General features: G+C 64.6%; 30 protein-coding genes and 1 pseudogene. 8 read left to right on the top strand and 23 right to left on the bottom strand.

What is annotated here, in order from left to right:
• Window positions 1–266: 266 nt before the first annotated feature.
• The 11 genes and pseudogenes from IE243_RS10665 to IE243_RS10615 all read right to left on the bottom strand — a co-directional run bounded on the left by IE243_RS10665 (window position 267) and on the right by IE243_RS10615 (window position 16,335).
• Entirely contained in the window at window positions 267–2,609 is a 2,343-nt protein-coding gene (locus IE243_RS10665) for an enoyl-CoA hydratase-related protein (protein ID WP_191319366.1), read from the bottom strand.
• 580 nt (window positions 2,610–3,189) lie between these two features.
• Window positions 3,190–3,984 carry an enoyl-CoA hydratase/isomerase family protein gene (locus IE243_RS10660; protein ID WP_191319364.1) on the bottom strand — a complete coding sequence of 265 codons (795 nt, stop codon included), beginning with the start codon at window positions 3,982–3,984 and terminating at the stop codon, window positions 3,190–3,192.
• Between the two features lie 273 nt (window positions 3,985–4,257).
• Window positions 4,258–5,865, bottom strand: coding sequence for an AMP-binding protein (locus tag IE243_RS10655; protein ID WP_191319362.1), 1,608 nt, complete (start codon window positions 5,863–5,865; stop codon window positions 4,258–4,260).
• Between the two features lie 26 nt (window positions 5,866–5,891).
• A complete protein-coding gene (locus IE243_RS10650) occupies window positions 5,892–7,103 on the bottom strand; it encodes an ABC transporter substrate-binding protein (protein ID WP_191319361.1) in 1,212 nt (403 codons plus the stop codon).
• A gap of 66 nt (window positions 7,104–7,169) precedes the next feature.
• The gene (locus tag IE243_RS10645; protein ID WP_210319837.1) at window positions 7,170–7,985 is read right to left on the bottom strand and encodes a TIGR03084 family metal-binding protein; all 816 of its coding nucleotides are present in this window, start codon (window positions 7,983–7,985) and stop codon (window positions 7,170–7,172) included.
• 19 nt (window positions 7,986–8,004) lie between these two features.
• Window positions 8,005–9,150: a nitronate monooxygenase gene (locus IE243_RS10640; protein WP_244643059.1), complete on the bottom strand. Its 1,146-nt coding sequence runs from the start codon at window positions 9,148–9,150 to the stop codon at window positions 8,005–8,007.
• Window positions 9,147–11,151 (bottom strand): annotated as a pseudogene (locus IE243_RS23775) (acetyl/propionyl/methylcrotonyl-CoA carboxylase subunit alpha). Before IE243_RS23775 ends, IE243_RS10640 begins: the two are co-directional and overlap by 4 nt.
• Window positions 11,144–11,995 carry an enoyl-CoA hydratase/isomerase family protein gene (locus IE243_RS10630; RefSeq protein WP_210319836.1) on the bottom strand — a complete coding sequence of 284 codons (852 nt, stop codon included), beginning with the start codon at window positions 11,993–11,995 and terminating at the stop codon, window positions 11,144–11,146. The pseudogene IE243_RS23775 and the gene IE243_RS10630 overlap by 8 nt, the downstream one beginning before the upstream one ends.
• 10 nt (window positions 11,996–12,005) lie before the next feature.
• Window positions 12,006–13,628 (bottom strand): acyl-CoA carboxylase subunit beta, encoded by a 1,623-nt coding sequence (locus IE243_RS10625; protein ID WP_191319360.1) that lies wholly within the window; start codon window positions 13,626–13,628, stop codon window positions 12,006–12,008.
• Between the two features lies 1 nt (window position 13,629).
• Window positions 13,630–15,426: an acyclic terpene utilization AtuA family protein gene (locus IE243_RS10620; RefSeq protein WP_191319358.1), complete on the bottom strand. Its 1,797-nt coding sequence runs from the start codon at window positions 15,424–15,426 to the stop codon at window positions 13,630–13,632.
• A 114-nt stretch (window positions 15,427–15,540) separates the two neighbouring features.
• Window positions 15,541–16,335, bottom strand: a complete 795-nt coding sequence (locus IE243_RS10615) for an enoyl-CoA hydratase/isomerase (protein ID WP_191319357.1) — start codon at window positions 16,333–16,335, stop codon at window positions 15,541–15,543.
• 351 nt (window positions 16,336–16,686) lie between these two features.
• On the opposite strand from IE243_RS10615, the gene IE243_RS10610 reads away from it, so the two are divergent.
• The 3 genes from IE243_RS10610 to IE243_RS10600 all read left to right on the top strand — a co-directional run bounded on the left by IE243_RS10610 (window position 16,687) and on the right by IE243_RS10600 (window position 20,687).
• Complete coding sequence (locus IE243_RS10610; RefSeq protein ID WP_191319355.1) at window positions 16,687–17,829, top strand: acyl-CoA dehydrogenase family protein; 1,143 nt, start codon at window positions 16,687–16,689, stop codon at window positions 17,827–17,829.
• Window positions 17,830–18,184: 355 nt separating this feature from the next.
• A complete protein-coding gene (locus IE243_RS10605) occupies window positions 18,185–19,786 on the top strand; it encodes an acyl-CoA synthetase (RefSeq protein ID WP_191319353.1) in 1,602 nt (533 codons plus the stop codon).
• A gap of 91 nt (window positions 19,787–19,877) precedes the next feature.
• Complete coding sequence (locus tag IE243_RS10600; protein ID WP_191319351.1) at window positions 19,878–20,687, top strand: SDR family oxidoreductase; 810 nt, start codon at window positions 19,878–19,880, stop codon at window positions 20,685–20,687.
• Window positions 20,688–20,862: 175 nt separating this feature from the next.
• Here IE243_RS10600 and IE243_RS10595 read toward each other — a convergent pair whose 3' ends face one another.
• Window positions 20,863–21,525 carry a TetR/AcrR family transcriptional regulator gene (locus tag IE243_RS10595; RefSeq protein ID WP_191319350.1) on the bottom strand — a complete coding sequence of 221 codons (663 nt, stop codon included), beginning with the start codon at window positions 21,523–21,525 and terminating at the stop codon, window positions 20,863–20,865.
• Window positions 21,526–21,869: 344 nt separating this feature from the next.
• Between IE243_RS10595 and IE243_RS10590 the strand changes: the two genes are divergently transcribed.
• Window positions 21,870–23,054, top strand: a complete 1,185-nt coding sequence (locus IE243_RS10590; protein ID WP_191319348.1) for an ABC transporter substrate-binding protein — start codon at window positions 21,870–21,872, stop codon at window positions 23,052–23,054.
• Window positions 23,055–23,164: 110 nt separating this feature from the next.
• Complete coding sequence (locus IE243_RS10585) at window positions 23,165–24,382, top strand: ABC transporter substrate-binding protein (protein WP_191319347.1); 1,218 nt, start codon at window positions 23,165–23,167, stop codon at window positions 24,380–24,382.
• A gap of 301 nt (window positions 24,383–24,683) precedes the next feature.
• On the opposite strand, the gene IE243_RS10580 is transcribed toward IE243_RS10585, so the two are convergent.
• From IE243_RS10580 to IE243_RS10535, 10 genes are all read right to left on the bottom strand, one after another.
• Window positions 24,684–25,394 carry a L,D-transpeptidase gene (locus IE243_RS10580; RefSeq protein WP_191319346.1) on the bottom strand — a complete coding sequence of 237 codons (711 nt, stop codon included), beginning with the start codon at window positions 25,392–25,394 and terminating at the stop codon, window positions 24,684–24,686.
• A gap of 316 nt (window positions 25,395–25,710) precedes the next feature.
• Window positions 25,711–26,922 (bottom strand): CaiB/BaiF CoA transferase family protein, encoded by a 1,212-nt coding sequence (locus IE243_RS10575; RefSeq protein WP_191319344.1) that lies wholly within the window; start codon window positions 26,920–26,922, stop codon window positions 25,711–25,713.
• Between the two features lie 419 nt (window positions 26,923–27,341).
• Window positions 27,342–28,841, bottom strand: a complete 1,500-nt coding sequence (locus tag IE243_RS10570) for a helicase HerA domain-containing protein (protein ID WP_191319342.1) — start codon at window positions 28,839–28,841, stop codon at window positions 27,342–27,344.
• Window positions 28,842–28,952: 111 nt separating this feature from the next.
• Window positions 28,953–29,867 (bottom strand): RDD family protein, encoded by a 915-nt coding sequence (locus tag IE243_RS10565; RefSeq protein ID WP_244643057.1) that lies wholly within the window; start codon window positions 29,865–29,867, stop codon window positions 28,953–28,955.
• Window positions 29,864–30,949: a stage II sporulation protein M gene (locus IE243_RS10560; protein WP_191319338.1), complete on the bottom strand. Its 1,086-nt coding sequence runs from the start codon at window positions 30,947–30,949 to the stop codon at window positions 29,864–29,866. The genes IE243_RS10565 and IE243_RS10560 overlap by 4 nt, the downstream gene beginning before the upstream one ends.
• Window positions 30,946–32,265 carry a DUF58 domain-containing protein gene (locus tag IE243_RS10555; protein WP_191319337.1) on the bottom strand — a complete coding sequence of 440 codons (1,320 nt, stop codon included), beginning with the start codon at window positions 32,263–32,265 and terminating at the stop codon, window positions 30,946–30,948. Before IE243_RS10555 ends, IE243_RS10560 begins: the two co-directional genes overlap by 4 nt.
• Window positions 32,266–33,222: an AAA family ATPase gene (locus IE243_RS10550; RefSeq protein WP_191319335.1), complete on the bottom strand. Its 957-nt coding sequence runs from the start codon at window positions 33,220–33,222 to the stop codon at window positions 32,266–32,268.
• A complete protein-coding gene (locus IE243_RS10545; RefSeq protein WP_191319333.1) occupies window positions 33,212–34,504 on the bottom strand; it encodes a hypothetical protein in 1,293 nt (430 codons plus the stop codon). Before IE243_RS10545 ends, IE243_RS10550 begins: the two co-directional genes overlap by 11 nt.
• A complete protein-coding gene (locus IE243_RS10540) occupies window positions 34,497–35,210 on the bottom strand; it encodes a hypothetical protein (protein WP_191319332.1) in 714 nt (237 codons plus the stop codon). The genes IE243_RS10545 and IE243_RS10540 overlap by 8 nt, the downstream gene beginning before the upstream one ends.
• A 3-nt stretch (window positions 35,211–35,213) precedes the next feature.
• Window positions 35,214–35,663, bottom strand: a complete 450-nt coding sequence (locus tag IE243_RS10535; protein ID WP_191319330.1) for a DUF805 domain-containing protein — start codon at window positions 35,661–35,663, stop codon at window positions 35,214–35,216.
• Between the two features lie 678 nt (window positions 35,664–36,341).
• Here IE243_RS10535 and IE243_RS10530 point away from each other — a divergent pair.
• The 3 genes from IE243_RS10530 to IE243_RS10520 all read left to right on the top strand — a co-directional run bounded on the left by IE243_RS10530 (window position 36,342) and on the right by IE243_RS10520 (window position 41,181).
• The gene (locus IE243_RS10530) at window positions 36,342–38,051 is read left to right on the top strand and encodes an alpha/beta fold hydrolase (RefSeq protein ID WP_191319329.1); all 1,710 of its coding nucleotides are present in this window, start codon (window positions 36,342–36,344) and stop codon (window positions 38,049–38,051) included.
• A 27-nt stretch (window positions 38,052–38,078) separates the two neighbouring features.
• Window positions 38,079–38,930: a poly(3-hydroxyalkanoate) depolymerase gene (phaZ, locus tag IE243_RS10525; RefSeq protein WP_210319834.1), complete on the top strand. Its 852-nt coding sequence runs from the start codon at window positions 38,079–38,081 to the stop codon at window positions 38,928–38,930.
• 379 nt (window positions 38,931–39,309) lie between these two features.
• The gene (locus IE243_RS10520) at window positions 39,310–41,181 is read left to right on the top strand and encodes a DEAD/DEAH box helicase (protein WP_191319383.1); all 1,872 of its coding nucleotides are present in this window, start codon (window positions 39,310–39,312) and stop codon (window positions 41,179–41,181) included.
• Between the two features lie 271 nt (window positions 41,182–41,452).
• Here the strand turns inward: IE243_RS10520 and IE243_RS23110 are convergent.
• The coding region (locus tag IE243_RS23110) for a beta strand repeat-containing protein (RefSeq protein WP_194624592.1) at window positions 41,453–46,235 on the bottom strand (4,783 nt) is incomplete at its 5' end.

Raw genomic sequence — 46,235 nt, 5'->3', positions numbered from 1 at the left:
GGTAGCTCGTCAGGCTCATAACCTGAAGGTCGCTGGTTCAAATCCAGCCCCCGCAACCAAATCAGAAAACCCGTCGCTCAAAGCGACGGGTTTTTGCCTTTGGGGCAGGCGCCACAACCGCCAAATAGCCCGATAGTCAAAGCAGACCCCGGGCCAAAGGTCAGGGGCACGTCCCGGAGGCGTGCCCCGCGCCAATCAGCGCCAGCCAAGGCCCGGGGCAACATGCTTCAGGGTAGCAGGCCTCTCCATGTTACCGGTGAATGCGCCTAACGGTTTTTCCAATGGGGCTTTCGCTTTTCCGCGAAGGCCTTTGGACCTTCAAGATAATCCTCGCTTGTTATTAACTCGTCCAGAATAGCAGCTGTTGCGGCAAGGCCCGGTGTTGCCGCATTCATCACTTTCATGGAAAGCCGTACAGAGGTTGGCGAAACGGCGAGGATTTCCTCCGCCAGTTCAAGGGCGCCGTCCAGCGCCTTGCCGTCTGACGTCAGGCGATTGACGAGACCCAGTTGCAAGGCCTGTTCCGCCCGGATCGGACGGCCGGTGAGGATGTGCTCCACCGCAATCTTCCTGGGAATCTGGCGGGGAAGCCGTTCGAGGCCGCCAGCCGCGGCGATCAGGCCGACGCGTACTTCGCTAAGGGCGAATGAGGCCTTCTGGTCCGCGACCACGATGTCCGACGCCAACGCCATTTCCGTGCCGCCGCCCATGGCGAAGCCATTCACCGCTGCAATAACCGGTTTGACGCGGACCCGGTTGGTCAGGCCGCCAAAACCGGTGCGAGGCATCCATGATGGTTTTCCGCTGGCCGTGTACTTGAGATCATTGCCGGAAGAAAACGCCTCGGTTCCAGACCCCGTGAAGACCGCGACCCAGAGATCGGGATCAGCCTCATAAGCATCCCAGATTTCCGCGAGCTCGTCGTTGGCCATGGGATGCAGGCTGTTGCGAACCTCAGGCCGGTTGATCGTGACGATCAGGATATGTCCGCGACGTTCAATCAGGATGTATTCGTAGTTGTCGCGAAAGCCGGGCGCGCGCAAAGGCAGCAACGCGTCCATGCGCGCTTCGGTAAAGGTAAACCGGTTGCCCCGGTCGGTAACGCGCACGAAGATATCGCGACCAAGAGGGTCCTGCTCAAGGACAGCGGCCACGGTCTCCAGGTCACCCGGTTCGGTATTCGCCAGAAAACGCTCGCCATTCGGCGTGCGGCCGACTACCACGGCATAGTCCGGAACGCCCTTGAGGTAGGTCACGGTATAGGTCTCTATGGTCGCCCACCCATCTGGCGCGTCCGCGATCCGCGGCGCCGGCCATGAATCGATTTCCTTCTGCAAGGATTGGCTGTCGAACGCTTCGAAAGGCGCAGCAGCCGTGGAGTAAACGCCCACGGAGAACTTGGAAAGGAAGCCGCCGTTGGCTCCCACCAGGCCATATGCGCCCGGGTCGCTGCGCAAACGCTCCGCCATGCTGCAAATCGCGTGCATGGAATAATTGTTGCCCGGACCGCCAAAGTACGGGAGGCCGCCAGTCACGGTGAAACCGCGCGGATCATCCGCCCGCACGCCAAGCCCGTCGATCGCCACGCTTGATACGGCGACCGGGTAGCAGCTGTAGATGTCGAGATACGACAGTTCGTCCGTGGTCAGGCCAGCCTGTCGCATGGCCGCCTGGCACGCCATGACGGCTGCTGGATACTGGCCCAGATCTTGCCGCTGCATCAGCTCCCGCTCGGTCACGTCTGCATAGCCACGCAGGAATACCCAACGATCCTCAGGAACGCCGAGTTCCCGCGCGCATTTAACCGTGGTGAGCACAAGCGCTGCACCCTGGTTAACCTGATCCCGCGCCATCAGCCGTTGGGGGAAGGGGTCGGCGATCATGCGATTGCGCTCGCCGACAGTGGTGAGTTCTTCCGGCGTCATCGGCGTGACGTCGGACGATGCGTAAGGATTGGCGGCGGCCACCGCAGTGAAGGGGGCGAACAGTTCTCCCATCGTTTTGAGATAGTGTTCGCGGGTCTCGCCCCGCCGGCTGCGGCGGGCGTTCTCGCACAGACCATATGGCGGCGGCGAGCCGATCAGGCCGTGCCGCGTGTTGTAGCGAAACACCAGGCCGCGCATTCCCATGCCACGGTTCTCGACGTCGCCGGGCACGCTTTCTGACCAGTCGGCCTGCTGTTTCTGGCTCTGCAGCCAGCGCGCGGTTGATATGTTTTCTGCGCCAGCGATTAACGCCACCTGGAATTCGCCAGAGGCAAGGCGTTTCGCGAATTCATTGACAAGGTGCTGGGGAGAGTCGCCGCCTGCCCGTTCCCAGATCGCGGTTCGGGGGTGCACGCCAACCCGCTTTGCCACGGAATGCGGGAAATTATCGGATTTCCCAAACGGTTGGGCGCGGCGTGGGGTTGAATCCTCAAATGTCCGGGTTGTGGCGATCACGTCCACCAGTGGCCGGATGCCATCAGACGCCTGCGTATTCTCCAGGGCGAGCCGCGCGGCGCGTCCGGCAATTTCATAGGCGGGCAATCCCTCAAAATCCGGCCCGCCAAGCCGCTCGGTGAACTGGCCAACGCCAATGATGATGGGTGTGTTGGGAGGGATTGTCATCGGATAGCTCACTGCAGGATTGAAACACAGACTGTTCGTTGAACCGGGTTCGCGCCACCCGTCGGGCGATAGGGCCGCCCCGACGCAGGGGCGAGGCGCCCCCCATGCATCTCGCGGCCCTTTGCATGTCGATCCACTGGCCGGGATTGTTGCCAGCAGTTTCCACCGGCCTGACGCCGTCGATGATTGCTCGCTGATGATCTGGATAATCAGGCTTGTTGACGACGGGCAGGAACATCAGGTCCATGCCCATCGGCCAGTCCGTCAGCTTGCGGGTTCTTGCGCTCTCCCGTGACAGACCGGCGAGGGTTGGCTGGATTGGCGTCGTCAGCACACACCCCTCTCTTCGTTGAAATTGCATGACATGCCGGAGCGGATTTCTTCGCGCGGCGGTGAGATGCTGCGGGCTCGCGGCCGGCGTTACCCAGAACCGGGAGCGAGGCTGGCGTCCTGAAAGGTCGTTGTCAAATAAAAAGACGGACGTTCTTTATACATGACGCGCCTGCGACAGGTCTTCTCGCCCCAGACGTGCTCTGGTCCCGGGGCGCAGAGGATGCGGTAGCCAATGACCTGCTGCGGCCTACTTTTTCTTGCGCCTGAGAAACGCCTCGGTCGCCGCACGAAATTCTGCTGAGGCAAGACAGCGGAGTTGGGCCCGCTCCTCAAGCTCCATGGCCGCCTCCAGGCTGCCCGCGGAGCGCGCTGCGTCGACGGTGCGTTTGGTCAGCCGAAGCCCTTCCGGGTTGGCCCGCAGCATGTCGCGCGCCATGCGCTCGCCTGCTGCCTCCAGTTCTTCTGGCGTCCACACTTCCGAGACCAGTCCCGTCGCCAACGCCCGCTCGGCGCCGATGGGGCGGCCTGTCATCATCAGTTCATTGGCGATGGAAGAACCGACGGCGCGGGGCAGATGCCAGCTCACGCCCAACTCCGCGCCGGACAGGCCGACGGAGATAAAGGCGGCGTTCATTTTCATGGTGGTTGCGGCGAGCCGCACATCCGCCGCCAGTGCGAACGACATGCCGCCGCCGGCCACTGCGCCATCGAGCAAGGCGATGATGGGTTGCGGACAGGCCCGCATGTTGCGGATGACGTCGCGCAGCACCCAGTCGCCGTCAATCGTCCCGCTAAAGACGTCGGACAATGTGTTGATGTCGGCGCCGGAGCAGAAGTGCCCGCCGGCGCCCCGCATGATGATCACCCGCGTCTGGCTGTCATGCAGCCTTTCGGTGAAATAGGCGTCGAGGCCATCGATCATGCCCTGGTCGATGGCGTTGAGGGAGGCCGGGCGATCCAGCGTCAGCCAGTGCACCGGGCCGTCCACCCGCAGCGACAGCGCCGTTCCCAGCTTGCGGGTCGTTGTTTGCGTATCGGCCATGTTTCCACCCATTGCGTCGTTTCTGATTGTGATGTCGTTTGCCTCTTGTCCTGCAAGCCAGTGTTCGCTTGGCAGGAAATACCCGCTACAACTTGGTTGTTTAAATAAATGCAAAACTCAGTTTGTTAATAACACTATTCCCGTTGTTTGTTGTGAAAAACATCAAGTTCATAAATTTCGTCAATATAAGCGATGGGTTGCTGGTGACTTTTCTGCTTTCGACATCGGTTTCATCGCTTTGTATGGCGGGACGCCACTGTCGGAGACTGGCCATTATCCGTCGCCCAACCTTTCGCGGCGAATGCGGATGCCCGCCGCCTCCCTGTCCCAGGCGTCAGGCGTGACGCCGGCGCTGCGCAGCAGGTGTTTTTGAACTTTCGAGGTTGGCGTTTTTGGCAGATCAGGAAGCACCCGGACGTAACGCGGGATCATGAAATGCGCCATGCGCGGCTGCAGGAAGTGGATCAGCTCCGCCGGATCGAATTCCGCTCCCGGCGCCAGCGACACCGCCACCATCACCTCATCTTCGGCGACATCGCTCTTCACCGCGACCGCCGCCGCTTCCCGGATCATCGGGTGCTTGAGCACTTCCGCCTCCACCTCGAATGACGAGATGTTCTCGCCGCGCCGGCGGATGGCGTCCTTGATGCGGTCGACGAAGTAATAATTGCCCTGCTCATCGCGGCGGAAGCCGTCGCCGGTATGAAACCAGCCGTTGCGCCAGGCCTCAACCGTGGCTTGCGGGTTTTTGTAATAGCCATGGTTCAGCGCCCAGGGCCGATCGCTGCTCACGATCAGTTCGCCGATGTCCCCGACAGCAACCTCGCAGTCATGGGCGTCAACGATGCGGCATTCGATGCCGGCGCGCGGCCGGCCTGCGGACCCGATCGCCGTTGGGTTCGGCTCCGACACCAGCGGCGAGGGCGCTTCCGTCATATTGAAGCCGGTCTTGATGGTGATGTTGAAGCGCTTGCCGAAGGCGATGGCTTCCTCATCCAGCGGCACGACCGAGACCCATTTCAGGCATTTGCCAATGCCATCGGGAGGAGCCGGAAGTTTGTTCAGGAAGCTGGCCATGACGCCCAGCAGGATGGTCGTCGTGCTTTGGGTGCGATGCACCACTTCCCAGAAGCTGTCGGTTGAGAACGCCTCCATCAGCGCGATGGAGCCGCCCCGCGTCAGCATCACCATGCGCGGGCTGGTGCCGCCGACATGGAAGAGGGGCAGGCTGACGAGAAAGCGGTCTGCGGCTGTCGCCAGCGTGTAACCCATCGTATAGTTGTACAGGTGCATGTAGGATTGCAGCACGCCTTTCGACGGGCCGGTTGTGCCGGACGTGAAGATGATGGCGTGGGTGTCCCACGGCTCGATTGGCGCGGCGAGTTCTGGCAAGCGCCCTTCGCCATGCTCCAGCAGGCTGAACGGGTGTGTGGCGAGCCCGGCGATCTGGACGCCCCTGTCGTGCAGTACGACCACATCACGCAGGCTCGCCAGCGGGATCTCTGTCAGGCGCGACGCCAGATCGCCATGGATCACGGCAAGTTTCGCGTCCGAGAGGTTGAGCGCGTGTTCAAGAATGCCGCCCCGGTAGGCGATGTTCAACGGCACATAAACCGCGCCGAGATAGTTGATGGCGAACCAGGTTGTGAGCCCCTCCAGGCCAGTTGGCAGCCAGACGACGACATGGTCGCCCTGGGCCACGCCGAGACGCGCGAGGCCGCTGGCGGCGGCGCGCACCCGCGCATGGAAGTCGCCATAGCTCAGGGTTGAGCCGTCCTGGAGCGCGACATAGGTTTTGTCCGGGGTGGCTGCGGCGCGCGCTTCAAGCAGATAGCGTAGCACGCATTGCTCCCGTGGATAGACGCCGGTGTCGGTCGACATGATGTCCTCTCCCTGAAGGCATGGTTTTACTGGGTGCTTTCCCAGCTGTTTCCGTTGAATTTCTGCAATGCCAGCGTTTTGTAGGCGTCGAAATTGTCAGGCGAGGTTTTGACGACAATCGACGTCTGGTGCATCGGAAACCGCGTGCTCTGGATGTCGCCGACAATTTTCATGATGTTGGCGCGGGTCAGATTGTCGCCGGCGCGTTCGAGAATGTATTTCAGCAAGGCGGCGTTGAGGTATGCGGTTACCGGATAGAGATCGTTGGCGTTGTCCTGCGGGTTCCATTTCTGCATGAAATCGCGATAGGCAATGACGTCCGGGTCCGTCGCCAGGGCAGGATCGTCCGGCGCCTTGACGTAACTTGCGGTGATCACCCCGTTCGCCGCGTTGCTGCCGGCGGCGCGCAGAAGCGGAACTGCGGCGTTGCCGGCGGATGTCATGATCTGCAGCGGCTTCCAGCCCGTTTCCTGCACCTTGCGCATGGCGAGGGCGGCGAACTTCGGCGACGCGATCGTTACCAGAACAGTCGCGCCGGAGTCCTTCAGATTGAGAATCTGGGTGTCCACGAGCGCGTCGGTGGTTTCGTAGCTGACAGCGCGATGTACGGCTTTTCCGTGGGCCCCCAGGGCGTGGCGCAGGGCCTCCAGGCTTTCCTTGCCGTAGTCGTCATTGGCGTAAAGAACGCCGATTTTCGCGTTCTTGTCAGCTTTTGCGATATATCGTGCGTAGGTTTCCTGCTCGATGCGCGATGATGGATAGAATGGCATGGTCCATGGGTAGTGTTCCGGATCGTTGAAGCGCGGTGATCCCGAAGCAACGCCAACCTGCGGCACTTTTTTGCCATTCAGGTATTTATGGATCGCGACATTGGGCGGCGTTCCTGTCACGCCGAAGACCATCAACACGCCCTCGCTCTCCACCAGACGACGCGCCTGTTCCAGCGCCTTGGGTGGGCTGTAGCCGTCGTCGAGGGAGATGATGGTCACCTCCCGGCCGTTGATGCCCCCGCTGGCGTTCACCCTGTCGAAAAAAGCCTTCAGTGTCCGCCCTGTCGATCCCAGCATGGACACCGGGCCACTGTAGGCGGTGGAGTGACCAATGCGGATTTCGCTGTCGCTGGCTCCGGGGTCATAAGCCTTCTGGTCGCTGGCCCAGGCGGCTGGCGCCGCGATGGCGCTGGTCAGCAGCGCCGCCGCGATGACGGCGCGCCGCCGGGAGAAACCTGACTGTCGCATGCTGTCCTCCCAGATGTCGTGCCGCCGCCAAACGCAGGCGCAACCTCGGTTGCGTTCGACTGGCTGTCAGGCGACGAACGGCGCCGTGGATTTGTGACGGACGCCTGGCGCGGGCGGCGTCTCCGGCGGGCCGGCGAAGCACTGGGCGTTGTCCATCCATAACCGGGCGTTCGGGCCGATCACCGTCAGGTCCACGTCGGCGATGTTGCGCGTCTGGGCGACAACCTGACAGAAGGCGGTGGCCGAGCCTTCGATCCGCTCTCCGACGCTCTCCTCGCCGTAGGCCCACGTTTCGCCCGATGGTCCGGTGAGGCGCACATGCGGCATTGGCTGCGGCGCCTGCTGCTTGCGGTTGGCGAAGGTCCAGCCGTAGGTGTTGACGCCCAGCACCACGATATTGCGCAGGCGTGCGCCATCGTGGCGATCCCGGGCCAGGATGTCATAGATCGCCTGGGCGTGGGCCCAGGTTTCCATCAGCCGGGCGGTGATCGATGAGCGCACGCTCATGTCCGGGCCGGCCCACACCACCCGCGCCGCCGGGTCTGACGCGCCAAAACGCGACGCCATCGGCAGGTAGAATTCGCGCCAGGCGGCGACCAGCGCCTTGCCCTTCAGATCGCCAAGCCATGCTCTTTCGAAGGCGGTGAGGGTCTTGCCGGCGCTCATGTGCGCCGTCACTTCGTCCCAGAAGCGCCGGAAGGCAGGGCCGTCCTTCAGGGACAGGTCCGCCGCCCAGTTCCACATATGCAGATGGCCGATGATGTCGGAGATCGTCCATTGCTTGAAAAGGGTTGGCGTTTCCAGTCCGGCGTCGGACAGGGGGGAAACCAGCGCGAACACGGCTTCACTCTCGTCCAGAAAATCCTGCGCCTGTTGCATCATGATGCTTCGCCTTTCAGGTTCATGCGCCAAGCGCGCGGTTGAGGCGCTCGTGGGCGCGCAGGAAGTCTTCCTTGAAATCCTGTACGACCTGGCCCGCTGACATGCTCTGGTTCATGAGGCCGACCGCCTGGCCTACCCAATAGGTGGCGAGCGCTTTCGCGCCCGTGTGATCGCTCTGGGAAAGCTTGTCGACCTTGCGCAACGCCGGCTCGCTGATGAATGACTGGAGCGGCATCGGCAGCGGCTTTGGCGCGCTTTCGGCCTCCCAGGCGTCGGTCCATGGCGAACGCAACTGCCGCGACGGCTTGCCGGTGCGCGAGCGGGAGCGAACGGTGTCGCGCGATGACGCGGCCAGCATTTTCTCCTTCACGACCGGATTGGTCTCGGCCTCGGAGGTGGTGAGCCAGACGGAGCCGCACCAGGCCCCGGCGGCGCCCATGGCCATGGCGGCGGCCATCTGCGCGCCGGTGGCGATGCCGCCAGCGGCCAGCACCGGGGTGTTGACGCCGGCAGCTTCAAGCGCCCGGCAGACCTCCGGCACCAGCACCATGGTGGCGACATCGCCGCAATGGCCGCCGGCTTCGCCGCCGGCGACGATCAGCAGATCAACGCCGGCCGCCACCTGCGCCAGGGCGTGCTCTTTGGCGCCAACCAGCGCAGCCACGGCGACGCCATGGGCGCGTCCCTGTTCAAGCATGGCGCGGGGCGGCACGCCCAGAGCATTGGCGATCAGCCTGATGGGATGACGAAAGGCGACGTCAAGCATGGCGTTGGTGCCCGCGCCGCGCAGGTTGTCGCTGAAGGTCAGCTGCCGGACGCGCAGTTCGTCAAGGCCGCTTTCGTCCACGTCATAGGCGGCGAGCAGGTTGTGGGCGAACGTCTTGTGCTGTTCGGGCAACCGGCCGAGCATGTCTTCAGGCGAGATGGTTTCGCCTTTGCCCTCGACCTTGTTGGGCACGATCAGGTCGACGCCGTAGGGTTTGCCGTCGACGTGCGCGTCGATCCAGGCCAGCTCTTCTTCAAGTTGCGACGGCGTGAGACCGGCCGCGCCGAACACGCCCATGCCGCCAGCTTTCGACACCGCCACAACCACGTCGCGGCAATGGGTGAAGGCGAGAAGCGGGAACTCGATGCCAAACATCTCGCAGATCGGGGTGTTCATCATGCTGTGGCTTCCTCGTCTGGCGTGATTTCAAGGATCAGATCTTCCGCGGCGATCTGGCCTCCGGCTTTGCCGAAAATGGCGCTGACCACGCCGTCGACCCCGGCGCTGATCTGGTGCTGCATCTTCATGGCTTCGAGCACCGCCAGCCGGTCGCCCCTGGCGACCCGGACGCCTTCCGCCACGCAGATTTCCAGCAGCCGCCCGTGCATCGGCGCGCGCACCATGCCGCCGCCAGCCTCATCGGCCGCCGAGGCGACGACGCGGGCCAGGTCACAGATCAGGTAACCGCCGGTTGCCGCGGCCATGTGCAACGCGCCGCCGCCAGCGTCGGCGAACGTCACGTCGAGCGCCTGGCCATCGACCTCAAGGCGGGCGCGCCGGTCGTTCATGTCGCGCACCCGCACTTTGACCGGCGCCTCGCCGCCGCGCACCGTATAGGCGTCATGGCCATCCGGATGCACCGCCAGCCCCAACAGGTCCTCGCCCCTGGCGTACTGAACGAAGGAGTTGAAGTGGCGGGCGTTTGACCAGTCAAGGAGCTCGGGGGCAACGCCGAGCGCCTCGCCCAGGGAGGCGCTCCGGCCCAGCCGGTGCTGGATGACTGCTGCCGCGCACAGTGCGGCCAGCTCCGGTTGGGGCGCGCTGAAGCCCGCTTCGCCCCAGGTTTCCTCGATGAACGCCGTGGTCGCTTCGCCCCGGATGAAGACGTCGCGCTGCAGGGCGTCAATCAGGAAGTCACGGTTGGTTTTCGGGCCAAACAGCGCCGTATCCTGCAGCGCCCGCACCAGGTGCTTGCGCGCGTCCTCGCGGTTCGCGCCATGGGTAATGATCTTGGCGACCATCGGGTCGTAGAACGGCGAGACCTCGCCCCCGGTTTCCAGGCCGGCGTCGACGCGGACGCCGGGGCCGGATGGTGGGCTCCACAGCAGGGCCGGGCCAGTGCTGGGCAGGAAGCCGGCGTCCGGATCTTCCGCATACAGACGCACCTCGATGGCGTGGCCGGTGAGCGTGACCTTGTCCTGGGTCAGGCCGAGCGGCTCGCCGCGGGCGACGCGGATCTGCAATTCGACCAGATCCAGCCCGGTGATCTCCTCGGTGACCGGATGTTCGACCTGAAGGCGGGTGTTCATTTCAAGAAAGTAGAATGCGCCGTCCTGGCCGAGCAGGAACTCCACCGTGCCGGCGCCCCGGTAGTCGACGGCTCGCGCCGCTTCCACCGCGGCCTTGCCCATCGCGGCGCGCAGCTCGGGAGTCATGACCGGGCAGGGGGCTTCCTCGATGACTTTCTGGTGGCGACGCTGCACGGAGCAGTCGCGCTCGCCAAAGTGCAGCACGGTTCCGTGCGCGTCGGCGAACACCTGCACTTCCACATGGCGTGGTTGCAGGATCGCCCGTTCGAGGATCAGTTCGCCGGAGCCGAAGGCGTTCTCCGCCTCGGAGCGGGCGAGCCGGATCGCGTCGGCCAGGCCATCCGCCGCGCGCACCAGCCGCATGCCGCGCCCCCCGGCCGCCGGCCGCGGCCTTGACCATCAGCGGAAAGCCGACGGCTCCAGCCTCGCGCAGCAGCGTTTCATCGCTCTGGTCCTCGCCCTGGTAGCCTGGCACGCAGGGCACGCCGGCTTCGATCATCGCCCGCTTGGCCCGGGCCTTGTCGCCCATCACGGTGATGGCGTGCACAGGCGGACCGACGAACACAAGGCCCGCCGCTTCCACGGCGTTGGCGAAGCTGGCGTTCTCGGAGAGGAAGCCATAGCCGGGGTGGATGGCCTGGGCCCCGGCGGCTCTCGCCGCGGCCAGGATCCGCTCGGGGCGGAGATAGGACTTGCCCACGGGCGACGGACCGATGTGCACGGCGACGTCGGCCATCTTGACGTGCGGCGCGCCGGCGTCGGCGTCGGAATACACGGCGACAGTCCGCAGGCCCATGGCCCGGGCGGTGCGCATGACGCGGCATGCGATTTCGCCGCGATTGGCGACAAGAAGGGTATCGAAATCAGCCATCTTGCATCGTTTCTTTCACGGCGGCGCCCTGCGCCCACACCGGCTTGCGCTTTTCGACGAAGGAGGCGACACCCTCCCGTCCCTCGGCGCTGAACATGCGATCGGTAAAGTTGTGGGCGGCGGCCTCGGTCCGTTCCGGCCCACTGAGACCCGGCAGGGCGAGGATCAGCGCCTTGGTGTCGGCGATGGCGCCTGGGGCGCACTTCAGCACGTCCGCCCGGATTCCGGCTTCGATCGCCGCAAGGCTCGCGCTGTCTGTCCCGACGAAGTCGGCGAAGCCGAGCGCCTGCGCGTCCGCTCCGGTGAACCGGCCCGCCGTCAGCATCAGCCGCCGGCCAGTGGCGTAACCGAGTTTTTGCAGCACGAACGGCGAGATCTGCGCCGGCGACAGGCCAATCATCGTCTCGGTCATGGCGAAACGGGCGTCCGCCGCGCAGATCACCACGTCGCAGCAGCAGGCGAGGCCGAAGCCGCCAGCCATGGCGGCGCCCTCGATCACCGCCACCGTAACCTGCGGCATGCTGTTGACCAGCGTCATCAGACCGCCGCCGTCCCGGCTCATCTGCACCACCCCGTCGCGGCTGGCCGCGCCGGAGGTCATGCTCCGGAACGATTTCAGATCGCCGCCAGCGCAGAACACGCCGCCACGTCCACGTAGGGTGATCCCACGCACCGCCCGGTTGTCGCGCACCGCCTCAAGCGCCCGTCGCAGATCGCCGGTCAGCTCGTCCGACAGGGCGTTGCGGTTGTCCGGGCGATTGAACCAGAGCGTCAACCAGCCGTTGTCCAGCTCCGGGTCGATGGCCGTCATGGCGGGAAGCGCCAGGGATGAAAGCGTTGTCATGGTCACCTCCTCACATCCGGGCCACGCCGAAGCTGTTCGGCTGCAGCCGGCGCAAGCGGCTTTCGCGGCAGGTTTCCAGGGCGAAGGCGAGAACGCGGCGGGTGTCGCGCGGATCAATCACGCCATGGTCGAGCACCCGGCCTGAGGTGTAGAAGGCGCTCTCCTGGCGCGAGAAGTGGGCGATGATGCTCTCTTCCTGCGCCCGCAGCTTTTCCCGGTCCGGCTGGGTCCTGGCCCGCGCCGCCGCGACTTCGGCGACCTGCGTCATGGTCCGGGCCGCCTGCTCGCCGCCCATCACCCCGGTCGAGGCGTTCGGCCAAGCGAAAAGGAAGTCCGGGTCGTAGGCGTAGCCGCACATGCCGTAGTTGCCGGCGCCGAAGCTGGCGCCGATGTACAGCGTGATCTTCGGCACGCGCACGTTGGAGACCGCCTGGATCATCTTCGAGCCGTGCTTGATCATGCCCGCCTGCTCATACTCCGTGCCGACCATGTAGCCGGTGGTGTTGTTCAGGAAGATGATCGGCAGGTCGGCCTGGTCGCAAAGCTGGAAGAACTGCGCCGCCTTGGCGGCCCCGTTCGGATCGATCGGGCCGTTGTTGCCAATCAGGGCGCAGGCGTGACCCATGATCGAGGCCTGGACGCAGACCGTGGAGACGCCGAAACGCGGCTTGAATTCCTCGAAGTCCGAGCCGTCGACAAGACGCGTCAGCAACTCGCGCACGTCATAGGGCGTCTTGTGATCGGCGGGGATGACGCCGGCCAGTTCGTCAATATCGTAAAGCGGCGGCGCATACGGACGGCGGGCGGGCGCTTCGCCGCGGGCGTTCCAGTCCAGCCGTCCGACGAGGTCACGGGCGATCGCGAGGCCATGGGCGTCGTCGTTGGCGAGATACTCAACCAGACCGGAGACGCTGGCGTGCATCTCGCTGCCGCCGAGATCGCGATCGTTGGCTTCCTCGCCGGTCGCCGCTTTCACGAGCGCCGCTCCGGCCAGCGCCGCGAGGCCATTTTCCTTCACGCCGATCACGTAATCCGACATGCCGGGCATGTAGGCGCCGCCGGCCGTGGATGGCCCGTGCAGCACCACCATGGTCGGCACGCCGTCGGCCGAGAGGTGCGCCAGATTCCTGAACATGGCCCCGCCCCTGGCCCATCCCTCGACGATATAGCCCATGAGATTGGCGCCGGCGCATTCCACCAGATGGATCAACGGCAGCTTCTGGCGACGGGCGATTTCCTGGATCGACAGGATTACCGGCAGGCTCGACGTGGTGTAGGCGCCGGCGCGGATGCCACTGTCGTCGGCCCAGATCATGCAGCGCACGCCGCGCACGAAACCGACGCCGCAGATCATGCTGGCGCCGGGCACGCTGGTGGCCGGATCCGGATCGTCCACCAGATAGTTGGCGAGCGAATGCAGTTGCAGGAACGGCATGCCCGGATCGAGCAGGCGGGCGATCCGCTCATGCGGCGGCACCTGGTTGCGCTGGGCGAAGGTGGCGTTGCGCTTGCTGGACAGCGCCACGGCGCGATCCTCGAGGGCGCGCAGTTCTTCGACCAGCGCCAGCATCGCGGCGCGGTTTTTCTGGAAACTGTCCGAACCCGTGGCGATGAGGGACTTGAAAACCGGCATGTCAGAGAGCCTCGACGAGGGATGCGGGAATGGCGACAGGAGTTTGCAACAGCACCTGCGCATAGGTTTTGCCCTGCGGATCGTTACGCAGGCTGGCGACGCCGCCGCCGCCCAACGCCTGATGCAGCAGGAAGTTGATCGAGCCGGTGCCAGGCAGATGGTAGCGCTCCACCGGCCCCTTGAGGAAATGGGCGAAACGTTCGGCCACCACCTGCTCGGTCAGCGCCCGCCAGATCCACGCGGCGTATTCAGGCCGGCGCGGCAGCACGCCGATATTGGCGTTGTCGCCCTTGTCGCCGGAGCGGGCCTGAGCGAGGCGGATCAGCGGGACATCGACCAGGCGCTCGCCGGAGGCCTGGGCCGCTGGCGCCGCCGGGCGGTTCAACGCGGCGCGATCGAAAGCTTGGCCGGTTTCCGCTCCCAACGCGATGTGCGTTCCATCCAGGTCCAGATCGATGGGGAGCTTCCGCTTCTCCACGAGGAAGGAGAACAGCCGGACCACCGGCGACGGCTTGGGCCGCCCGCCGGAAAACAGGGTCAGGCCGGGCGGGGCCGAAAGGGCGAGGCCGGTGATTTCCTTCAGCAGCAGCCCGGCGGCGCGGGCGTCCTGGTGCTTCGCCGCCACCTTGAGCACGACCTCGCGCGCGCCCTGCTGGCGCGCAAAGTCGCCGTAGTGGCTTTCGTCGCCGAGCACTTCAATCAGCGTTTCGTCGAAATCCGGCGCGTTCATCGCCCGCAGCTTGCTGCGCGCACGGCCAACTCCGGCGACGCCGAAAGCGCGCGCCTTGGCGGCGGCGTCCTCGCCGACGAAGAACCACAGGGCCCCGGCGCGCCAGCCGTCGCTCCACGTGAGCGACACCTTGTAGGCGTCCGGCGCGGGCAGGCCGCGCGCGCCCGCCACGGTGACGCGCGCCGGACCTGTCTGGGTCAGCGTGACGGCCGAGAAGTCGCAGACCACGTCAGGCAGCATGTAGGCCTGGGGATCGCCGATCTCGTACAGCATCTGCTCGCCGACGGTGGCGGTGGTGACGGCGCCGCCCGCGCCTTCCGGCTTGGTCAGGTCGAAACTGCCGTCGGCGCGGATTTCAGCGATCGGATAGCCGATTGTCTCGACGTCGGGGATGCTGTCCCAGTCGGTGAAATTGCCGCCGGTCGACTGGGGGCCGCATTCAATGATGTGTCCGGCGAGGCTGCCGCCAGCCAGCCGGTCATGATCGTCGCGCGTCCAGCCGAAGGCGTGGATGCAGGCGCCCAGGGTGACGGCGCTGTCGACGCATCGCCCGGTGATGACGATGTCGGCGCCGCGCGCCAGCGCTTTGGCAATCGGAAAGGCGCCAAGATAGGCGTTGGCGCTGGCCACCTTCGCGGCTTCAGGAAAAGCCGCGCCAGTATCCATCGCCGTGTAACCAGCAAAATCCGCCAGCCGGCCCGTCAGATCATCGCCGGTGATGACGGCGACGCTCAGATTGAGACCTGACGCCCTGACCAGTTCGCGCACCGCCGCGCCGCAAGCCTGCGGATTGACGCCGCCGGCGTTGGAAATGACCTTCACCCCGGATGCGGCGATCTGCCGGAGATGCGGCTTCAGCGCCGCGGTGACGAAATCCGTGGCGTAGCCCTGGCCTGGATCGGCGGCGCGCGCCCGCGCCATGATCGACATGGTGATTTCGGCGAGATAGTCAAAAACCAGGTAGTCGACGTGGCCCGCCGCCAGCAGTTGTGGAACCGCCATGTCCGACTCGCCCCAGAAGCCGCTGGCGCCGCCCACCCGGATGGACTGTCGTTGCTGACTGCTCATGAAACCTGTTCCTGTTCTGGTCGCCCGGTCCGCCGCAGGTTGTCGCGACGGAGCCAGGCTCTCCTGCTCTGGGGCATGCATGGGATGGGTGCGTTTGCGTCTGGAGCCAGAATCTCAACGCCCCCTGAATTTGGCCGGACGTTTTTCCAGGAACGCCTGGACGCCTTCGGGGAAATCGCTGGCGTGGCCCGCGGTCCGCTGGGACTGGCGCTCCAGATCCAGCTGTTCCTCGAAGCTGTTGTCGGTCGATCCGATGTACATCTTGCGGATCAGACCGAGGGCGACGGTGGGGCCGTTCGCCAGTTCAGTCGCCAGCTTCACGGCTTCGTTCAGCGCCTCGCCCTCATCGACGACGCGGTTGATCAGCCCCCATTCCAGCGCCTTCGTAACCGGCAGACGCTCGCCAAGCAGCGACAGCTCCAGGGAGCGCGCGCGGCCGATCAGGCGCGGCAGCAGCCACGAGGAGCCGCAGTCCGGCACAAGGCCGATGCGGCGGAACGCCTGCATGAAATAGGCGGAGCGGGCGGCGATGATCAGGTCGCCCATCAGGGCGAAGCTCATGCCGGCGCCGGCGGCGGGGCCATTGACAGCCGAGACGATGGGGAAGGACAGATTGCGCAGCCGCCGCAGGATGGGGTGATACAGGGATTCAAGTTGTTCACCCGCGTCGAACTTGCCGCCATCGCTCCTGGTCATGTCTTCTTGGAGATTGGCGCCGGCGCAGAAGGCGCGGCCTTCGCCGGTGAGCACCAGGCAGCGCACGCCGCTGGACGGGTCTTCGATGGCGTCCAGCGCGGCGTTCAGATCCCCGAGCAGCGCCGGCGACAGCGCGTTCAGCACCTCCTGATGGTCGAACGCAAGGACGGCGAGCGGACCATCGATGGTGAGCTTCATGAGTTTGCGCGTCATGTTTCCTCCTCCGCGGATTTTATGGCTCTGCGCCACAGGGGCCGGCCACGCGGACATGAAGTTGCTTCTGTCGTTCTGCGTCGTCCCGCCATGACAGGCGGCGTTGCTTCGTTGTGAACATGCATGCGAGCCGGTGCTGAGGGCGCCCGATCAGGCCTGAACCGCATGATCCTGACAGCAGAGTGGGCGCCGGCGTCGGTGATGTCAATAAAAAAGAACGTACGTTTTTTTGTTGCGGGGCGGCCTGCTTTGTTCCTATCCTGAATAAAAAGGGGCGCCGTGCGTGGCGCCTGCCGAAAAGGGGCGGCCCGGTTCGCAGATGAATGTGCGGCCTGCCCGGGAGGAGCACACGTGAGGAATCCGTTTGAGACTGAAGAGCGCCGCGCGTTTCGTGATGCAGTGCGCCGCCTGGTTGACGTGGAAATCCGGCCCTTCGCCGATGCGTGGGACGAAGCGGGCGCGTTTCCCTGGGAAATCCATGAGAAGCTTGGCGCCCTCGGCTGTTTTGGCCTGGGAATCGACGCCGAATATGGCGGCCTGGGCTTCGACGACTGTTTCATGCGCATCGCCTATGGCGAGGAACTCTCCCGCTGTGGCGCCGGCGGCGTGGTCGCCGACATTGGCGCGCGGCTGATCTCGATCGGCCCGATCCACGCCCTGGGATCGGAGGAGATCAAGCGCCGCGTCCTTCCCGACGTGGTCGCCGGTCGCAAGGGGTCGAGCCTCGCCATCACCGAGCCGTCCGGCGGCTCTGACGTCGCCAGCATGCGGACGGTCGCCCGCCGCGACGGCGACAGCTATGTGCTGAACGGCTCCAAGACGTTCATTACCGGCTCGCTGTTCAGCGACTATTTCGTTGTCGCCGCGCGCACCGGCGAGGGCGGCCTCAACGGCATCTCGCTGTTCCTGGTCGAACGCGATGCGCCGGGGTTCACCATGACGCCGCTTGAACGCAAGATGGGTTGGTGGTGCTCCGATCAGGCCACGCTGTTCTTCGATCAGTGTCGCGTGCCGGCGGGGCATCTTCTGGGTGAGGAGAACCGCGGCTTCATCTCGATCATGCGCAACTTCAATCTGGAGCGGGTGGCGCTGATCGCCCAGGCCCAGGGCATGATGAAGATGTGTCTGGATGAGGCCATTGCATGGGCCAGACAGCGCCGGACTTTTGGCAAGGCGCTGATCGAACATCAGGTCATTCGCCACAAGATTGCGGAGATGTCCGCCCGCGTCGACGCTGTCGACGCGCTGCTCAACCAGATCGCCTGGAACGTCAACGAAGGCGATATGCCGGTGGCGGAAATCACCAAGGCCAAATTCTTCTCGACCACGGCGTTGCAATATGTGGTGTCGGAAGCCGTGCAGATCCTCGGCGGGGCCGGCTTCCTGCGTGGCAATGTCATCGAACGCGCCTACCGTGAAGCCAAGGTCGTCGCCATTGGCGGCGGCTCGGAAGAAATCATGCGGGATCTCGCTGCCCGGCAGATGGGCCTCTAGTGCATTTTCCATGAAAACGGGGAAAGTCGAAAAAAGCATATCCGGTGAGCCGGGATTTGCCGGGAATGATTTGGTGGAGCGCGTTTGACATGCGCATCCACCCGCGACGACGCGGCGGGCAAATGTCGAATTCATAAACGCCGTCAGTCAGCCAATACATTGCCAGTAGCCTGTTATGACCCGCATTCGCTCCACCCGACGGCATGGAGGAATGCGGGCGCCGGAAGCAGACCGTCGACGGCGCGTCCGGAGACGGAAACGGCGTCTTTCCGGAAATGCCTGTGCATCAAAAATATCGGGGAGCGCTCCGTTCGCGAGGAACGGGTTCTTCCATTGAAAATGGGGGAGATTAGCCATGGGACTTGGGGATAAACGCAATAGTTCGGGCGGTTCAGATACGCCGCGCGCCTGGAAAGACATCGACGATTGCCAGGTGAGCGACTGGATCGCCAGCAACGCCAGCTACTTTCCGCACAAGATCGCCACGGTGGACCTGCATAGCGGACGCCGTCACACCTATTCGCAGATGCATGAGCGGGTCGCCCGCGTCGCCGGCCTGCTGCAGGCGTGGGGCGTTGGCAAAGGCGACCGGGTCGCCGTGCTGTCGATGAACTCCACCGATATGCTGGATATCCAGTATGGCTGCTGGCGCGTCGGCGCCATCTACCTGCCGCTGAACTTCCGGCTTACCGCAAGTGAACTGACATTCATTGTCAACGACGCATCGCCGGAGGTCATGTTCTTTGACGAAACCTTCGCCGCGACGGTGGCTGAACTGCGGTCGACGACCGGGGTTGCGCACTGGACCGGCATGGACGGCAGGGGCGGGGCGAGCGAATTTGAAACCGCGCTCGCCGCCGCCACTCCGGTCTGTCAGATGGTGGACCTGAAGCCCGCCGATCTGTGCATGATCATGTATTCGTCCGGCACTACGGGGCTGCCCAAGGGGGTGACGTTCAACTATGCGATGACCAATGCCTTCGTGCTGAACACGGCTCCGGGATTCCTCGCGTCGCATGACATGGTCGGCCTGTCGGTGATGCCGCTGTTCCACATTGGCGGCACCAACGCGTTTTCAGTCACGACGCTGTTCCTTGGCGGGACCACGATCATCATGCGGGCCTTCGATCCGGGCGAGGCGCTCGATGTGTTCAATGACCCTGAGTTGGGCGTAACCCATTTCCTTGGGGTCCCGGCGATTTTCAACGCGCTGAAAGAGCACCCCAAAAACGCCGCCACCGACTTCTCGCGGCTGCGTTACACGGTTGCCGGGGCCGAGACCATCCCGGAGGAGTTGGTCCACTGGTGGCACAAGCGCGGCCTGGTGATCCAGGAGTTGTATGGCATGACCGAAAGTGGCGGCGCGGTTTGCGTGCTGGCGCCGCACGACATTCCGCGCATGATCGGCGCGGCTGGCCAGGCCCAGCGTCATTGCCGCATCCAGATCACCCGTGGCGACGGCTCCCAGGCCGATCCGGATGAACTGGGGGAGATCTGGCTGCGCGGCGCCACGGTCACGTCCGGCTACTGGAACCGGCCGGAGGCCAATGATGAAGCGTTTGTCGACGGCTGGTTCCGCTCCGGGGATATCGGCCGGATGGATGCTGACGGCTACGTCTATGTCGAGGATCGCCTGAAAGACATGTACATTTCCGGCGGTGAGAACGTCTATCCGGCGGAAATCGAGAATGTACTCTATGGCATGCCGGAAATCGCGGAACTGGCGGTGATCGGCGTGCCGGACGATCGCTGGGGTGAGGTGGGCTGCGCCGTGGTTGTGCCCCGCCCTGGCCAGGAAGTGACCATCGACGCGATCCGGGCCCGCTGCGACGGGCGCCTCGCCCGGTTCAAGCAACCGGTGCATCTGGTCGAGATGGAAAGCCTGCCACGCAATCCCACCGGCAAGGTGCTGAAGTTCCAGTTGCGAAAGATGGCGCGGGACATGCTGGCTGGCTGATGGCGAGGGGGTGGGCGGCGGCCCCCCGGTGGGCCATGACTGAAGTCGTGGCTGGAGCGCCGCCGGGTCTGTTTCAGGGAGATCTGTTCACATGTCGAATGTCAGTTTTGATTTCACCGGCGCCAATGTTTTCGTGGCGGGCGGCACCTCCGGCATCAATCTCGGCATCGCCATGGGGTTTGTCCTGGCGGGCGCCCAGGTTGGCGTGCTCAGCCGCAATCCGGACAAGGTGGCGGCGGCCGCCCAGTTGCTCACGGACACCGGAGGGCGCCCGGCGTCGGGCTACGTGGCGGATGTCCGCGATCCGGCTGCGGTCAGCGCCGCCATTGCCGCCTTCGCCGCTGAAACCGGCCCGGTTGATTGCCTGGTTTCCGGCGCCGCCGGCAATTTCCGGGCCCTTGCCGCCGATCTGTCGCCGAATGGCTTCCGCACGGTCATCGACATCGACCTGAACGGAACCTTCCATGTCATGAAGGCGGCTTACCCGCATCTGCGGCGCCCGGGGGCCAGCGTTATCAATATTTCCGCGCCCCAGGCCGGCCTCGCTACGGAAACCCAGGTTCACGCCTGCGCGGCGAAGGCGGGCGTTGACCAGGTGACCCGCACCCTGGCTCTCGAATGGGGCCCGGAGGGCATTCGCGTCAATTCGATTTCCCCCGGCTTCATTGCCGGCACGGAGGGGCTGGCGCGGCTTGGTCCGGATGGCGATGAGCAGAAAGTCGCCGCGAAGCTGTCGCGCGTGATCGCGCTGCGCCGCCTTGGCGAGGTCGCGGATATCGCCGACACGGCCATGTTCCTCGCCAGTAACGCCGCGCGCTATGTATCGGGCGTGGTGCTGACGGTGGATGGCGGCGCTGGCATGACGGGCATGGCGCGGGCCATGTTTGCGTCTGAAGGCTGAAGCAAAGGCACCAGGGCCGGATGCATTGGCCTCCATGCCTTGCTGACAAGGCCGCAAGCGGCCTTGTCGAGGGGCGAGAGCTTTCCCGGCATGAGCGCCGTTCAGATGGTTTGCCCCGGTGACCACGCCAAAATCATGGTTTGGCGTGGTCGTGACGCCCTGGCGACGCTATTGTTTATTGGGGCGGATTCTGGCGTGGCCTGAACCCGCTGGCGACCAGTTGCACGAATGATTCAGCCAGACGCAACAGTTCCTCACGGTCCCTGACGAAAGATTTCTGGATCAGGAGGCCGCGGAAGAAAACGCGGCATATGTCCCAAAGTATCAGGACGTCTTCGTCGCGGCCGCTTTTTGCTTCGTATGATTTGAGAATGAACGTCGATATCACGCCATTCCAGGTCTGCAGCTTTGCCGAGATCCGGTCCTGAAGGGCGCTGTCAGTCCTGGACGCCAGCAATACTTCCACAAGTGCCCGGCCGTTGCGGGTGTCGAGGCCCTTCCAGACCCAGAGCAGATCGTTGCGGATCACCTCTTCTGATGGGAGTTCGGCATCTTTGCGATCGCCCGGCAGCGGTTGTTCAAGGCGTGTGTGCAGCATCTGGTCGACAGTGTCGACAATCAGGTCTTCCTTTGACTTGTAATGGTGGGTGAGCGCTCCGCGGGATACCCCGGCCTCCTGGGTGATCCTGCCGATCGACGCCTCCGAGTATCCATAACGGTCGAGGCATACGATCGTGGCGCGGCAAAGGGCTTCACGCGTGGCGCGCGCTTTCAGTTCCTGCCTGCCTTCGACAGGGCGGGCGGGTCTGGCTGCGAGAATCGCTGGGGAGCGTGCCAAATCGTTACTCCAGTTGGCGCAAGCCTGTCAGAACGCGCTGGCCGCCATCATCCAGAATCAAGTGCCAGACATGCGCCAGAGTTTCAAGGCTTATGGATCCATTGTCTATTTACGCACGCGGTTGACAATTAAAAAAACGGCTGTACGGTTTTTAAATCGGACGTGGGAAGGGCCAGTGGGTCGCCAGCCGTCCGCCACGATATCCCTGCCCCTGATCAAGCGACGGCCGGTCCGGCCCGAGAAGATGCGCTGCCGGGCAGGGCGATACGACAGCAACACCCATTCAGGACAAGAGCCAACCCATTGGGGGAAGCATGGACAGGCGACATTTTCTGGGAGCAGGAATGGCGGCGGCGTGCGCCGCTCTCACCGCAAGCAACGCGCCCGCGCGCGCCTCGGGGAAGAAATATGATACGGGCGCCAGCGACAGTGAAATCCGGCTGGGCCAGACGTTTCCGTACAGTGGCCCCGGCTCGGTGTACGGAGTCTATGGCCGGACACAGATGGCCTATTTTGATGAACTGAACGAGAATGGCGGTGTTAACGGGCGCAAGGTCAGGCTGATTTCTCTGGATGATGCCTACAGCACGCCAAAGACGGTCGAGGCGACGCGCCGGCTGGTCGAACAGGAAGGCGTTCTTGGGCTTTTTGCTTCGCTTGGCACCGCAAACCAGGCTGCCGTGCAGAAATATCTGAACGGCAGGAATGTCCCCCAGCTTCTGATAAACTCCGGCGCGCCGCGTTGGAACGACCCCGGTAATTTCCCGTGGACCACGCCGGGATTGCCGCTTTTCTCCGTCGAAGGCCGCATTCTGGCGAATTATGTCGTCCGGAACAGGCCAGGCGCCAAAGTTGCCGTTCTGTATCAGAACGACGAGTTTGGCCGCGATTATCTCAAGGCGTTCCGGGACAGCATCGGAAATCGCGCAACGATCGTCGCGGAGGCGCATTATGATCTGACGGATGCGACCATCGACTCGCAAATGCTGAAACTGGTCCAGTCAGACGCGACTGTGTTCTACAATTGCGCCGCCAGCAAATTTGCCTCCCAGGCGATTAAAAAAGCTCATGAGCTTAACTGGAAAGTGCTGCAATTGCTGATCAGCCCTTCAAACAGCACCGTCATTCTGGGCGTGGCCGGCAAGGATGCGATCCGCGGCATTGTCTCTCCGCAGTACATCAAGCAAATCGGCAGCAAGCGTTGGGAGAATGATCCTGGCGTGCTGGCGTTCGAAGCCTTGCGGGCCAAACGCATGCCCAACATCACCCGGGACAATTCAACAGCGTTTCTTGCTTATGGCGTCGCCGTGTTGATGCACAAGATCCTCGAACGTTGCGGGGATGATCTCACGCGCAGGAACCTGCTGCGCAATGCGACCAATCTCAAAGGCATGGTGACGCCGACACTGTTGCCAGGAATAAGCTACGCCACGGTTCCTGCTGATTATTCGCCCTTCAACGCCATGTTCATCGGCGTTCATGACGGAACCGACTGGCGGCTCGATCCGGATCCGGTCGCCGCTGACTGACGCGCCAGCCAATCACGGGCCGAACCCGCGCGGGGCAACCACGGGGCGTTCCCAACAACAACAGTTCTGGCAGCAATGGCGACGCGAATGCGCCGGCTGGGGAGGAAAATATGGGCAATCTCACGCGCAGGGATCTTCTTGGCGGCGCCGCCGCCCTGTCGTCCGTCGCTCTGACGGGAACGGGTCTGGCCGGGACGGCGCGGGCCGCCGGCGATGCGGAAATCGTCATTGGCACAACCACGTCGCTCAGTGGGCCGGTGTCATCGATCGGCGTGCAGGCGCGCGCCGAGGAAGCCTATTTCAATATGATCAACGACCAGGGTGGGGTCGGCGGGCGCAAGATCCGCTTTATGATCAATGACGACGGCTTCAATCCGGCCAAGACCCTTGAGCACGCGCGGCGCATGCTCGAGAATGACCGTGTGTTGTTCCTGTTCGGCAATCTGGGCACGGCCACCAATTCGGCAATCGTCAAGTATGTCAACGAACAGAAGACGCCGCACCTGTTTCTTGGCGTCGTCGGTCATCGCTGGGGCGATTACCAGAAGCATCCGTGGACCATGGGGTTTGGACCGAATGGCCGGACCGAAGCCAGGATCTTCGCGAAGTATGTGCTGGGGAAGAAGCCGGACGCCACCTTTGGCATTCTCTACCAGAACGATGACTATGGCAGGGACTATTTGCTGGGGGTGCGCGACGTTCTCGGGGAGGCTGGCGCCGCCCGGATCACGGCGGCGCCCTATGAAGTGACCGGGGCGACGGTCGATTCGCAGATCACAGCCCTGCGCGCCGCCAACACCGATGCGCTGCTGTTGGGCGTCACGCCCAAGTTTGGAGCCCAGGCCATCCGTCGCGTCTATGAAATGCAATGGAAGCCAAAGTTCTATTACCTGTGCAGCGGCTCCGCCTCGATCAACGGCGTGATCAATCCCGCCGGTCCCGAACGGGCGGTCGGGATCATGTCGGGCGGCTACATGAAGGATACGGGCGACAGTCGCTGGGCGAATGATCCTGGAACGCAGGCCTATCTGTCATTCATGAAAAAGTACTTCCCCGCCGGCAATACTTCCGATCTCTATGTGCAGCACGGCTTCACCGTGGCGGAACTGATGGTGAAGGTGCTGCGCCAGTGCAATGGCGACATCACCCGCGAACGGATCATGAAGGAGGCGGCAAACCTGAAAAATGTCGAATTGTCGCTCCTGCTCCCTGGTATCCGGGTCAACACCAGCCCGACGGATTATTTCCCCATCAAGCAGTTTCAGCTGATGGACTTCAATGGCAGGAACTGGAATTTGCAGGGAGAGGTCATCGGCGATCCGCTCTGACGCCAAAACCCGCAGAGCCAGGCTGATCGGGTTTTGGCGAAGGAGATTTGGTGAGGCCCAGGCGGCGCAAGGCGCGCCGTGCAAGGCCGCGGCGCTTCCCGCAAGGGCATGCCGCTGGTTTGAGCTTTGCAGATAGCGGATGCATCAGCGCCTCCGCTATCTGGCCTCAAAGCGTTGGCAAGCCGCCAGACACGTCTGGCGGGATATCCAGGACATCAAGCCGTCCGCAGGTTGTTTGCACACGAGATCACAGGGGGGGCTCACATCGCGACGGGGAAGCCCGACCTGCTCACGGCGCTGTTTATGCGGGCAGGACGACCACCTTGGTTTTGACCGGCGTGCGCGAATAGAGGTCGATCATGTCCTGGCTGAGCAGGCCGACGCAGCCGCTCGTGACGCCCGAGCCGATCGACTCAGGGTCGCTGCTGGCATAGATCGTGTAAAGCGTGTACGCGCCATTCTGGTAGAGATAGAGCGTGCGGGCGCCAAGGGGGTTTTCGAGGCCGCCAGGCATGCCGCGGGCGTATTTGGCCGCCTCGGGCTGACGCTTGATCATTTCCTTTGGCGGCGTCCAGGTCGCCCATTCCGCCTTCCGGCCGACATAGGCGTTGCCGCTCCAGCGGAAGCCGTCGCGACCAACATTGGCGCCGTAGCGGGTGGCGGAGCCGTCGCCTTCCACGCGATACACATAGTAATTGCCCGGATCGACGATGATGGTGCCTGGCGCTTCTTTGGTCTCATAGCGCACTGTCCGGCGATAATACTTGGGATCGACCTTGCTGACGTCGACCGCCGGAATCGGGAATTTTTCCTGGGGCACGGCCCCGTAGACTTTCGCCGCCTCGGCGTGGCTCATGCTGTCGGACGTGGCGCAGCCGCCGACGCCCAGGGCGCCGATGCTGGCGGCGGCGCCAAACAGAAACAGCCGGCGGCTTGGAAGCCCTGACCGGAGTTCCAACAGCGCGTCGGCGTCGATCGCGCCGGCGTCGATAATTTCACGGTCCGTGATCATGATTTCGAAGCTTTCCAATGTACCGCCGGTGGACCGGGAGCACCCGGCGCATCCTCGCTGAACGTCCTGCCGGAGCGAGATTGCCGCGCCATGACGCAATTGGCAATCCGGCCGCTACGGCGCCGGATCCGGTGTTTCCGGGATCGCGCATGCCTGGAGCATTTCCGGGAAAAGTAGAGCCCACCTTTCGTGAGGAAAATGCGTCCTGTGAAGGAGATGGAGCGTTTTCCGTGAACCGGTTTTCATCGAAACGCTCCAGATGGCGCCGCGAGACAACCAGCCAACGCACGCCATCGCGTTGGCTGGCGGCTCTGGTTCACCCGGATTTCCGGGCCGTCGATGTGCTGTCGGTTGCTCCGCGCCCGTCGGTCGCGGCCTTGAGCTCCTGGCCAAGCTCATGGGTGTGTTGGCCGATCGCTGGCGCCGGGGCTGGCTTCGGGTAGTCGAAGGCAGAGAAGCGGATTGGCGGCCGCACCTCGATGTAGGTTCCCTCGGTCGGGTGCTGGCGCTCCTGGAACAGGCCAACGGCCTTCAGATGCTTGTCGTCAAGTACTTCGTCGATTTCGTTGCAGCGGAAAGCCGGCACATTCGCCTGTTTCAGGAGCGCCAGCCATTCCGCAGTAGTCTTCTCGGGCAAAATGGTCTCTGCGACCTCGTACATCTGCGTCATGTTCATGCGCCGGAGCGTCTTGTCGGCAAAACGCTCCTCTTCCAGAACTTCCGGGTGGCCGGCGGCCTGAAAGAAGCGAACCCAGCGGTCGTCGAGATACGGCGCGATGGAGATATAGCCGTCGGCGGTGCGCATCGGCTGGCGCGCCGGATCCAGCTGACGCGTATAGCCCCAGCGGCCGGCAGGCGGCACGAAGGTGGCGTCGCACAGGTGCTCCAGCAGATTGAAGCTGGTGATGGCCTCGAACATCGGGACCTCGACGAATTGTCCGGCGCCATCGCGATTGCGCATCATCAGCGCGGCGAGGGTGGCGTAGGCGGCGTGAAGACCTGAAACCTTGTCGGCGAACAGCGTCGGCAGATAGCGTGGCCTGGGGTCGCCATCAACCCGGGGCAGCAATGACGCCGCGCCCGATGCCGCCTGGATCACGTCGTCATAGGCCTGCAGTCCGGCGTAGGGGCCGTCAAGGCCAAAGCCCGTGCAGTGGACATAGACAATGTCGGGCCGAAGTTTCCGCACCTCGTCATAGCCGAGGCCCAGCCTGTCGATCGCGTCCTTCCTTATATTATGGATGAAGACGTCGCTTGTTGCGAGCAGGCTGCGGATGGCCTGCCGCCCTTCTTCGGTCTTCATATCCCAGGTGACCGAGCGCTTGCCGCGATTGAGCCGCAGATGAATGGGGCCCATGGAAGGGGTGGCCCGCGAAGCGCCGATATTGCGGGCGCTGTCGCCTTCCTCAGGTTCGACCTTGATGACATCCGCGCCGAGGTCGGCCAGCAACTGGGTGCAGTACGGGCCGAACACGACCGTCGACATGTCCGTGATCCTGATCCCGGCCAATGGCGGCTTTCTCTCCATGTAACCCTCCCATGATACTGCATTATTTGTCGATTTTTTTCACCGCGTCCTGTCGGGATGGCCCGAAGCGCCCCGGGCCCATGCTAACCCGAATATTTCCCGAATGATTCACAATGCCGCGCCCAGCATACATTGAACACCTGTTTTCCGGGTCGCAAAAAAAGAGAAGACCGTCCGTTATTTTGAAACCAGGCGGACCATTCGCCCGCATGCGCTCCTCCGTCGCCCGCCTGCGATGGGCCGCTGGGGCGAAGGCCAGTCATGCGCGTGGGTTCGTCCGGCCGATCCGGCCGTCATTGGCCAGATGTGATTTGGGATGAAAGGGCGCGGCCCGGCGTGCGGCCGGGCCCGGTCTGGACGCGCGCCTGGAAAATCCCCTCCAGGCGTCTGTTCGCAGGCGTCACTCCTGGGGCCGCGCTTTATTCGGCGGCGTCCCGTTGCGGCGTATCCGGCGCGTCCGGGTGTCCCGGGCCGGTTTCGCAGCCAAGGTCCGGAAAGGCGAGCACCCGCCGTCCATGGAAATCCGTGCGGGCGACCAGCAAACCGCGTTCTTCAAAGTAGGCAAGCAGACGTTGGGCCCGCCGGGGGGAGTGGCTGCCATAAGCGCGCGCCAGGGTCGCGTCGGATGGGCAGGGATCCTTGTTGATCGCGGCGCGGGCGACGAGCAGGAACATGCCCTGCAAATCGTCGGGCAAGGTTTCGGAAAGCGACAGGGCCATGGCCCAGGTTTCGCCGCCAGTGCTTTCGTCAACGCCAGCGCGGGCGACGGCCAGGCGCCGGCGAAAGGCCGGGAGCGCCAGCGGCTCGCCTGGCACACGCCGGATGCGGCAGCGCACCAGGAAATCCTGGTAAAGCACGGCGTCGGAGCGGAACGCCGCGTCCGGGTCTTCCAGGATCTCCCGCAACACCGTGTCGATGCCGGTTTCGCGTTCGGTCTCGTCGATAATGGCGAAGACTGGCTGGGCGGGGGGCTCGGGCGCGGGCTTTGGCTGGGACAGCTGGGCCAGGATATCCGCCGTCGGCACGGGTCGCGGCGGCGGCGGCCGGCGCACGGCCAGCGTGGCTTCTTCCGGTCCCGGCGTGAAGATCAGGTCGCGGGCGTCCTCTGGCGCATCGGGCAGCGGCATCAGCTTCGGGCTGGCCGAGCGGGCGGAGGTTTCAACGGGGCCGATGGTGATCTTGAGCGGCCGGCGCGACAGGGCGGGCCCCAGCGCGACGAAATTCCCGCGACCGAGATCGCGGAACATCTCGGCCTGGCGTCGATCCATGCCGAGCAGATCGGCGGCGCGCGCCATGTCGATGTCGAGGAAGGTGCGGCCCATCAGGAAGTTGGAGGCTTCCGCCGCCACGTTCTTGGCCAGCTTGGCCAGGCGCTGGGTGGCGATGACGCCGGCAAGACCACGCTTGCGGCCCCGGCACATCAGATTGGTCATGGCGCCGAGCGAGAGTTTGCGCGCCTCATCGGACACTTCGCCGCCGACCGCCGGGGCGAACAGTTGCGCCTCGTCGACCACCACAAGCACGGGATACCAGTGGTCGCGCTCGGCGTCGAACATGCCGCCGAGAAAGGCGGCAGCGGCGCGCATCTGCTGCTCGACGTCGAGGCCCTCAAGATTGAGCACGACGGAGACCCGATGCTGGCGGACACGGCCGGCAATGCGCGTGAGTTCAGCTTCAGTACGGGCGGCGTCGATGACCTGGTGGCCAAATTTGTCCGCGAGGGTGACGAAATCACCCTCGGGATCGAGAATGCACTGCTGCACCCAGGGCGCGCTCTGTTCCAGCAGGCGGCGCAGCAGATGCGACTTGCCGGACCCGGAATTTCCCTGCACCAGCAGGCGGGTCGCCAGCAGTTCTTCCAGATCCAGATCCGCCACGGCGCGGCCGGCCGCGGCGCCCATGTCGATGTTGACCTTCATCCAGCGCCCTCTCAGGCGCCATCCTTAGCACCGGCGGCCGGTAACGCGAAACGTCGCTCCGGGATTCCCACAGCATGAGGTTTCCCCGACGCGGCGCCCAGGGCGAGACGCTCAGGCCTTCCCGGCGCCCGGCGCGCCGGCCGCAGGGGGCGTGGCGAGATGGTGCTTGTTCTCCCGGCTGGTTCCGAACAGGCGCAGCTTTTCCAGGTGCTCGCGCTGCGCCCGGTAGAAGGCGATGAGAAAGGCGCGCTCCTGCCCCGGGGGCACTGGTCCGTCGTAGCCGGTTCTCCGGATGATCGTGCGCGCGATCCGGGCCGTCTCAGCCGCGTTAATCCCGTCGGCCGGGCTCCGCAGCACGTCCTCGAGCGTTTGCAATTCGTACCGGCCATAGACGTTGAGATGATCGGGGTGGAAATCGAACGCGGCGACCGACGTTGCGCCTGCGGGGGCCAGGGACACGGCGAGATCCGGCAGCAGCGTCGTGCGTGGATTGTCCACGACCAGCGTCCCGGCGACCATGTCGCCCAGTCGCTGCCGTCGCCGGTTGGCCAACGGCGCGATCAGGATCGTCAGCACCCAGACAAGCGTCAGCCCGATGCTCCAGCCAGACATGAACGGGGCCGCGAACATCATCGTCAGGGGGGTGAAGAACTCCACCTCCTTCATGAGGTTTCTGGCGGTGACCTGATGCGGGGTCAGCCGTCGTCCGTTCACGTTGATCACCCGGACGCCGACGATGCGTTTGCCGGGGGTGCGTCCGTTCCAGACCAGTTCTGACAGGATGTAGTAGGGAACCCGCAGAATGAATGCGAGCAGCACGATCACCATCTTTTCCGTCTCGGACGGCAGGAGGTTGCTCCAGGCCAGAATGACGGCGAAGACGACCACGGCCAGACAGGTCAGGAGCAGGTCGAGGCATTGTGCGCCGAGGCGCGCGCCCAGCGAGGTGATGACGAAATTCACCGGCACGCCTTCGGGCGGCGTGAACTGCTCGATGCGCTCCTGATCCCTGGCGGCCTGTTTCACGGGGATGGCCTCGCTGGCGTTTTGACCGCCGCTTTTGCCGGGCGACCGGCGAACAGCAGCCACGCGGCCCATAGCGCGCCGGTACCCCAGCCAATGGCCAGCCGCCATGCCGGAGCCTGCACCAGTTGCCGCAGAAAACCTTCGATAAACGCCGCGACGATCAGCATCAGCCCCGCCAGGATCACCAGCTTGACGGCGTCATGGGCCTGATGGCGCAGGGCTTCGCGTCGGGTGCGCAGGCCGGGCAGCAGAATGGCGAGGCCAAGTCTGGCGCCGCCGGCGCAGGCGATGGCGATGGCGGCAAGCTCGGTGACGCCATGGATGGAAAGCCATGCGAACAGGTCAAAGCCGAGGCCGCGCCGGGCAAACATGCCAAAAAAGGCGCCCAGAACCAGCCCGTTGTAAAAGGTCAACGCGAATGCGGGAACCGACAGGAACACGCCCAATGCGAAGATCAGAATGGCGATGCGGGTGTTGTGGGAGAACAGGAAGGACGCAAACGTCGTCAGCCCGTCGGCGTCGTGATGTTCATTTCCATAGATCGTTGAGCGCAGCCATGCCGCCGATGCGTCCGGCGTCCGCTGGTCAGCAAGATCCGGCGGCACGAAGGTGTAGAACCAGCCTGGATCATCCATGAACAGCCTGTAGCCGGCGACGGCCCCCAGGGCCAAAGCGAGGAAGCCGATGAACAGCGGCAACGCCGAGCGCCGGACAGCCTGCGGAATGCCATGCAGCAGGAGGCGTCGGGTGAGGCCGGCCAAGGTTTCCTGGGGAGCGTAGACAACCAGATAGGCGCGAGAGCAGAGGCTTTCCAGATAGGCGAGCAGCGCCCGGTCCAGCGAGATGTCGCGCGCCACGCTCAGGGAGTTCATGGCCTGGCGGTATTCGGCGGCGAGGTCGCGGGCATCGTCATAACTGAGGGAAGCTGCGCCCTGCTTTTCCGCGCGCGTCACCAGCGCGTCGAGCCGGCGCCAGTGCTGCTCGCGCTCCATGCGGAAGCGCGCCGAGCGCAGCAGGTCGCCCTGGATGGCTGCGTCTGCCCGGGCTGGCGTATCGGTGCTGTTGGCGGCGGCAGTGCTCATATCAGCTCGCGGGATTTGATGTCCATGTAATGCGCGACCAGATCCGTCGTCAGCGTTTCCGGCGTGCTGTCCAGACAGAGGACGCCAAGGCGGGCCAGCTTTTCCATGACGGCGCGCCGCTCCTGCAGGATCTGGCGGGCGGCGACGGAGCGGGCGATGCTGTCGGGCGTGATGTCATCCGGCTCCACCAGTTTCGCCAGGGCTGGATCGCGCAGCGTCACATAGACGATGAAATGGCGCCGGGCGAGAATGCCCATGTTCTCGACCATCAGCTCGGCGGTGATGCTGTCGACAAAGTCAGAGAAGATCACCACCAGCGACCGCCGCCGGAGTTGTCCGGACAGATGGGTCAGCCCAAGGGTGTGATTGGTTTCGAGGCTTTCGTAACGCAGCTGGGCGCAGAGCGTCTGCAATCTGGGAAAGGCGGCCCGGCCCGGAAGGGCGGGCGCAAACAGACGCGGCCGGCTGTCAAAACCGTAGAAGCCCACCAGATCGCCGGCGAGCCCGCCCGCCCAGCACATGGCGAGCGCCGCGTTGATGGCGCGATCGAGTTTTGGCAATCCGGCCAGTTGCTCGGCCATGAGCCGCCCGCAATCAACGCACAGGATGATCTGGTGATTGCGCTCCGCCCGGGTTTCGCGGACGACCAGATCACGCACGCGCGCCGAGCGTTTCCAGTCGATGCTGCGCGGGTCCATGCCGGGCGCGAACTCACGCAACTGATGGAATTCTGATCCTTCGCCGCGCAGCCGCATGTCCTTCTGCCCATTCTGCAGGGGCAGAATCTGGGTGTGAATCGCGCCTGACAGCACCGGAGACACGTCTGGCAACACCAGGATTTCATGGTTGACTGGCGTTGACGCGATAATCTCCAGCAGGCGCAGCCGCGTCGGCCATTGCAGCCAGAGCGCCCGCACGGCGTAGCGGCCGCGCCGTCGCAGCGGCAGATCCAGGCGGATATGCGTTCGCGCGCTATCGGCGGCCGGCGCCAGGATGACCTGTCCGTCGCCGTCTGGCGCAATTTCCGCGTCAAGGTCGGGTCGCGCCGCGAGCTGTTTGGGCAGGAAACCACGCGTTGGCTGAATGCTGATTTGCATGGCCGCCGTTTGGCCCACGAAGCCCTGAACCGGCAGATCGACCTCCACGCCCAACCGGCGCGTCGGGGCCGAAATAACCAGATCGGCCAGCACGAAGGCGACAAGCGTCCCCCACATCCAGGCAAGCGCCTGGCCGGGGTCCGTCAGCCACAGGCTCATGATCACGGTCGCCGCGGTCAGGGCCAGAACCAGTGCGACAAGGTATGACGAGGGGCGCATTTATCTGGGGGCGTCAACGCGGTTCCGGATATTGGCCAGGACGCTTTCCGTGGTGCGCCCGTCAATTTCCGCCGCCGGCGACAGCACGATGCGGTGGCGCAACGCCGGCCCGAACAACGCCTGGACGTCATCCGGCAAGCCGTAGTCACGCCCTTCAAAGGCGGCGCGCACCCGAACGGCCGCGGCCAGCGCGTCGGCGGCGCGGGTGGAGGCGCCGTGCAGAATGTCCGGATCGGAGCGGGTGGCGCGGATCAGGTCGACCACATAGGCGAGAATGGCCCTGTCGATGTGGATCCGGTCGACCAGCGCCCGTCCGGCGGCCAGGGTTTCGCTGGCGACCAGTCGCTGGAGACCGTGTTCGCGGGCGTCGGTCTGCAGGGATTCGCCCGCGTGTTTGTCCAGAATGGCGATTTCGGTCTCCCGGTCGGGAAAATCGACAACGAGCTTGAACAGGAACCGGTCAAGCTGCGCTTCCGGCAGCGGATAGGTGCCCTGCTGCTCGATCGGATTCTGCGTCGCCAGGACAAAGAAGTCTGGCCCGAGCGGGTAGTCGGTCCCGTCGATGGTCACCATGCGCTCGTTCATCGCCTGAAGCAGCGCCGACTGGGTTTTTGGTGGCGCGCGGTTGATTTCATCGGCCAGCAGTATGTCCGTGAACACCGGCCCCCGGGTCAGATGGAACTGGCTGGTCTGGAAATCGAACAGATTGACGCCAAGAACATCTCCCGGCATCAGGTCCGGCGTGAACTGGATGCGGCGGCAGGTCAGATCCATCACCGCCGCGACCGCACGGGCCAGCAAGGTTTTGGCCGTGCCGGGCGGACCTTCGACCAGGCAGTGGCCGCGGGCGAAGACCGAAATCAGAACCAGGTCGATCAGGGCGTTCTGCCCCTGCACGGCCTTGCCGATTTCCTCACGGACCGACGTGACCAGAGTGCGAAATTCATCAAGGTCCAACGTCCATGCTCCCCAGTAAAGTTTTGAACCTGTCGAGGTTGTTGTGCAGATCCTGACGGCCCATCGCCGGCCCGCCTTCGATCAGCGCCGCAGCGACGGCGCGCAGGGCCTGGGCGGCGGCGGCGTCGCGGCGGGCGAAATGCCCGAACAGCCTGTCGATGCCGGCGTCAGTTCCCGCGCCGGGGCCGAACCTGGCCACCGCCCGGTCCGCGAGCAGGTTGTGAACGAACTGCGCCGCCATGCGGCCGTCATTGCCGGAAAGGCGCAGCAGCCGCGCCGTGGCCGCCACGGCTGTGGCCTTTGAGATGTCCATCGCGGCGTCGCCACTCCGCATGGGCGGCCCAAACCGGTAAGCGCCGCGCCAGAGACACAGGGCGGTCACCAGCAGGATCGCGCTCCAGATCATGGAGAGCGGCCAGGACAGCAGACGCCCGAATTCAGCAGCGGACCGCTCATAGCTGCGCCCCTCATCCGTCGCTCCGTCGCCGTCGCCGTCCAGTAGCGGGCCGCCGGTGTCGAGATAGACCGGGCGGACCTCGCCGCCGCCCCGCAACCGCCTGATCAGCGCCAGCGCGAACGCAGCGTTGTCCCCCTGGGTCAGACCATGGTTGTTCAGCAAATCCGGATCGGACAGCAGGTAAAAGCTGGCGTCGTCCTCGCAGCGCAGCAGCAGGGCGCCCGCTGACGTTCCGGCGAGTTCATCGCAATGGGCCGGCAGGGTGGAGCGATCGAACAACTGCGCCCGGTAGAGCCTGGCGCGGCTCTGGCCATCCTGGGGCGGGCGGTCAGGCGCTGGCGAGAACCACGCCTCCTCGAACCCCGGGCCGAGACGGCGCAGGCGCAGACGTGAAAGATCGAGCTGTCTGAGCTGGCCATAAATCGTGGCGGTCGACGCCAGCGACGCGCCTTGCGCCGTCTCGTTCCTGAGGATGGCGGCGCTCCATTTCGGCAGGATGACCAGCGTCGGCAGTTCCTGAAGCTTGCCAGCCAGATTGGCGGACTCGGGGGAAGGGGTGGTCGGTTTCTTTCCCGACCGGGAGGACGGCGCATCTTCTGCCGGCGCATGCAAGGGCAGGAGGCGCAGGGACAGACCGGAGGCGGGCTGGTTGCTGACAGCCGCCGGGCCGAGAACAGGAATGTTATTGGCCTGAAGCCATAACTCCAGGCCCTTGTTGCCGATTACCGTGCGGTCGTCATGCCGGTTGCCGCGTGCGAGCAGCGCCAGCGCGGCGGCGGCTCCGAGAAGCAGGACCAGCACAAGCAGCGGAGCAGCCTTACGCATGGCGGCCGGCTCCGCTCGCCAGCAGGTCGCGCGCGGCGTCGAGAAGCACGCTGAACTGGGCTTCCGCAGGGGTGCGTCCGCCATAGTGCGCCAGCTCGGTTCCGGCCAGCAGCGTCTCCAGACGATCGCGGCCCGTCATGTCTGCGGGGAGACGCCCGAGAACGGCGCGCTCGGTGTCCGAGCGAAACAGGCGCGTTCCCGTCGCGTCCGCCGCATGCAGCAGGCATCGCCGCAGCAACTGGACAAGCGCCAGCTTGCGGTCTTCCATGGCGGCGATCCGTAGCAGGAACTGTTCCGGGCGCTCGTCGGCCTCGTGATCGTTGACGCGCCAGGTCTCGGGGGCGTCCGTTCGCTGCTGTTTCATGTCGCGGGGGGCCGACGACAGCAGCACGCCGCCGCCGCCGAACCGCAGCCACAACCCGACAAGCACGGCGAGCGCCGCCAGCGCCAGCAGCGGCGCCGCCGGGCCGCTGATGATGGCGGGCGCGCGGGGCGACGCAATCGCCGGGCTGTCCACGGTCTTCTCCGAATAGGCAAGCTTGCAGCGGACGCCGCGCCGCCGGCAAAGCTCAACATATTCGCTGCTTGCGGCCGGACTGCCCTGTCCCTGGACCGCCGCGCTGTCCTGCGCCCGCGCCGGCTGTAAAACCGGCGCCAGGCTGGCGAGCAGACCTGAGATCAGCAGGACAACGATCCGGATCTTCATGCTTCAGGCAAAGACCTCGGCGGTCGCTTCAGGCCGGAGCGGGTCTGGGCCGAACTTGTTGGGGCCGTCCGTGCCTTTCAGAATGGAGATGACCAGGATGGCGATGCTGAAGACAATTCCCAGATAGGGAATGACGCCCAGCACGACCAGCAGCAGATACCACCAGCCCGACAGGTTGCGGTCATGGAAGCGGCGGACCTGCAGCGCGATCAGCGGCACGACCGTGGCGAGCGCCAGAAGACCGATGGGGACGCCAATGGCGATGTAGAGCGAGGCGGCGTTGCCGTCGCCGCCGGACAGAACAGCTCCCAATCCGCCGAAAACGATGGCGACGGCGGTGAACGCCAGCCAGTAAAACAACTGGAACCACCAATACTCAGAGCGCGACGCCCTTCCTGAGAAGGTGGCGTATTTTTCCTTCAGAACCGTCCGTATTGCGTCCCCAAAGCCCATAACTACACGCCTTTCCGGTTGGATTGTGAACCAAATGCAGAGTGATAACCGCAGGTTTCAGCAATCGACCGTTCATAAGAAACGATCTTTGGATATGCAACAGTATGGCGCCTCTGTGTCGATATCTTGAACGAAGCGTGTTCTTGACCATTGAATGGCTATTTGCAGGTATTCCAGTGTGGCAGCCTAAATAATAGAGTTTGCAGTGTTTCTTGCTTCACCAACGACTCCGGGGAAGGCGCGTGTTTTTCTGGTTTACAAGCCGGGTTGCGGCGAGGCGCTGCTGTTCATTTCCTTGTGAAGTCACAAAGCATGCGATGCTCACAACGTTCCCCGGCGCAAGTCGCATTTTCATGGCGCGCATCGTCGGTTCCGACGATGTCCAAAATCCCTGACCTCCGGTTTGATCACGGTAGCGCCGTGCGTCGGGCCTGATCTTTGAAGCCACCGGCCGGGCTCGCGACGGCGCGAAATGAAGGGAGGCGTCTTCACATCAGGGAACTGGGCGGATGTCCGTGCTTCCGCCGGACGCGCGCGAAGGCATGTTCGAGGGCAAGGCGCTGAATTTCCGGTGATTTGCGGGACGGTTCCCCCGATGGCGGCGCGCCGCGGGGCGTCCGGAAACGATGACCGGGGTGACGGCGCTTTTGACAGCAGACCACGCTGCAGGGAGGCGACATGAATAAAAAGCATGATAAAGGCAGCGCTGACGCCGACGACACGATGGATGCGGTTGGCGGGCAGAATCTTCTTGGCGAAATGCGTCTCAGCGAGTTGCAGGACGCGGGCATCAGGCTCTGGCTCCAGGCGCTGAAGCAACCGGCGCTGGTGGCCGACGAAGGCTTCAAATTATATGCGCAACTGGCCGGGATCATGCTCCGCGGACCATCCGGGACGGATCTGACCGCCGGGGACAAGCGTTTTACCGATCCGTCCTGGCGTCAGAGCGGCTTCTACACGCGCCTGCTTGAAGCCCACAAGGCGTGGTCGCAGTCCCTCCAGAATTATGCGGACCGGGCCGGTTTTGACGAACGGGAAACCCGGCGCGCCAAATTTCTGCTGATGCAGGTGAGCGAGGCGTTCGCGCCGACGAACTTCCTGTTTGGCAACCCGGCGGCGCTCAAGCGCGCCATTGAAAGCGGCGGGAGGAGTCTGATCGAGGGGTACCAGAACTGGGTGAGCGACCTCACGGCCCGGCGTCCGGTGCCTTCGCAGGTCGACACCCGCCCCTTCAAGGTGGGCGAGAATCTTGCCGCCACGGCCGGAAGCGTCGTGCTGCGCACGGACCTGTTCGAGTTGCTGCAATACGCGCCGCAAACTGAAAAGGTTTACGAACGCCCGGTCCTCGTGATCCCGTCGATCATCAACAAATACTATGCCTTCGATCTGGCGCCGGGGCGAAGCCTGATCGAGCACCTCATCAAGAACCAGATGACGGTGTTCACCATTGTCTGGCGCAATCCGAAGCCGGAGCACGACAACTGGGGCATGGACGCCTACATGGAGGCCATGGATCAGGCGGTGCGGGCGGTGCAGGACATTACCGGCGTCAAGGATCCGCATCTGTTCGGCGTGTGCGGCGCCTGCCCGCTGGTTGTCTCGCTGGCCGGTTATTATACCGCCAAAGAAGAGCGAAACATTGGTTCACTGGCGTTGTTCGTCGGCCCGCTTGACATGAAGGCCCTGGGCGACGCGCCGACGATTGGCGACTTCATGGACGCCAGGGTTACCCGGGTGAACAAGGGATTCGTCAAGAAAAGCGACCGCATCAGCGCCGACGAATTCACGCTGCTGTTCGCCATGCTGCGTCCCAATGACCTGATCTGGAACTATTGGGTCAACAACTACCTGATGGGCGAGGGGCCGCCGGCGTTTGACGTGCTGGCGTGGAACTCCGACGCGACGGGCATGACGGCGCAGTTCAATCGCGATTTCAACGCCTTCATCGCCCGCAATCCGCTGGTCACGCCCCGCGCCCAGACGTTCCGGGACACGCCCATCGCCGATATTTCCAGGTTCGATTTCGACAGTTACGTCGTCGGCGCCCGCACCGATCACATCTGCCCCTGGCCAACCGTCTATCGTTCGGCGCAGATGCTGGGCGACCGCTGCCAGTTTGTTCTTGGCGGCAGCGGTCATATCCAGACAATTGTCTCGCCGCCAGGCAGTCCGAAGGCCTTCTATTTCACCAATCCCGACATGTCCGGGGACGCCCAGAGCTGGTTCGAAGGCGCCAAAAAAGTGCAGGACACCTGGTGGACCCATTACGTCGCCTGGTATCACGCGCGTTCGGGCGCGCTGGTCGACGCGCCGGCGAAACCGGGCGACAGCGCCCATCCGCCGCTGGGCGCGGCGCCGGGAGCTTATGTTTACGAGAAGGCGTCGTGACCGGATGAAGACATCATGAGAGCTGGTTTGAATACACGCAAAGAGCAGGCTGGCGCGGCTATGGGAGCCGTGCGCCAGCCGGAGATCAGTCGCCACCGGATCGACGGCCAGGAGTTGCGCGTGGCCATATGGCCGGGTCGTGAGGGGCGGACGCCGTTGCTGATTTTCAATGGCATCGGCTCGCGGCTTGAACTGCTGACTCCGTTTGTTGACTGCCTGGATCCGGCGCGGAAGGTGATCATTTTCGATATCCCCGGCGCGGGGGATTCTCCCGCGCCCCGCTGGCCCTACCGGCTATGGATGCTGGCGCGCATGACCGGGCGCCTGCTCGACAGGCTGGGGCATGACCGCGTTGACGTCATGGGGGTTTCATGGGGCGGCGCGCTGGCCCAGCAGTTTGCTGTCCAGATGGGCTCCCGCTGCCGCCGCGTCATACTGGCGGCGACGACGCCCGGCGCCCTGATGATTCCCGGCGATCCCCGCGTTCTGCTCAAAATGGCGACGCCCCGGCGGTTCAATGATCCGTCGTATCTGAAGGAAAACTTTGGCGCGCTGTATGGCGGTTTGGCGCGAACTTCACCGGAGTTGTTTGAAGAGTTCAATACGCTGTCGCGGGCTCCCGGGCGGCGCGGCTACCTGTTTCAGCAGCTTGCCCTGACCGGCTGGAACAGTCTGCCATTTTTGCCGTTGGTGCGTGCGCCGACGTTGATCCTGGCTGGAGATGATGACCCGATCGTGCCTGTGATCAATGCCCGCGTGATGGCGCGACTGATTCCGGACTGCAAATTGACCGTGCTTGAGGACGGTCATCTCTTCCTGTTCTCGCAGGCAACAAGATGCGCCGCTGAAATCGAGGCGTTTCTGGAGGCGGCGGACTGAGACCCATGGAAGCCGGCGGAGTTTCTCCACCGGCTTCCACGCCAGACGCCGGGCGGCGCGTCTTCAAAGACATGCATCTGAGCCTTGCAAACCCGGCCGTCTCCGCTGCCTGACCATTTCCAGGCGTCCTGTCCCACGCGAGCGCCTCCGCCGGATTGCACGGCGCGGGCCGACCTGTTCAGAGCGGCTGCACATCGCCATGGCGGGCTGATGTTTTTCCCTGCAATCACGGAAGCGTCGATATGCGCTGTAAAAACGCGCCATGTGACTGTGGCGTCGTCGCGTTCATCCGACTAATAAGGCGTTCCAGAAATTTTCCGATGGCTCCCCTTTGACGCCGGACGACAACGCGAGACAGGCGGAACCAGCCGTGCCCTTCATGACCACAAATCCGGCTCTTGCCCATGCCCTGGCGGAGCGGGAGTACAATAACCCAACGCCGGTACAGCTCGCCGTGCTGGCGCCCGAGGCGTCTGGCCGTGATCTGCTGGTGTCGGCCCAGACGGGCTCTGGCAAGACCGTCGCCTACGGCCTCGCCATGGCCGAAACCCTGTTGGGCTCTGAAGAACGCTTCGGCCACGCCACGGCGCCGCAGGCCCTTGTGGTCGCCCCCACGCGTGAACTCGCGCTGCAGGTCCAGCGGGAGTTCATGTGGCTCTACGCCGCCACCGGCGCCCGCATCGTTTCCTGCGTCGGCGGCATGGATCCGCGTCAGGAGCAGCGCCAGCTTGACCAGGGCGCCCATATCGTCGTCGGCACGCCCGGGCGGTTGCGCGATCACCTTGAGCGCGGCCGCCTCGATCTTTCAGCGTTGCGCGTGGCCGTGCTCGATGAAGCCGACGAGATGCTCGACCTTGGTTTCCGCGAGGATCTCGAGTTCATTCTCGACGCGACGCCGCCGGAGCGGCGCAGCCTGCTGTTTTCCGCCACCATGCCGCGCGGCATCGCCGCGCTGGCCAAACGCTACCAGCGCGACGCCCTGCGCATCGAGGTAGCGGGCGCGGAAGGCGGACACGCCGACATCGAATATCGCACCATGCGCATCGCGCCGACGGAGGTCGAGCATGCCGTGGTCAATGTGTTGCGCTATTATGATACGCCGACCGCCATCGTGTTCTGCAATACGCGCGAGGTGGTGCGCCGCTTGCACGCCATGCTCCAGGAGCGGCAGTTCTCGGCTGTGGCCCTGTCCGGCGAACTGACCCAGAAGGAGCGCAACCACGCCCTGCAGGCGCTGCGGGATGGGCGGGCGCGGGTGTGCGTCGCCACCGACGTGGCGGCGCGGGGCATTGACCTGCCAAATCTGGGTCTGGTCATCCACGCCGATTTGCCGACCGACGCCGAAACCTTGCAGCATCGCAGCGGCCGCACCGGCCGCGCCGGCCGCAAGGGCGTGAGCGTGCTGCTGGTTCCGCCGTTCCGGCGCCGCCGCACCGATGACCTGATGCGCAGTCTCGGCGTCACCCCGACATGGTCGGGGGCGCCAACCGCGGAAGATATCCGCAAGCTCGATCACGAGCGTATGTTGCGCGATGCGCTGATCACCGAAGAACCGGGTGAGGAAGACGCCAGCGCCGGCCTTGCGTTGCTTGCGACCTATCCGGCGGAGCATCTGGCTGGCGCGCTGGCGCGTCTCTACCGCTCGGGTCTGCCGGCCCCGGAAGAGGTGTCCGATCCGGGCGAATCGCGCGCCGCGCGTGATCGTTCCGCCGACCGGGATTTTGGCGGCGCTTCAGGTGGCGGGGTCTGGTTCCGGCTCAATGTCGGCCGACGCCAGAACGCTGATCCGAAATGGCTGCTGCCGCTGATCTGTCGGCGCGGAAACGCGACGCGCAAGGATATTGGCGTCATTCGCATTTTCGATGAGGAAACGGCGTTTGAGGTCAGCCCTGCCGTTGCGGCCCGTTTTGCCAAGATTTCGCGCAAAATGGATGGCGAGGACGTGATGATCGAGCCATTGCCGGGTGGTCCCCCGGCGGGTGGGCCGGCGCGTCCCGGGCGCGGGGCGCCTCGCGGCAAGCCGCGTCATGATCGTGCGCCTTACGAAAAGCCGTTCAAGGGCAAGAAGTTTCGGGACGAGTCGACCCAGGAGAGAGCTCCGGAGGGGACGGCGGATCGCGGCAAGGCCACGCCGTGGAAATCACGCGACGCCGGGCCGTCGGGACAGGGGAAGAGCGGCAGGCCGCCCAAAGGGCCGCGCCCGGCTGGCGCCGGCGACAAGCCGAAAGGAAAACGGCCAGGCCGTTCCTGACGCCTTTTGTTGTGCATTTTCCGGACCACCATGCCTGGCGCCAACCGACAGTAGGGCGCGGACTTCAGGGACTGGGCGTCGCCGCCGCCCAGCCTCCGACAGGCCCGATCTGAAAACTGCAAGAAAAAGGGCCGCCCCAAGGGCGGCCCTTTCTGTTTCCTGGACATCTTCCTGAAAGGTAGCGGGGACCTCTCCGGAAAAATGCGTCTGTCAGGGAGGCTGGATCCGGTGAAATCTGGTGCACCGGATCCACTCCGATCGCGTGTTGGGGTTACCACTGGTAACGGACGCCGCCCTTGATGGAGCTGTTGGACAGGTCGCGGTTGAACTTGTAGCTCGCGCTGACGAAGCCCGACCAGCCGGTGCTGGCGCCATAGACGTTGACGGTTCCGGCGATCTCGCCGAAGGCGCCGCGGAAATTGTCCTCGACGCCAAGCGGAACGCCGTCGCTCAGGATCAGCGCCTTGTTGACCCCACGGAACTCGTTCCAGACGCGTCCGGTCAACGACGCTTCCAGACGATATGCGTCATTCAGGACCATATTGCCGCCAACGCGGGCGCCAAGGCTGCCGCGCAGGCTGTCGTTGTTGCCGAACTTGGCCACCGCCCCAGGCAGGGCCAGCAGGCGGTCCATCGTGGTGCGGGCGTAGGAAAGGGTGGCCACCGGTTCGACGAAGTAGTTGGCGCCCAGGTTGAAGCGGTAGCCAGTGTCAACCGTGAAGCCGAGCGTGGTCGTGTTCAGCCCCTGGATGGTCGCGAGCGACGGCGCCCGGTAGTCCATGTTCAGCAGGTCCACCTTGGCCAGCGCGTCCACGAAGAACCCGCTGTTGAGGTAGGTGGCGTACACGCCGGCCGTGCCGCCCTGATAGTTGGCGCTGGTCGGCGAGGTCTTGAAGTCGAGGTTCGACGAGATGTAGCCGCCCATCAGGCCGAACACCAGGGCGTCGCCTGGCCGGGCCACATTCTCCTGGCCAAAGTCGACGCCGCCCAGCAGACCGAACGTGTTGCGGTTGTAGCTGGTGTTGTAGGTGTAGAAGCGGTTCTGCAGAGCCATGGAGGCGCTGCTGTCACGGTTCTCCCACGAGCCGACAGCCTTTGCCCAGACGCCAGGGGTGACGTTGCCGGGCTTGCCAGGATTGGCAAGGAAGTTGCGCAGGTCTGCCTGACGGTCAAGCCACACGCCGGTGGTGTCGTGCCAGATGCTCTGCGCGGCGGAGACGAGGGACGGCAGTTCGTAGGCTTCGCTGTCGGGCGCGCCGACCAGCACGAACTCCTGTCCGCCCTGGGCGCCAGGCTTCAGCGCGACGTCATAGAAGAACAGCCCCTTGTCGATGACATTGCGACCGGCGCGGATGGCGTTGGCGCTGGACGGATCCAGGACAACGGCTTCCGCCGAGGTGGCGCCGCCCTGGGCGACGACAACCGTGACGCCCTGCGGGTTGAACCCGGCGGGGCCGGTGTTGACGTCGTTCACGACCAGACGGGTCACGCCGCTGACCGTGCCGCCCACCACAAGTGTGTCGGACGTCGTGCCGGAGCCGCCGAGCCAGGCGTCAACCGCAAGGCGGCCATTGCCCACGCCGGCGTAGTTGCCGCTGGTTTGCAGCGTATCGCGCTGGGCGCGGGCGCCGAGCGAGGCGCCGGGGCGCTCGTCCTGCATGGTGACCAGGCCAGCGCCAGCGCCGGTCGGATCGCCGTTGTTGAATGTGGCGAGTTGCTGGAACCGGGTGGTTTCCGCGACGCCGCCCTGGAAGGCGGTGACGACGCGGCCGGTATTGTTCAGCGTCGAGGCGCCGCCGCCGAAGTTGTTGTCGCCAGTAACGTACCAGCTGTTCGAGCTGCGGTTGTTAAAGACGCTGGTTCCGCCAGGCATGTTGACCCGGCCGATGATCACGCCGTCGTTGCCCAGATTGGCGCTGGCGCCAGTGATGTTGATCGCCAGGTCGCCGGCGGCGCCAATGAAGTCAGACGCCATGCGGTTGGAGGCCACCGAGCCGCCCGCGGCCACGGTGATCGCCGCGCCGGCGCCGCTGTCGACGTTCATGACAGGGGTGTTGGCGCCGCCAGCGCCGCGCAGGGCGCCGCCAATCTGCACGCCCGCCGTTTTACCGGCGCGGATTTCCATGCCCGAAGCGGTGATCGACGTGACGGTGCTGCCGGCGCCGGTGGACGCGGCGACCACGCCGCCGCTGCTGGCGGCGAAAATGCCTGCGTCCGCCGCGGTGACCTGCCCCCCGATGGCGACGTTGACGTTGCCGCCGGCGCCCGTGGTGGCGGCAGCGACGCCCACGCCTTCCAGCGCGGTGATCTGGCCGTTGCCCGTGACGCTGACAGCGCCGTTGTCTCCGGCGATGAAGGCGCCGACGCCGAGATAGCGGGCGTTGATGGCGCCGCTGGCGGTGACGCCGGTGATGGCGTTGTCGCCAGCCGTCGCGGCGAGCACGCCGGCACCGTTCGAGGTGATCGTCCCGGACGTGTTGATGGCGATCTGGTTGGACGCGCCATTGGCAAACGCGCCGATGCCCACGGCGTCGGTGACGATCCGGCCGCTGTTGTCGAAGCTGAGCGCGTTGCCAGCGCCGTTGGCCACGGTGGTCAGGCCGAAGATACTGGCGTTGACCGCGCCGGTATTCTCCATCGCGACCTGGTTGCCATTGCCATTCACATGGGCCGCCGCGCCAACGAGAGCGTCCATCTGGCCGCTATTGCTGATCTTCGCGTCGTTGCCGGCGCCGTCCACATAGGCCGCCGCGCCAACGCCGCCGGCGGTGACGGTGTTTTCGTTGCGGATGCGCAGGCGGTTGCCGTCGCCATTGACGCCGCCGGTGAGGCCAGCGCCCACAGCCTTGATCGAACCATCGTTATCGATGGTCAGGCGGTTCTGGTTGCCCCCGGCGAAGCCCGCAGCGCCGACGATGCCGGCGTCGATGGCGCCATTATTGCCGACGAACGCGCGATTCTGGTCGCCGCTCACGTAGGTCGCCACGCCAGCGAGGCCTGCGACGACATCGCCGTCGTTGATGACGGCTGAGCGGTTGCCCGCGCCGTCCACATAGGCCGCCATGCCGGCGCCAACCGTATGGATCTGGCCGCCGGCTTCGTTGACGGCGTTGAGCCAGTTGTTATCGCCGGTGAGATAAGCCGCGGCGCCGGCGACGCCGGCGTCAATGTGGCCGGCGTTGCGGATTTCCGTCTGGTTGCCGTTGCCGCCCACGTAGGCGCCGAGGCCGACCAGGCCGGTTCCGATATAACCGGTTGGGCTGTTGCCCACGAACAGGCTGTTGTTGTCGCCGTCCACGTAAGCGCCGGCGCCCAAGGCAAGCGATGTGACGGAGCCATAATTGACCACGGCCGTATCGTTGCTGTCGCCCTTGACATAGGCGACCTGGCCGGCGAGGCCCGCATCCACGCCGCCATGGTTGATCACGGCGGTGCGGTTCTGCGTTCCGTTGACGTAAGCGGCCATGCCAACGCCGAGCGGCGATGTGGTGATCGCCTGCTCATTCATCACGAGGGCTTCGTTGCTGGCGCCATCCACATATGCGCCCGCGCCGAGCACGCCAGCCGTGACATGGCCGGTATTGCGGACGTCAAGCAGATTGGCGCTGCCATTGACGCCGCCGGCGATGCTGACGCCGATGGCGTTCACCGCGCTGTCATTGTCAACGATCAGCCGGTTCTGGTTGCCCTCGGCGAAGCCGCCAACGCCCAGGATTCCGGCGTTCACCGTTCCATCATTGCCGATGAAGGCGCGGTTCTGGTCGCCGTTCACATAGGCGGCCATACCGGCGAGGCCCGCGTTCACGAGGCCATCGTTGGTGAGCGCGATGCGATTGCCGTCGCCATCCGCGTAAGCGGCCATGCCGGCGCCGAGGAGGGCGTTGATCGCGCCGTCATTGGTCGCGACGAGACGGTTGCCGTCGCCGTTCACATAAGCAGCGACGCCAACCAGGCCGGCGTCAATGTGACCGTTGTTGTCGACGCGGGCGTTGTTGCCGTTGCCGTCGACGTAGGTCGCGGCGCCGACGCCGGCGGCCTTGATGGCGTTGTTGTTGCGAACGCGCAGGCGGTTGTCGTCGCCATTGACGCCGCCGGCAAGACCTACGCCAACCGCGTCAATGGTTCCGGTATTGCCAACGTTCAGGCGGTTGCTGTTGCCTTCAGCGAAGCCGCCGGCGCCAAGCAGGCCGGCCCTGATCTCGCCGGCGTTGCTGATCGAAGCGCGGTTGCGGTCGCCATCAATGTAGGCGGCCATGCCAGCGCCGACCGTGTGGATCTTGCCATTGGCTTCGTTGGTGGCCTCCAGCCGGTTGCGATCGCCATTCACATAAGCTGCAAAGCCTGCAAGGCCAGCGTCAATGTGGCCGCTGTTGCTGATGTCAGCGCGGTTGCGGTTGCCGTTGACATAAGCCACAGCGCCGGCGCCGATGACGTCGATGCCGCCGTCATTGTTGACCACGAGGCGATTGCGATCGCCATTGACGCCGCCGGCGAGGCCAATGCCGAGCGCCTCGATGCTGCCGTCTGGACCATTGCTGACGGTCAGGCGGTTGCGGTTGCCTTCCGTGAAGCCGGCGACACCCAGAACCCCGGCGTCGACCGTTCCGTCATTGCCAACAAAGGCGCGGTTCTGGTCGCCGCTAACGTAGGTGACCATGCCGACGCCAAGCGGATCAGCGTTGATGACGCCGCCCTGCGCATTGATCATGGCGATGCGGTTGCTGTCTCCGCTGACATAGGCGCCCATGCCGATCAGGCCAGCATTGATCTTGCCGTCCGGACCGTTGCCGACGAACAGATTGTTGTTGCTGCCGTCCACATAAGCGCCGGCGCCGAGGCCGACCGCTTTGATCTCGCCGTTGTTGCCGACAGCGGTGTTGTTGGCGTCGCCGTTTACGTAAGCGACGAGGCCGACGAGGCCCGCATCAACCGTGCCGCCATTCAGAACGGTGGTGTTGTTCTGCGTACCGTCCACATAGGTGGCCATGCCGACGCCGAGGGCGGAAGTGGTGATGGACGCGCCGGAGCCGTTGAGCAGGGCGGTGTCGTTGTTG

The organism is Camelimonas fluminis (genome assembly GCF_014656355.1).
Lineage (GTDB): Bacteria > Pseudomonadota > Alphaproteobacteria > Rhizobiales > Beijerinckiaceae > Camelimonas > Camelimonas fluminis.
The sequence above is the reverse complement of the archived record's forward strand: the minus strand, read 5'-3'. Positions and strand labels throughout refer to the sequence as shown.

Bases quoted from the DNA above. Each gene is read 5' to 3' on its own strand.
- IE243_RS10665 (WP_191319366.1), bottom strand. From the start codon at position 2,609: ATGACAATCCCTCCCAACACACCCATCATCATTGGCGTTGGCCAGTTC.
- IE243_RS10625 (WP_191319360.1), bottom strand. From the start codon at position 13,628: ATGCCGGTTTTCAAGTCCCTCATCGCCACGGGTTCGGACAGTTTCCAG.
- IE243_RS10640 (WP_244643059.1), bottom strand. From the start codon at position 9,150: ATGATGAACACCCCGATCTGCGAGATGTTTGGCATCGAGTTCCCGCTT.
- IE243_RS10600 (WP_191319351.1), top strand. From the start codon at position 19,878: ATGTCGAATGTCAGTTTTGATTTCACCGGCGCCAATGTTTTCGTGGCG.
- IE243_RS10650 (WP_191319361.1), bottom strand. From the start codon at position 7,103: ATGCGACAGTCAGGTTTCTCCCGGCGGCGCGCCGTCATCGCGGCGGCG.
- IE243_RS10545 (WP_191319333.1), bottom strand. From the start codon at position 34,504: ATGCGTAAGGCTGCTCCGCTGCTTGTGCTGGTCCTGCTTCTCGGAGCC.
- IE243_RS10645 (WP_210319837.1), bottom strand. From the start codon at position 7,985: ATGATGCAACAGGCGCAGGATTTTCTGGACGAGAGTGAAGCCGTGTTC.
- IE243_RS10520 (WP_191319383.1), top strand. From the start codon at position 39,310: ATGACCACAAATCCGGCTCTTGCCCATGCCCTGGCGGAGCGGGAGTAC.
- IE243_RS10660 (WP_191319364.1), bottom strand. From the start codon at position 3,984: ATGGCCGATACGCAAACAACGACCCGCAAGCTGGGAACGGCGCTGTCG.
- IE243_RS10535 (WP_191319330.1), bottom strand. From the start codon at position 35,663: ATGGGCTTTGGGGACGCAATACGGACGGTTCTGAAGGAAAAATACGCC.
- IE243_RS10585 (WP_191319347.1), top strand. From the start codon at position 23,165: ATGGGCAATCTCACGCGCAGGGATCTTCTTGGCGGCGCCGCCGCCCTG.
- IE243_RS10590 (WP_191319348.1), top strand. From the start codon at position 21,870: ATGGCGGCGGCGTGCGCCGCTCTCACCGCAAGCAACGCGCCCGCGCGC.
- IE243_RS10630 (WP_210319836.1), bottom strand. From the start codon at position 11,995: ATGACAACGCTTTCATCCCTGGCGCTTCCCGCCATGACGGCCATCGAC.
- IE243_RS10655 (WP_191319362.1), bottom strand. From the start codon at position 5,865: ATGTCGACCGACACCGGCGTCTATCCACGGGAGCAATGCGTGCTACGC.
- IE243_RS10540 (WP_191319332.1), bottom strand. From the start codon at position 35,210: ATGAAGATCCGGATCGTTGTCCTGCTGATCTCAGGTCTGCTCGCCAGC.
- IE243_RS10555 (WP_191319337.1), bottom strand. From the start codon at position 32,265: ATGCGCCCCTCGTCATACCTTGTCGCACTGGTTCTGGCCCTGACCGCG.
- IE243_RS10615 (WP_191319357.1), bottom strand. From the start codon at position 16,335: ATGACGCGCAAACTCATGAAGCTCACCATCGATGGTCCGCTCGCCGTC.
- IE243_RS10580 (WP_191319346.1), bottom strand. From the start codon at position 25,394: ATGATCACGGACCGTGAAATTATCGACGCCGGCGCGATCGACGCCGAC.
- IE243_RS10560 (WP_191319338.1), bottom strand. From the start codon at position 30,949: ATGAGCACTGCCGCCGCCAACAGCACCGATACGCCAGCCCGGGCAGAC.
- IE243_RS10570 (WP_191319342.1), bottom strand. From the start codon at position 28,841: ATGAAGGTCAACATCGACATGGGCGCCGCGGCCGGCCGCGCCGTGGCG.
- IE243_RS10575 (WP_191319344.1), bottom strand. From the start codon at position 26,922: ATGGAGAGAAAGCCGCCATTGGCCGGGATCAGGATCACGGACATGTCG.
- IE243_RS10530 (WP_191319329.1), top strand. From the start codon at position 36,342: ATGAATAAAAAGCATGATAAAGGCAGCGCTGACGCCGACGACACGATG.
- IE243_RS10620 (WP_191319358.1), bottom strand. From the start codon at position 15,426: ATGAGCAGTCAGCAACGACAGTCCATCCGGGTGGGCGGCGCCAGCGGC.
- IE243_RS10605 (WP_191319353.1), top strand. From the start codon at position 18,185: ATGGGACTTGGGGATAAACGCAATAGTTCGGGCGGTTCAGATACGCCG.